Source organism: Paraburkholderia sp. SIMBA_053, from assembly GCF_046534895.1.
In the GTDB taxonomy this organism is placed as follows: domain Bacteria; phylum Pseudomonadota; class Gammaproteobacteria; order Burkholderiales; family Burkholderiaceae; genus Paraburkholderia; species Paraburkholderia caledonica.
The window spans coordinates 229,326-285,797 of record NZ_JAWRXU010000007.1 but is presented as its reverse complement, the minus strand read 5'-3'; the positions used below and the strand labels follow the sequence as shown (position 1 = coordinate 285,797).

Genomic DNA, 56,472 nt, shown 5'->3' with positions numbered 1-56,472 from the left:
GGTCGTATTCGATCTGCGTGGGCGTCACCGACTACGACCGCGACGGCGAACTACGCATCGGCATCAAGCGCGTGCGCGGCGGGCGCTTCTCGAACTTCGCTTTCGATACTTTGCAGCCGGGCCACACGATTGACGTCATGACGCCCGACGGCCGCTTCTTCACCCATTTGAACGCGGATCACGGCCAGCAGTACGTCGCCTTCGCGGGCGGCTCGGGCATTACGCCGGTGCTCGCGATCATCAAGACGACGCTCGAGTTGGAACCGCGCAGCACTTTCACGTTGATCTACGGCAACCGCAGCGTGGACCAGATCATGTTCGCGGAAGAGCTGGAAGACCTGAAGAACCGCTTCATGAACCGCTTCGTGCTCTATCACGTGCTGTCGGACGATTTGCAGGACGTCGAACTGTTCAACGGCGTGCTCGACCAGCAGAAGTGCGCGGCGTTCCTCGACAGCCTCGTGCCGGCGGATTCCGTCGACGAAGCGTTTATCTGCGGTCCCGCGCCGATGATGGACGCCGCCGAGGCCGCGCTGAAAGCTGCCGGCGTGCCGTCCGAAAAGGTGCACGTGGAACGCTTCGGCTCGCCGCTGCCCCAGGCGGGCGTGCCGCCCGTCGAAATCACCGAAGACACGCCCGCTGCGGACCTCGAAATCGTGCTCGACGGCAAGCGCCGCAAGCTGCGTCTGCCGTATCAGGGCGTGAGCGTACTCGACGTCGGTCTGCGCGCAGGCCTTGCGCTGCCGTATGCATGCAAAGGCGGCGTCTGCTGCACGTGCCGCGCCAAAGTGGTTGAAGGCGAAGTGCGGATGGAAAAGAACTACACGCTGGAAGAGCACGAAATCCGCGACGGCTTCGTGCTGACGTGTCAGTGCCATCCGGTCAGCGACCGCGTGGTAGTGAGCTACGACGAGCGTTGAGCGTGATTGGGACTTGATGCCGCGAAGCTTTGAGCCGTTCCGCGATCCGCTTACACTAGGGGCCGCTTGCAACCGGACCGTCGAGTCCGTCTTGCGAGCGGCCCCTTTGGCAATCGCCCAACAAGAATCCACTCACGGCCGATGAGCACCATCCATCTCACCAACGGCGATGTCGCCGCAGAATCATTGCGCACCGCGTTGCGCGAAGTGGGACGCAACGATCGCGTGCACGCACTGCGCGACGATCTGGCGGTCGGGCCGCTACGCGGCATCGACGACGGTCCCGAAGTGCGCGCCGCTTTCTGGGACCGCGTGAGCACCGACACGAAGCGCGACTTCCTTCGCGAGTTCCGTGAGCACGCTGCAGCGCTGCAAGCCATTGCGCGCGACGACACGAATCTGGTGGTCTGGCATGGCGAAAGCGCATCCGATCAATTGATGCTTCGTCGCGTGTGCTATTACCTGCGCAACAATCCGCAGCGTCTGAACGAAGTGCGTCTGTCGATCCGCGACCTCACTGACGCCGGCGCCTGGGCGCATAGTCGCAGGGACCGCGCGACGTCCGTCGGCATGTTCGCGCCGGCTGTCTTGCAAGGGCGGTTGCCCGACGCCGCGCCCATTTCCGTCTTGCGGATCAGCCGGCTCGCGCTGGAGTGGCAGGAAGCCAAACATGCGAACGGCGAAACGCGGCGCTGGCGCGACAACACGTTCACGAGCGGCAGCTTCGCCGATCTCGACGCTCTGATACTCGAACACGTCACCGCCGACTGGCAACCCGCCGCCCGCGTGGCCGCCGAGGTGATGACCGCTGAGTTGTGGTTTCTGGTCAGCGACAGCATCGTGCTCTGGCGCTTCCGCGAAATGGCCGCGACCCGCCGCATCAGGCTGCGCGGCGACGCCAACGCATGGCGCACGCTGGAACTGTGCGCAGCGCTCGCACCTTGCCCACATCAATAAACGGACACCATGGCCCGCACCCGAGCGCCCGACCACGAAACCCAGCGCGAACAGATTCTCGAATTAGCAGCAGCGAAGTTCGCGCAGACGAGTTATCCGAGCACGTCGATGTCAGATCTCGCCGCGGCGAGCGGCACGTCGAAAGCGCGCCTGTATCACTACTACGCGAGCAAGGAAGCGATCCTGTTCGATCTACTCGACCGTTACACCAAACGGCTGATGCTGATCATTGCGGAGGTCGAGGGCGCGAGCCAGCGTCGCGGCCTGACTGAGCGCGAGACATTCGCGGAATTGATCCGCGCCTTTCTTTCCGAATACGAAACCTCGCACAGCCGGCATGTTGCGCTTCTGAACGACGTGAAATATCTCGTCGACGCGCAGCGCGAGGTGATCCTCAACCGCCAGCGCGATGTCGTAGCCGCGTTCGCGCGGCAGCTGGCGCGCGCCTATCCGGAGCGCGCCACGCGCGAGAACCAGACCGCGCTAACGATGATGGTGTTCGGCATGATCAACTGGACGTTCACCTGGCTTAAACCAGGCGGGCGCATGGGCTACCGGGAATTTGCGGAGCAGGTTGTGGCGATGGTCGATCACGGGCTGGGATCGGCGGCCGTGAAATAGCCAGGACAGCGCTCTGCGAACTGAAATCTGCGTAAGTTGCGTGGGTGCGACAACACGTACGAACGCTCGTTCTTTTTAATTTCTTGTTTATATTCAGAAACTTAACAGCGCAGCACCGGAAGTTTAGACAGCAACCTCCAAGTTTGGTACGGGTTTTCCCTAGTGCGGGATTCGCATATCCGTTACAATCGTTTTTGCGGTGCAACAACGCCGCACGATCACAAGGAGAACCTGACCATGAACCTGATTACACCCCGCGCCGCCGAGCCGATCGTCGCGCACGATCGCGCGTCGCTGCCAGCCGGTCGTGCACCTGCTCTGGTTCGTGAACTCACTGCGATCGACCGTGAACGCCTGCTGGCTCACTTTCTCACGCTAGACGAAGACGACCGCCTGTTGCGCTTTGGGCAAATCGTGCCGGACCACGTTATCGAGAATTACGTGCGCGCAATCGATTTCACGCGCGACACCGTATTCGGCGTGTTCGACGATCAGCTGCAGCTCACCGGCGTCGGTCACCTCGCCTACCTGCCCGCCGAAGGCGACAAGCGTACGGCGGAGTTCGGCGTGTCCGTGCTCGAAAGCGTGCGCGGCCAAGGTATCGGCTCCAAGCTGTTCGAGCGCGCTGCAATCCGCAGCCGCAACACGCATGTCACCATGCTGTACATGCACTGCCTGTCGCGCAATTCGACCATGATGCACATCGCGAAGAAAGCGGGCATGAAGATCGAGTACGCGTACGGCGAAGCGGACGCCTATCTGACGCTGCCGCCGGCGGATCAGACCAGCATCATTACGGAGATGCTGCAGGAACAAGCCGCTGTGTTTGACTACGCGCTCAAACGTCAAGCTCGGCGTACTTCGAAACTGCTGGAAAGCTTCATGCCGACAGCCGCCGCAGCCTGAACGTCCGGCCGCAGCGGGCGAACATGAAAAAGGGCAGCCTCAGGGCTGCCCTTTTTGCTTCCTGGGTGGATCTGCACGCGCGACTTATAAGATCGGCAACGCGGTCGTCTCCTTGATTTTTTCGAGCGAAAAGCTCGTCTTCACGTCAATCACCGACGGGTGATGCAACAGCTGGTCCTGCACAAAGCGTGAAAAGTGCGCCATGTCTTCCACTTGTACGCGCAACAGATAGTCCATGTCGCCAGTCATAGCGTGACACGCCACCACCTCCGGCCATGCCTGAACGGCGGCACGGAAAAGATCCGCGTGCGTCGCGTCCCCGCGCGGACTCAACGCCGGCCCGCCGCGCTTTTCCAACCGCACGTTGACGTACGCGAGCAGATCGAGCCCCAGGCGCTTGGCATCCAGCAACGCAACATATCCGCGGATCACGCCGCTCTCTTCGAGTCGCCGTATGCGTCGCAAACAGGGGCTCGGCGAGAGATTGACCCGCTCGGCGATTTCCTGGTTGGACAGCCGGCCGTTCTCCTGAAGAATCGCCAGAATACGCCGGTCGATCGCGTCTATCTCTATATTGGCCACTTTCTGCCCCGCGCTCCTCATATGGAGCTAGAAAATAGCGCGAGCGTAGCTCGACGCGATTAAGTTCGCAAGTTTTCGCCGCGAAGCCGCCTTTACACTTGCGTCATTCGGTCGCGGCGCAACATCCGTAGCCGCGATACCGGCGCGACGCGCCCTCGACATGGAGACAGACAATGCAGGTTGCAACTTGGGAAAATCCGGTCGGCACCGACGGCTTCGAGTTCATCGAATACACCGCACCCGATCCGAAGGCGCTGGGCAAGCTTTTCGAGCAGATGGGCTTTACCGCCGTTGCGCGGCATCGCCATAAAGATGTGACGCTATATCGGCAAGGCGACATCAACTTCATCGTCAACGGTGAGCCGGATTCGTTCGCGCAGCGCTTTGCGCGCTTGCACGGCCCGTCGATCTGCGCGATCGCGTTCCGCGTCCAGGACGCGGGGAAAGCCTACCGGCAGGCGGTCGAAAAAGGCGCATGGGGCTTCGACAACAAAACCGGCCCGATGGAACTGAACATCCCCGCGATCAAGGGCATTGGCGACTCGCTGATCTATTTCGTCGACCGTTGGCGCGGCAAGAACGGCGCAGCGCCGGGCAGCGTCGGCGATATCGATATCTACGACGTCGACTTCGAGCCGATTCCCGGCGCGAATCCTAATCCCGTCGGTCACGGCCTGACGTATATCGACCACCTCACGCACAACGTGCACCGCGGCCGCATGCAGGAATGGGCTGAGTTCTACGAACGCCTGTTCAACTTCCGCGAAGTGCGTTACTTCGACATCGAAGGCAAGGTAACGGGCGTGAAGTCCAAGGCAATGACGTCGCCGTGCGGCAAGATCCGCATTCCTATCAACGAGGAAGGTTCGGAAACGTCCGGCCAGATCCAGGAATACCTGGATGCGTACCGCGGAGAAGGCATCCAGCACATTGCGCTCGGCAGCAACGACATTTACCGCACGGTTGATGGGCTGCGGGCGGCGAACATCTCGTTGCTCGACACGATCGACACGTATTACGAACTGGTCGACCGCCGCGTGCCGAATCACGGTGAACCGCTCGATGAATTGCGCAAGCGCAAAATCCTGATCGACGGCGCGCCGGACGACCTGCTGCTGCAAATCTTCACAGAGAACCAGATCGGCCCGATCTTCTTCGAGATCATCCAACGCAAGGGCAATCAGGGTTTCGGCGAGGGCAACTTCAAGGCGCTGTTCGAATCGATTGAGCTGGATCAGATCCGCCGCGGCGTAGTGCAGGACAAAGCGTGAATTCGTGACGCCGAGGCCGTGAATCGGCCGTGAGTCAGATTGCGCACCGATAAAACGAAAAGGGCGAGGATCGTACGATCCTCGCCCTTTTCGTATTCGCCGCCGCTCGACTTCAAGCGACGGCGGGTCAGCCAGCAATACGCCGCATTAGCAGCGCGTTAGGAATTCTGGTCTTTCTTCTCGGACGCGCTTTCGCGCGCGGTGCGATTGATGGCGACGCGCGCGGGCGCAACGACTGCCGTACGGCTAATGACGCTCGACGGCGCTCCCGTGCTCGCGTTCGAGCGAACCGGCGCACTGATTGCGAAAAATGCGGCCGACACCATCAGGAAGGTCTGGATATTTCTAGTGTTCATGCGTACTCCTTTTCTAACTGCCCTGTTGTCCTGAAGCGCCACAACATGCAGCGCGTTACACAGACATTGCTCACAGGTGCGCTGTTAGACAGACGTGTCGGCTGCGGTTCCGCGAAATTGTAGCTTTTACAGCTTGTTACACCGGTTCCCTCAAGCGTCAGGTGAAGTTCGCACAAGCGGGCGCAATGTCGCGAGGCGCAGCACCGCGATCGACCGCTGCGGCGGGTTTTTACCAGTGCTACCATCACTTAAAACAAGTCAATATGGCGACCCCGGCCCTACGCATTCACAAGATGCCGCGGCCCATAAGTTTTGGCGATCCCAAACTGGGTGGAGGAGTACACATAATGAATGCCCCGCTAGACGCAGGTCAGCGAGCCTCGCTCGAAGCCGCTCTATCTTCCGTCACGCTCGACGACAAATACACCCTCGAACGCGGCCGCGCGTACATGAGCGGCATCCAGGCGCTGGTGCGTCTGCCGATGCTGCAGCAGGAACGCGACCGCGCCGCCGGACTCAATACGGCCGGCTTCATCTCCGGCTACCGTGGATCGCCGCTCGGCGGACTCGACCAATCTCTGTGGAAGGCGAAACAGCATCTCGCCTCACATCAGGTCGTGTTCCAGCCCGGCGTCAACGAAGACCTCGCGGCGACCGCCGTCTGGGGTTCGCAGCAGGTGAATCTGTACCCAAGCGCCAAATACGACGGCGTGTTTTCGATGTGGTACGGCAAAGGCCCGGGCGTCGACCGTTCGGGTGACGTCTTCAAGCATGGCAACTCGGCGGGATCGTCGCGGCACGGCGGTGTGCTGGTGCTGGCCGGCGACGATCACGCGGCCAAATCTTCAACGCTCGCGCATCAGTCGGAACACATCTTCAAGGCCTGCGGCCTGCCGGTGCTGTTCCCGTCGAACGTTCAGGAATACCTGGACTTCGGCCTGCATGGCTGGGCGATGAGCCGCTACTCCGGTTTGTGGGTCGCGATGAAGTGCGTGACCGACGTCGTCGAGTCGTCGGCTTCGGTCGACATCGATCCGCACCGCACGCAGATCATTCTGCCGGAAGACTTTGCGATGCCCGAGGGCGGTCTGAACATCCGCTGGCCCGATCCACCGCTCGTGCAGGAAGCGCGTCTGCTCGACTACAAGTGGTACGCGGCGCTGGCCTACGTGCGTGCAAACAAGCTGGACCGCGTCGAAATCGATTCGCCGCATGCGCGCTTTGGCATCATGACCGGCGGCAAAGCGTATCTGGACGTGCGCCAAGCGCTGACCGACCTGGGTCTCGACGACGAAACGTGCTCGCGCATCGGCATACGGCTATACAAGGTGGGTTGCGTCTGGCCGCTCGAAGCCCAAGGCGCGCAAGCCTTCGCTCGCGGCCTCGACGAAATTCTCGTGGTCGAGGAAAAGCGCCAGATTCTCGAATACGCAATCAAGGAAGAGCTTTACAACTGGCCTGACGCGCAGCGTCCGCGTGTGTTCGGCAAGTTCGACGAGAAAGACGGCGCGGGCGGCGAATGGTCAGTGCCGATGGGCAACTGGCTGCTGCCGGCGCATTACGAACTATCGCCCGCGATCATCGCAAAGGCGATCGCCACGCGGCTCGACAAATTCGACCTGCCCTCCGACGTCCGCGCCCGGATTGCCGCGCGCATTGCAGTGATCGAAGCGAAGGAAAAAGCGCTCGCGCGCCCGCGGGTCGAAGTCGAGCGCAAGCCGTGGTTCTGCTCCGGCTGCCCGCACAACACGTCGACCAATGTCCCGGAAGGCTCACGCGCAATGGCCGGCATCGGCTGCCACTACATGACGGTGTGGATGGATCGCAGCACGAGCACCTTCAGTCAGATGGGCGGCGAAGGCGTCGCGTGGATCGGCCAGGCGCCTTTCACGAACGACAAGCACGTGTTCGCCAATCTCGGCGACGGAACCTATTTCCACTCCGGCCTGCTGGCAATTCGCGCGGCGATCGCTTCGAAAGCGAACATTACTTACAAGCTGCTCTATAACGACGCCGTAGCGATGACGGGCGGTCAACCGGTCGACGGCGTGCTGACCGTGCCGCAGATCACCCATCAGCTGGCCGCCGAAGGTGCGACGAAAATCGCGATCGTAACGGACGAGCCTGAAAAATACTCGGGCAACGTGGGCCTCGCGCCGGGCATCGACATCCACCATCGCGACCAGCTCGACGAAGTGCAGCGCCAACTGCGCGAGATTCCGGGCACCACGATTCTGATCTACGACCAGACCTGCGCAACCGAGAAACGCCGCCGCAGGAAACGCGGCGCGTATCCGGACCCGGCGCGCCGCGTGGTGATCAACGAAGCGGTGTGCGAAGGTTGCGGCGACTGCTCCGTGAAATCGAACTGCCTTTCGGTCGAGCCGCTCGACACCGAATATGGCACGAAGCGCCAGATCAATCAGTCCACGTGCAACAAGGACTTCTCCTGCGTGAACGGCTTTTGCCCGAGCTTCGTTTCGGTGGAAGGCGGTCAGTTGCGCAAGCCGAAAGCGGCGTCGGGCATCGTCGCTGACGCTATGCCGCCAGTGCCGGAGCCAACACTCCCGTCGATCGCACGTCCCTACGGCGTGCTCGTGACAGGCGTGGGCGGCACGGGCGTCGTAACAATCGGAGCACTTCTCGGCATGGCCGCGCATCTGGAGAACAAAGGTGTCACCGTGCTCGATGTCACCGGCCTCGCGCAGAAAGGCGGCGCCGTGATGAGCCACGTGCAGATCGCGAACAACCCCGGCGACATCCACGCCACGCGTATTGCGATGGGCGAAGCGAGTCTCGTGATCGGTTGCGATGCAATCGTCACCGCCAGCGACGAATGCGTGTCGCGGATGCAAGCCGGCCGAACCCGTGTCGTGCTGAACAGCGCACACACGCCGACCGCCGAACTCATCAAGAACCCCAACTGGCGCTTTCCGGGCAGCAGCACCGAAGCCGACGTTCGCGCGGGCGCGGGCGATGAATGCGTCGATACGGTCGACGCCAATCACTTCGCAGTGGCCCTGCTCGGCGACGCGATCTACACGAACCCGTTCGTGCTCGGTTACGCATGGCAACGTGGCTGGGTGCCGTTGACCTATCAGTCGCTGATGCGAGCTATCGAGCTGAACAATGTGCAGGTCGAGAAGAACCGCGCGGCATTCGAATGGGGCCGGCGCGCGGCGCACGATCCGGTAGCACTGCGCAAGTACGCGCAATCGCAAGGTCGGGCAGACACGTCCGACACGCCAAGCGGAAAGATCATTTCCCTGCATACGCCGAAGGCGCTCGACACGCTGATCGACAAACGCGCGACTTACCTGGCCGCATGGCAAAACGACGCGTACGCAGACCGTTACCGCGCGCTCGTATCGCAGGTGCGGGTGGCCGAGTCGGCGCTCGATTCGATCGACGGCCAGTTGCCTCTGACCGAAACGGTCGCGAAGAATCTGCACAAGCTGATGGCCTACAAGGACGAATACGAGGTCGCGCGCCTGTACAGCGATCCTGCGTTCATCGAAAAACTCAAGGCCAGCTTCGAAGGCAAGTGGAAGCTGCATATCCACCTCGCGCCGCCGATGTTCTCCAAAAAGGACGCCCACGGCCATCTGATCAAGAAGAAGTATGGTCCCTGGGTGTTCAGCGCGATGCACGTGCTGGCGAAGTTCAAGTTCCTGCGCGGCACCGCGCTCGATGTGTTCGGCAAGACAGAGGAGCGTCGCACCGAACGCGCGCTGATCGGCGAGTACGAAGCCCTGGTGCGGGAACTGACCGGCGGGCTGACCGTGCAGAATCGAGACCTGGCGGTGGAACTTGCGAATCTGCCGGACGGCATCCGCGGCTTCGGGCACATCAAGGAGAACAACCTGAAGGGTGTGCGCGTGAAGTGGAACGAGTTGCTGACGCGCTGGCGCTCACCGCAAGCCGGAACGACGCAGCACGCAGCCTGATCGCCGTATTGACCGCGGCGACCGCGGCCACCGCTCCACTCGCGCTGCACGCATAAAAAAACGCCACGGAATCTCTTTCCGTGGCGTTTTTATTTTCGCGGCGCTAGTCACCCACACGCTCGCGAGAAGGGAGCGCCCCAACGGGCGCCGCTTCGCTTACTTGCTGTTCACCGACTTGCGCGCGTTTGCCGAAGCCACCGCCGTCATGTTGATGATCCGACGCACGGTTGCGGCCGGCGTCAGCACATGCACCGGCTTCTCAGCTCCAAGCAGGAACGGGCCGACCGTCACGCCGTCGCCGCCGACCATCTTCAGCAGGTTGTACGCGATGTTCGCCGCTTCCACGTTCGGCATGATCAGCAGGTTGGCTTCGCCCGAGAGCGTCGTGCCGGGGAACGCAGCCTTGCGGACCATTTCCGACAGCGCCGCGTCGCCGTGCATTTCGCCGTCGATTTCGAGCGTAGGCGCACGTTCCACGATCAGCTTGCGAGCCGCGGCCATGCGTTGCGACGACGCAGACGGCGCGCTGCCGAAGTTCGAGTTCGACAGCAGCGCGACCTTCGGCGTGATGCCGAACTTCTCGATTTCGCGCGAAGCCAGCATGGTCATGTCGGCGAGTTGCTCGGCCGTGGGCGTTTCGTTCACGTATGTATCGCAGATGAACAGATTGCGGCCCGGCAGCATCAGCAGATTCATGGCGGCGAAGTTCTGCACGTTATCCGCCTTGCCCAGCACCTGCTCGATGAACTTCAGATGCGTGTGGTACTGACCGATCATCCCGCAGATCATGCCGTCGGCTTCGCCGAGGCGCACGAGGATCGCGCCGATCAGCGTGTTGAACTTGCGCATCGCGGCTTTCGCGACGTCCGGCGTTACGCCTTCGCGCGCACCCAACTCGTGGTACGCCTGCCAGCATTGCTGATAGCGCGGATCGTCTTCCGGATCGACAATCTCGAAGTCTTCGCCACACCGGAGCTTCGAACCCATCTTCTTCAGACGCATCTCGATCACCGACGGACGGCCGACCAGAATCGGCTTGGCGATCTTTTCCAGCAGCACGAATTGCGCGGCGCGCAGCACGCGCTCGTCTTCACCTTCGGCGAACACGATGCGGGCCGGCTCCGACTTCGCCGCCGCGAACACCGGACGCATCACCATGCCCGTACGGTAAACGGTGGTGCCGAGTTCTTCGCGATATGCGTCCATGTCCTTGATCGGACGGGTCGCAACGCCCGAATCCATTGCCGCTTGCGCGACGGCCGGCGCGATCTTGATGATCAGACGCGGATCGAACGGCTTCGGAATCAGATACTCGGGACCGAATTCGAGCGAGTGGCCTTCGTACGCCTTTGCGACTTCATCGCCCTGATCGGTTTCTTCGGCGAGTTCGGCAATCGCGCGCACGCACGCGAGCTTCATTTCTTCCGTGATCGTGGTCGCGCCCACATCGAGCGCGCCGCGGAAAATGAACGGGAAGCACAGCACGTTGTTGACCTGGTTCGGATAGTCCGAACGGCCCGTCGCGATGATGCAGTCCGGACGCACTTTCTTCGCCTCTTCCGGGCGGATTTCCGGCTCGGGATTGGCCAGCGCGAGGATCAGCGGCTGAGTGCCCATTTCAGCGACCATCTCCGGCTTCAGCACGCCCGCGCTCGAGCAGCCGAGGAACACGTCCGCGCCGCGAATGGCGTCAGCCAGCGTGCGTGCTTCGGTGCTCGCGGCATAACGTTCCTTAGACGGATCGAGATTGCCGCGACCTTCGTAGATCACGCCCTTCGAGTCGACGACGAGAATGTTCTGCTTCGACAACCCGAGGTTCACCAGCAGATCCAGACACGCGATCGCCGCGGCGCCCGCACCGGAACACACCAGTTTCACTTCGTCGAGCTTTTTGCCGACTACCTTCAGGCCGTTCAGAATCGCCGCGGACGCGATGATCGCCGTGCCGTGCTGATCGTCGTGGAAGACCGGAATCTTCATACGCTCGCGCAGTTTCTTCTCGATGTAGAAGCACTCGGGCGCCTTGATGTCTTCCAGGTTGATGCCGCCGAGCGTCGGCTCGAGCATCGCGATGGCTTCCACCAGCTTGTCCGGATCGGACTCGGCGAGTTCGATATCGAACACGTCAATCCCGGCGAACTTCTTGAAGAGGCAGCCCTTGCCTTCCATGACCGGCTTCGCGGCGAGCGGACCGATGTTGCCAAGACCGAGCACGGCTGTGCCGTTCGTGACTACACCGACCAGGTTGCCGCGTGAGGTGTACTTCTGCGCGTCGAGCGGCTCGTCGTAAATTGCCATACAGGCTGCGGCCACGCCCGGCGAGTATGCGAGCGACAGGTCGAGCTGATTGGATAGCGGCTTGGTCGGCGTGACCGAAATCTTGCCGGGCTTCGGGTTCTGGTGATATGCGAGGGCGCTTTGCTTCAGTTGTTCGTCCATTTTTTGCCTGCGAGACGTAAGAAATTGGGCCGGCACACCGCAACGTTGGCGTCGCTTGGATCTATCGAATGGATAATCGACCGAGGCGATTTTCGCGTGCGCCGGTTAGGCGCGGCGTCGGTCCTCGGCGGAGGGCAGGACGGTGCGGAGTGCTACGCGGGTCGGTTAGTGTACACCCCGCAGGTGTCGATGCACTGACTGGTTAACACCGCTCGCCATTGGCGAAACGCCCGCCAGTCATGCTGCGGCGCCGCATTTGCGCAGGCGCGGCAGCCGGCTATTCGAGCTCGGCGCCGCGCCGTTCGGGGATCAGGAACAAAGTTGCAAACACATCGAGTAGATAGATCGACGCGAGCGACAGCAGCGCGGCGCCAAACGAATAGCGCGCGGCCAGAGCGCCCACCGCGACCGGGCCAAAGCCGCCAACCGCCCGGCCGACATTGAAGAGCACGTTCTGCGCGGTCGCACGCGCATCGGTGGGATAAAGCTCGGAGATCAACGCGCCGTAGCCGCCAATCATTCCGTTGACGAACACGCCCATCGCCGCGCCGCCGATCAGCAGTGCCGCTGGCGTTGTGAGATGCGCGTAGACAAAAACCATGACGACCGCCCCTGCCTGATAGAACAGAAACGCAGGCTTCCGACCGAAACGATCGGCGGCGATGCCGAACAGCCAGATGCCGCACGCCATGCCGATCACCGTGGCCGCCGTCCACACGCCCGATTTCGTCAGCGAATAGCCAAAGGTCTTCGACAGATAGCTCGGCAGCCAGATCATCAGCCCGTAATAGCCGAAGTTCTGCACCGAGCATAGGATCGCCACACCGAGGCTCGCGCGCGCCGTGCGTGCGTCGGCTATCAGCAGCTTCAGCGGCAACTTGCGCATGCCGCGTGCGACCCGCTCGGTGAAGAGCGCCGGTTCCTCGACGCGCCGCCGCACGAAGAACGACACCACGGCAGGCAGCAGCCCGAGCGCGAACATGCCGCGCCAGCCGATAAGCGGCAACAGAAGCGGCGTCAGCAATGCGGCCGCCAGTACGCCGAGTTGCCAACCAAGGCCCACATACGACGACACTCGCGCGCGCTGCGACGCCGGCCACGCTTCGGCCACGAGTGTCATGCCGATGCCGAACTCTCCGCCAAGTCCGATGCCCGCAATGGTCCGGTAAGCGAGCAAGTCGGTATAGCCTTGCGCGAGTGCGCAGAGGCCCGTGAAAACCGCGAACACCAGGATGGTCCAGGTGAGCATGCGCACACGGCCCCAATAGTCGCTCAGCACGCCGAAGATCAAACCGCCGGCTACCGCGCCGATCAACGTCCACGTGACGAGTGAGCCGGCCTGTGCAGAACTGAGGTGGAGGTCCGCCGCGATCACCGGCAGCATGAAACCGAGGATCAGCAGATCGAAGCCGTCCATCGCATAGCCGAGCACCGATGCGATCAACGCACGGGCGGCGTAACCGTTCCGGGCGGTGGCGGGACTGTCGGCAGCAGAGGAAGCGGGCGTCATGGAAGCGATCCGAATTTCGGTGTAAGGACAGCGGCGGCCGGCGGCCGGCGGCCGAGAAATTCGCGTGAGTGTAAAGGCGCGCAAAGCCGCTCACAAGCTAGCCAAAAAGCCAGCCGGTGAAGCGCGAGATCGCGCCGTGACGTCAGGTAGAAAGCCACGCCAGGCCCTCCCGCTGAATGCCTGCCCAGCGCTTTCGACGCCGCGGTGGCCGTTGCGGTTCTGGACGGCCGCGCCGACGGCCTCCTCGGAAGGGTCCGTTTCGGGTAAAATGTCGGCCTACGCGCGCAGCAAAAACCGGCCGGCATCCACTGGCTGGCTGCATATTCCGCCCAGTACGGCGCGGCATATCCCGCTTGCTGCGCCACCGGGCTTAGCGCCCGCTTCTCCCGCTCATACCCAAGGATCCGCCCATGACAGGCTTCGATCGCCAGACGATCTCCGACACCACCGCCAAGATGCTGCTTGAAGTACAGGCAGTGCACTTCAACGCGGAGAAACCGTACATTTTCACGTCCGGCTGGGCGAGCCCGGTTTATATCGATTGCCGCAAGCTGATTTCCTACCCGCGCGTTCGTCGCGGCCTGATGGAAATGGCGGAAAGCACCATTCTGCGCGACGTCGGTTACGAGCAGATCGACGCGGTGGCGGGCGGTGAAACCGCCGGCATTCCGTTCGCGGCATGGCTGTCCGACCGTCTGATGGTGCCGATGCAATACGTGCGCAAGAAGCCGAAGGGCTTTGGCCGCAATGCGCAGATCGAAGGTTTGTTGACCGAAGGTCAGCGTGTGCTGCTCGTCGAAGATCTGACAACCGACAGCCGCAGCAAGATCAACTTCATCAACGCGCTGCGCACTGCGGGTGCGACGGTGAATCACTGCTTCGTGCTGTTCCACTACAACATCTTCAAAGAAAGCGTCTCCGTGCTGAAAGACATCGACGTCGATCTGCACGCGCTCGCTACGTGGTGGGACGTGCTGCGCGTCGCCAAGGAAAACAAGTACTTCGACTCGAAGACGCTCGACGAAGTCGAAAAATTCCTGCACGCACCGGCTGAGTGGTCGGCAGCGCACGGCGGCGCAACGTCAACGCCCCAGTAAGCGTCACTGCGCAATACCGCTCGAATAAAAAGGCCGCCTGTTTTTCACAGGCGGCCTTTATCTTTTTGCGGCAAAAAAATAGCTGCGAATGGTTAAGGCGGGTCGCCCCCATTTCCCGCCGAATGCGACGACAAATTCAGCAAGCCATTGCTTTGCGCGTATTGGAACAACTCCGAATCGCGGTCAATGCCGAGCTTGCGCATTGCCGTGTTCTTCTGTGTACTGATCGTCTTGATGCTGCGATTCAGTTGCTCGGAGATTTCCTTGATGGTCATTCCCGACACGAAGAGCCGCACGACTTCAAGCTCGCGCCTCGATAGCATCACCTCGTCGCTCTTGCCGCCGGCATTCATGCGCAACGCGTCGAGCGACGCCTTCACCGACGGGCTCATGTATTCGAGGTTGCGGCTTACGTGCTGCACAGCGAGTCCGATGTGGCTCAGATCGTCCGACTTGTTCACAACCGACGTCACGCCCAGCTCTCGCAAGCGTTGCAGCAGCGCGGCGTTCTCCAGCATCGTCAGTACGACGATGGGAACCTTGGCAAAGTTGCGGCGCAGGTAGCCGATCAACGGCAAGCCGTCGCCGAACTGGCCGCCCGGCATTGCGAGGTCGGTCACGAGCACGTCGCACTCAACCGTTTGCAGGATCTTGATCAGCTCCGTCGACTGCCGCGCACGCGCGACCACCTGCATCCCGGGAAACTTGAGCAAAGCCTGTTCTGCGCCGAATAGGATTACTGGATGATCGTCGGCGATGACGACCTTGACCGCCTCTTGCATTGCCCGTACCTCGACAGGAAAACCCCTCTCCAAAACTTCAGACATGCTTCTTATTCTTAATGTTTACGCTACCTAATAGGAACACGGGCCAGTGCACGCGAAAATTCTTCCGACTATAGCCGATTTTTAGGCCCGCAATCCGGTTAGGCACAACAATGATGCATCGTAGAGCTAATGTTAGACTTGATTCGACCTTCGGGCACAAAATAGGGACAATAATCAGCGCGAGTCAGTCAGCTCGCGCCCTCGCAGCAACCTTGTGCTGCATAGGATCCGAGTAAGCGCTTTGCGTAAAGTCGAGCAGGTGCGAAGCGCCAGGCTCACCGACAGCAACAGCCCCTCTGGTCGACACAGGAGAACCGGCACATGCGCTTGCGTTGCCTGGTTGTTTCGTACGCTTCACCGTTTCGCCGCACGCCGTTTTTTGTCTGCGCCACACTGAGCCTCGCGCTCTGGCTTGTGCAGGTGCCACGTGCTTTCGCCCAAGGCGCATTCTCGCTGACCAGCGCCAGCTTCCGGGCCGGGGGCACAGTCAATACTCCGCAAGTTTTCGATCAGGGCGACTGCAAGGGCGGTAACCGCTCCCCGCAATTGACGTGGCATGACGCGCCGGCCGGAACGCGCGGTTTTGCCATCACCATGTTCGATCCCGATGCCCCGGGCCGCGGCTGGTGGCATTGGGCCGTCGCAGGCATCCCGGCGACTGTCGCGAGCCTGCCTGAGAACGCGAGCGCTTCCGGCTTTCTCAGGAAACTCGGCGCGGTGGAATCCCGCAACGACTTCGACACGGACGGCTATGGCGGCCCCTGCCCGCCGCCCGGTAAACCGCACCGCTACGTGATTACGGTGTATGCATTGAACACCGCGGACCTGCGACTCGCGCAAGGACGACCCGCGCTGATGTTCGATCACGAGATCGGCACGGCGGCGCTCGGCAGCGCGAGGATGGTGGTGAATTACGGTCGATAGCGCGGCGCACGTTGAAGTGCCCTTTCGGCAGGTAGGCCGATTTGTGATCCGCGCGGGTTTATATGCTTTCAGGCTGCACATGTTGAGACCACCGGCACTGCATCGGGCCGCCAACGCATCGGCATCGTGCGTCGTTCAATTACCTCTTCTTTGCGGGAGCGTCTTATGTCGAAAATCGTCATCGTTTATCACAGCGGCTACGGCCACACGAAGAAAGTCGCCGAGTCCGTGCTCGCCGGCACGCAGGAGGCGGGCGCAGAGGCGAAGCTCCTGCCGGTCGGCGACATCGACGAAGCTGCGTGGGCCGAACTCGCCGCCGCAGACGCGATCATCTTCGGCGCGCCGACCTACATGGGCGGACCGTCCGCTGACTTCAAAAAGTTCGCCGACGCGAGCTCAAAACCGTGGTTCGGCCAGACCTGGAAGGACAAGATCGCGGCCGGCTTCACCAACTCGGCGACGATGAACGGCGACAAGTTCCTGACCATCCAGTACTTCGTCACGCTCGCGATGCAGCACGGCATGATCTGGGTGGGTACCGGTTTGATGCCGTCCAATACCAAGGCCGCGACCCGCAACGACCTGAATTACGTCGGAGGTTCGACCGGCGTGCTTACGCAATCTCCGGCGGATGCATCGCCGGAAGAGGCGCCGCCTGCAGGTGATCTGGAAACAGCGCGCCTGTTCGGCGCACGCGTCGCCCAAGTGACAGCCCGCTGGATATCCGCCGCAGGCTAATACTTCGCGTTGGCCGGTTCGTCGCGCGGTGCCTGCTCGCTGCGCCGCGCCTGCGTCATGCCGTTGTCACCTCGAGCGAGCATCGTCATTTTTCTGCTGTTTTTGCGCCCATTTCCCGCGCTTTCGCACGCGCGCGGCGATGAGGTTTTAAAATGGCGTTTTCGCGCGGCCTAGCGCGCCGTTTTCAAAGAAGCCAGTGAGATCGAGATGAGCACGAAAGTTTTTGTCGACGGACAGGAAGGCACGACCGGCCTGAAGATTTTTGAATACCTGTCGCAACGCGCCGACGTGGAGATTCTGCGCATCGACGAAGCGAAGCGCAAAGATATCGAGGAGCGTCGTCGTCTCATCAACGCGTCGGACGTGACGTTCTTGTGCCTGCCCGATGTTGCGTCCCGCGAATCGGCCTCACTCGTTGAGAACGAGCGCACGGTTCTGATCGATGCCAGCACCGCGTTCCGCACGTCAGCAGACTGGGCTTACGGACTGCCGGAACTTGCCCGTTCGCAGCGCGAGCGCCTGCGCACAGCCAAGCGCATCGCCGTTCCCGGCTGTCACGCATCGGCTTTTGTGCTGGCCATGCGCCCGCTCGTGGAAGCGGGCGTGGTCGCGCCTGACTTCGACGCGCACGCTTATTCGATCACCGGCTATAGCGGCGGCGGCAAAAAAATGATCGCCGACTACGAAGCCGGCGGTAACGCGAAGCTGAAGAGCCCGCGTCCTTACGCGCTGGGTCTCACGCACAAGCATTTGCCGGAAATGGCGGCGCACACCGGGCTGACGTCGGCGCCGATCTTCACGCCGATCGTCGGCGACTTTTACAAGGGTCTCGCGGTCACCACCTACTTCTCGCCGCGCCAGTTGGCGAGAAAGACCACGCCGCAAGAGGTGCAGGCACATCTCGCCGAGTACTACGCGGGTGAAGCGTTCGTGCGCGTCGCGCCGTTCGACGCCGAAGCGAATCTCGACAGCGGTTTCTTCGACGTTCAGGCGAACAACGACACGAACCGCGTCGATCTGTTCGTGTTTGGCACGGCGGAGCGCTTCGTGACCGTGGCTCGCCTCGACAACCTGGGCAAGGGCGCTTCGGGCGCGGCGATTCAATGCATGAATCTGGCAATCGGCGCGGATGAGGAAAGCGGTTTGAAACGCTAACAAGGTTAAATAGCGGCATCGATTTTCCGTTTGTCAGCTTTGCGAAAGCCGGTCTCAAGAGACCGGCTTTTTTGTTTTAAAAACCCCTCCGCTGAAACATTTATTTACAGTTATTCGAAACTGGCTCCCGTTATTTGAACCCACTGAATCGCGAGTTGAATTTTTCGGGTAACTCTTCCCCGCCCGTCATTCGATCAGCATAGTTTTCCGCATAGGGAAACTCCGGATTTTTTGTCGAACGATCGTTCGCAGATCATAGAGCCATTTTGCTCTAAGGCTTACCTGGTAAGGGTGTGCCGCCGAGCAACGAAGCGTGCTTTCGCGTCCAACTCGCATTTTTGTTTAAAAGCGCCGCTTGCGCCCACTCACTGCGTGCATAGCCAAAATGCCGTTGTTTGAATCGGCTTTTTTAGACGGCTCATTCAATTGACAGGCGTTAGTCGCGCAGCGAAATTAGCTCGCACAAATACATGAAGGGAGACAACAGTATGGCGGACGCCATTATTCGAGGCCTGGCAATGGCTATTGCCACGACGCCTTTACTAATAGCTTGCGGCGGCGGCAAAGCCGATAATCCCGGCCCGATCAACTCGCCGCAATGCTCGGGTTCCAGTTGCGGCGTGCAGGGCCCGCCTGCTTCGAACGGCACTGCGGCCGCCCTCTGTCCCGCCACTGCGGACATCGTCAAAAGCACGTTCCTCGGCGGGGCCGGCAGCGGCGAAGTGGTGCAGATCAATATCGACGCCACTGCGATGACCTACACGCTCAAGTGGCTCGAGTCGCCGATTCCGCTGCGCACCGGCACGGTCACACCCACGCGAGCCGGCACCCAGATCACCGGCGCGGTGATTCACCCGCCCACCGGCACGCTGCCGACCGCTGAACAAACGCGCTGCGCGTTCATTCTCGGCGCGGGCACCGGCACCGCGGCCGGCGACGGCCAGCCCTACACCACGCCCGGCTTTGCTAACAACCCGAATCCGCCGATGATCTTCGTCGGCCAGGGCGTGGCGGGCGGCGGCATTCCGGGCGCGACGGTCCAGTTCGACGGATTGTCGATTCCGCTCATCGGCTCGGGGATCGGCGCGGTGCCGAACCGCCATTTCGACTTTTACCCGTTCCTCGGCTTCGCGAGCACGACCACCGACATCACGAAACTGCCGGGCACCTACAACGGCCTGCTGTATCACCTGGCACCGTCGGGCAACTACTCGACGGTCGCGACCAACACCGTCGAAACGTTCGACGCAAGCGGCACCTGCACGAGCAGCAACACGGCCAATCCGAATTACTCACCCAACGCCGGCGGCTGCCTGACCACCGGCAACCCGTTGACGCTCAACAGCAACGGCTACTTCGACAGCCAGCAGGCGCCGCAGATCGTGCAGCAGTTTCAACTCCCGCTAGTCGGCGCGAGCGGCAAGTCGGGGACCGCGCACATGATTCTCGGCCAGGTGAACGGCGCGACCGTGCCGCTCGTCGTGCGCACCGGCTTCATCAACCTGGGGACGGCGCCGCTTCATCTCGACGCCAAGGTCGACGACGAGTCCGGTATCGCGATGCTCGCCGCGGCGACGCCGCTCGCATCCGGCGGCTTCGACGGCGGCTACGTCGGCGCCGATTCGAACTTCAAGTACACGGCGACGCTGGTCCAGGGCGCGGTCGGCACGTTCATCAACCCGAGCACTTCGGCGCGCGAAAGCGGCTTCGGCCTCGGCTACGGATTGCCAAGCCCCGGACTCGTCGGCGTGCAGGACGCCAAAGGCAAGACCGGCTTCGCGATCGCCTCGGGCGGTTTATACGCGATCGAGATCCAGGGCGCGGAGAACGACGGCATCGCATCGACGTCGGCGAATGCGGACACGCCCAGCACGCCGTACTTCGGCATAGGAGCGCAAATCAGCAAGTAGCAGGGAAGCAAACCCAGTTGGCAGGACGAGACATAAAAGAGCAAGCGGTGGCTGGACTGGGAGCCGGCCACCTACAACGAAAAAATTCTGGAGGCGATATGAAATGGAGATTCCTGTCGGTGCTCGCACTTGCGGCACCGTTACTGGCGGCATGCGGCGGTGGTGGCGGCGGCGACGGACCAATGACGGAAGTTCGACTGTGCCCCGCGTCGCTCGACTACGGCACGGTGTACACGGGCGGCGGGGGTGACGGCGAACTGGTCAAACTGCAACTCGACACCGCAAAGATGACGTGGCAGGTGACCTACGTCGAATCTCCGATTCCCGCGACCACCGGCACCGTCGTCCCAACGCGTGCGGGACAGGTCGCTAGCGGCACACTGACCCAGGAAACGCTGCTGCCGACCAACAAGCTGAACCAGTGCGCGTTCCGTCTGAACGGCGCGAGCCTCGATCCGAACCGGCCGGCACGGATCTTCGTCGGCGAGGGCGTTGCGGGCGGCACGATTCCCGGTGCAGAAATTTCGTTCGGTGGCATTCTCGGCGTCGGCGCCGTGCCGGACACCAAGTTCCCTTACTACCCGTTCATCGGGTTTTCGTCGATCGAAACCGACCTCACGAAGGTGGCCGGCACGTACAACCAGCTTGGCTACCACCAGGTGCCGTCGCAGAATTTTGCGCCCGTCGCCGTGGATACCAAAATCACGATCAACGCCGACGGTACGTGGATCGAGTGCGACAACTCCGGCGTCAACGCGGGCAAATGCCAGCAGCCTGGCAGTAACTTCGCGCCGGCGGCCGACGGCAGCGGCGCATTCCAGACCAATAACTTTCAGGGACAGGCGAAGCCCACGCTCGCCACCACGCCGAAAGCTCGCGGCTACATGATCGTCGGCAGGCTGCGCAACCAGCTGGTGCCGATTCTCGTGCGCACCGGCGCGGCGAACTCGTCGGTCACGGTGCCGCAAAACGGCGCGCTTGGACCGTACGCGGACGACGAATCGGGCATCTCGATTCTCTCGCCGCAGAGTCCGATAGCGGTCAACTCGCAGAACGGCGAGTACATCGGCGTAGACAGCCAGTTCGACTATCGCACGACCGCACTGGCAGGTACTCAGGCGACGCTGCTCGATCCGTTCAACGCGTCGCAGGCCTCGCTTGCTACCGCGCTGAATCTCGACTTCACGCAAACAGTGCCGGGCGTAGTCACGACGACGCATGTCGGCGCATCCACGGGCAATACGGCGACCGGAAAGATGATTTTCACAGGCGGCGTATTCGGCTACCTGGATCTGACCAACGCGGCCTCGCCGTACTTCACGATCGGCGCCTTCGTTCAGTAACGGGCACGCCCGCGCCGTCATTACGCAATGGCCTTTGCGCCGAGGTCGCCGCCCGCTCATGCAGCGCGGCGGCCCGGTTAGCGACGATCATGCGCGCCGGCCTTGCGGCCTGCGCCATCGCTCGACGCGCGCCTCGCGCCTGACGAGCGCCCTAGAGGAGCAACAACATGAAAAAAATCTATCTCGCGATGCTGGTCGCGTGCCTGTCCGCCAGTGCGCACGCACAACATGCAGGCGACAACGTCGCCGCGCTCGGCTGGTTTCACGTCATGCCGCAGGATTCGAGCACGCCGCTGACCACTCATGTCGCGCCCACGCCGATCAACACGCCGCTGCGGTTGCCAAGTTCGTTCACCTCAGAAGGCACGAGTCTGTCGACGAACAACGCCGACACCGTCGGCCTTGTGTTCAGCCATTACCTGACCGATCACATTGCCGTGACGACGGTGGCGGGCGTGCCACCTGTGTTCAAGATCTACGGGCACGGCACGATCAAGCCGCCGGGACCGGCCGGCGCCCTCGGCCAGCAGGACATCGGCGATCCGCAAGTGAATCCGATCGTAAAGAGTGTGCGCCAGTGGAGCCCGGCGCTGCTCTTCCAGTACTACTTCAATGCGCCGACGGCTAAATTCAGGCCGTTTGTGGGCGTCGGCGTGTCGTACAACTGGTTTTCGGACATTCAGTTGAGCCCGAACTTCGTGCAATCGACGCAGGAAAACCTTGGCGCCATCCTCGCCGCCGGCGCGGGCAAGCCGGGCAAAACGCAGGTGTCGGCGAAGGCTTCGTCCTCGTGGGCACCGGTTTTCAACGCGGGCCTCGCGTACAACATCACGGAACATTGGGGCCTGGTGGCCTCCGTGACCTACATTCCTCTGAAGACGACGTCGTCGGTCATTATCAAAGCCGCGGACGGCACGGAACTGGGCGTCTCGAAAGCCGAGCTCAAAGCTGACCCGATCATCTCGTTCCTCGCGGTCTCGTATAAGTTCTGAAAGAACCGACGCGCGACCGAGCCGGCCCACCGCGTGCGGAGAGCCGGCTTTTTTGCTTGTAGGGACAGAAGGAATTCGAGGCAAAAAAAAGCCCGCCTAAGTTGGCGGGCTGAATCCATATCAGAGGAGACATGGAGGAGACAAGACAAACTATAGCAAAAGGTTTGGTGCGACGCAACATCAAAATCAGGGTTGTCCCCTCTTGTTGCAGTTTCGCCACATGTGCTTAAGCAGGCCGGAACACGCTGCCGTCAGTGCCGCACTAGCGCCATCATTGCGCCAAAGCCGACGAAAACACCGCCCGTCAGGCGATTGAACATTCGCGCGACATTGCGGCTCTTCAGACGACTGCCGATGCGCGTGCCGAATCCGGCGTAGACGAAATACCAGCTCACCTCGAGAACGGCGAACGTCGCCACCAGAATGCCAAACTGCGGCAGCTTGGGCAGCGAGGCGTCGATGAATTGCGGCAGCAGCGCCGCGGCGAACAGAATCGCCTTCGGATTGCTGCCCGACACCAGGAAACCGTTGCGAAACAGCGCGAAAGGCGAGCGGACCGGTTTCGCGGCCCGGTCGTCGGCATTGGTCGCAGCTTCGGTCGCCGCGGTTTCGTCAGCGGGCGCGCGCCACGCCTTGATGCCTAAATACACCAGATACGCCGCGCCGATAAAACGCAGCGCGTTGAAGAGAGCCGGCCACGCTTCGAGGAACACGCCGAGCCCCGCCGCCGACACCGCCAGCATCAGCACCAGCGCGGACAGACATCCGGCCATCGTGGCACCTGTACGGCGCAGGCCGTGCCGGGCGCCGTGCGTCATGACGAGCAACATGTTCGGGCCCGGAATGGCGCACACGACAAAGACAGTGGCGGCAAACAGCCACCAGGTATGCAAACTCATGACATCACCGCAAAAGGTTGGGCAACTAGTGAACGTGAAGCGGCACCGCCCGTGCGGGCCGCGTTGATCAACGGCCGGCGCGGCGGGCCGCCACTTGGCCCAGCACCGCGAAATCTTTCTCGCCGTCGCCATGCGCGACTGCCTCCAGCAGGCTGTCCCGAACGACGCTCGCGATTGGCAGCGGCGTCGTGACTGCGTCGGCTGCAGCAAGTGCAAGCCGCAAGTCTTTCAGCCCCAAGCGCGCCTTGAAGAGCGCCGGTTCGTAGCTCTGCTCCGCGATCATCTTGCCGTAGCCTGCGTAGACCGGGCCGGGGAAAATCCCGCTCGTGATCACGTCGAGGAAATCCTGGATCGCAAGGCCATGCCCCGACACCAGCGCGGCCGCTTCGCCCAGCGTCTCGACCGCCGCGCCAAGCATGAAGTTGGCGGCAAGCTTGATGACGTTCGCCTGTTGCGGCAGCGAACCGATGCGCCAGGTTTTCTGCCCGATCGCGTCGAAAACGGGCTGCACGCGATCGATCGACTCCGCAGGCCCGCCGGCCACGATCGTCAGTTTGCCGGCGGTGGCCACGTCCGGCCTGCCGAGCACCGGTGCGGCAACGTAATTGACGCCGCGCGACGCATGCGCGGTCGCGAGTTCTTCGGCGAGCGCAACTGAGATCGTCGCCATGTTCACGTGAATCAGGCCACGCGGCGCATGCTCCAGCAGCGATGCCGTTACGACCTCGCGCAACGCGGCGTCGTCGGCGAGCATTGAAAACACGGCGTCGCCGGCGAACGCTTCGGCGGGCGTCGCGACGAGTCGCGCGCCTGCGTCTACGAGAGGCTGCGCGCGTTCCGGCGAGCGGTTCCATACACGTACCTGATGCCCTGCTTTCAGGATGTTTGCAACCATCGCGGCGCCCATCTCGCCGAGACCGATAAAACCGATGTCCATCTGAGGCTCCGTCTTCTAAAGAACTGGAAGTAAAGCACACCCGTGGGACATATGCAGGAAAACGACGCAACCGCGGCGCGCAACCTGGCATGTCACTGCGGCACGCAACGGCGCACGGTGCGATACTTCTGCGATGGTCACCGCGACTTTCCGCTTCTATGAGGAGTTGAACGATTTTCTCGCCCGGCCGCTGCGCCGGCGAGCGTTCGCCTACGCATGCGCGCGCGACGCCACGACAAAACACGCAATCGAAGCGCTCGGCGTACCGCACACCGAAGTGGAACTGATCCTCGTGAACGGCGAGTCGGTGGGATTCAATCATCCTCTCGCCGAGGGTGATCGCATCGCCGTCTATCCGAAGTTCGAAGCGCTCGACATCCGCCCGCTGCTGCGAGTGCGCGAACGGCCGCTGCGCGTAGTGCGCTTCATCGCCGACGCACATCTGGGCGGCCTCGCGCCGCTGCTGCGCCTGGCGGGATTCGATACGCTCTACGACAACCACTATCCCGACGCGGATATCGAAGCACTCGCCGCCGCCGAGAACCGCATCGTCCTCACCCGCGACCGCGAGCTATTGAAGCGCCGCTCGATTACGCATGGCTGCTACGTCCGCACGCTCCGTCCGCGCGAGCAGTTGCGCGAAGTGTTCGAACGGCTGGATCTGGCGGGCAGCGCGCAGCCGTTCCGTCTATGCCTGATGTGCAACGCACCGCTGCGGCGGATTCCACGCGACGAAGTCGGCGACCGCGCGCCCGACGGCGTGCTGCAGCGGCATAACCAGTTTGTCACTTGCGACGTGTGCCGCCGCGTATTCTGGGAAGGCACGCACTGGCAAAGAATGCGCGCGCTGATGGACAGCGTGGCCGCAGCACCGGTCGACGCCGATGCCGATGCCGACGCCGACGCTCGCGATGCAGATGCGTCGGCCGCCTCGCCTTGACGTGCAACGCCGTTCGCTCGCGCGACGCAACGCGCGGTGCGTACAATGCGGGATTACTTATCTGGCAGAGGCCTGACGTATGGCGATGAAAAAGACCGACCTTGAAAAGAACAAGGCACTCAAGCTGAACAATGCAATGAAGCAGTCCACGGCCGAACGCTTCGGCAAGGCTTCGGCTGCGGAGCCGAAACTGGATCGCCGCGAGCAGCGCAAACTGGATCAGGCGCAAGGTCTCGTCGCGTTCGCATGCAAGCTGAACGGTGACCTGGTTGCCGAGCTGAAAGAGCGCGCCGCGACGCATCCTGAAGGGATGACCGGACTACTGAATGAAGTGATCAAACGCGGCCTCGCGGGCTAAACACCGCTAACGCAAAAGCGCGGCGCGGTATGCGAGCGCGCTCGGCGAAGATCGCTGTGAAGCGTTGAGACCCGTGACAAACGCGACCGGAATACAAAAAGGCCAGAGCAGGAGCTCTGGCCTTTTTGCTTGCGACGCCTGCATCGAACCCGCATGACAAGCGCCGACCGTGCGGCGCGTGCAGCAGGCGAAGCGGCTCGCCTGACGAAGGGCGCCAGCTTAGTTCTGCGTGCCCTTGTCGTTCGTGCCGGCAGCCGACGCTGCTGCAGCAACCGGAGCGCGCTTGCCGTGCGTCTTCAGCTTTTTCACGTGATGCTTCTTCGGTGCGCTAGCTGCAGCGGCCGGAGCGGCTGCGTCCGATGCTTGTGCGAAAGCTTGAACCGAAACCAGCGCGATCGATGCTGCTGCGAGCGAGACGATAACTTTTTTCATGTGTTGTTCCCCAAACCTCAACGACTGAGTCAGTGTGAATGAAATAACTGCGCGGTGAAGCAGGGAGCGCTACAGGCGCCTTACCGCTTCCCGCGGGAGAGTATTACCTGGCGTAGGCGGTTTGTCATGCGCAAAACGGGATATGTATTTTCCGGGAGACAGCTGGCTTTCGAGCCGCTTTCGCTCATAAACAGCCGATATCAGGGATATCCCTTAGGTCTTTCTACACCAGGTTGCGCAGCAGGCTAGCGGTCTCGAGCAGCGTCGGAAGAACGCGGTGCAGCGCCGCGTTCGCCGACTCCTGACCGATCGGCATGCTCACGCTAATCGCCGCGACGACGGTGCCGTGCCGGTCGCGCAGCGGCACCGCGACGCCGCGGACACCGAGTTCCAGTTGCTGGTCTGTAACCACGTAACCGTTGCGCCGAATCTCGCCGAGCACTTCGCGTAGCCGTTCGATGGTGGAGTATGTGTGCGGCGTGAACACCTTGATCGGATACGACGCGAGCCATTGTTCGATGTTCTCCGGCGCCTGGAACGCCAGCAACACCAACCCCGCGGACGATAACGGCGCCGGCGCGCGCGAGCCGAGAACGAAGCCGACCGCCATCGCCCGGTTCACACCATTACGGGCGACGTAGACAACGTCGTGTTCGTCGAGAATCGCGACGAGCGCCGTCTCCTGAAGCGTCGCCGTAATCCGTTGAAGGAACGGCTGCACCGTGCGCGGTAAGCGCGCGGAGTCGAGATAGGACTGCCCTAGCCGCAACACGCGTGGCGCGAGCCAGAAGAGCTTGCCATCGGTGTCGACGTAGCCGAGTTCGCGCAGTGTCAGCAAATAGCGGCGCGCCGCCGTGCGCGACAAACCGGCGCGTCCGGCTACCGCGGTCGGCGTCATGCGCGCGTGCTCTTCGTCGAATGCCTCGATGATCGCGAGCGCCTTCGCGGCACCGGCGATCCAGTCTTTGTCGTCCATCGGGTTGCCTGGGATTCGGGCTGCGAGCGAAAGCTCTGCTGGCGGCTCATTTCGGTCTCGCCGCTGGCACCTTTCGTCGCGTGATTGTGCCCGAAGCCGCCTCACTCTTGCGCGATTGGCGCGCGTGAAGCATTGGATCAGACGATGGTGAGCCTTGCGGTTGCGTGAACCGGCGCTTCAACGAGCACCGGAGCGTGGGATGAACGCGGTGGAAAAAGCAGCACGGCTGGGCGTGCCGTCAAGCGGCGCGCGGATGCGCGTACAGGTGCCTTGCATCGCCGGTGGGCGGGAATACGCACCAGCAGCCGTCGTCGTGACGGAAGAAGAACAGAGCGCGCGAGCCTGATTCCGCCGATGTCTCCACGCGCACGTAGCGCCGGCCGCCATCGCGGGTACGACTGAATTCGGTGACGTGCACGGCCGCAGACGGAGCGGGCGCCAGCCACTTCTCGACGAGAAAACGCAACGACTGTTCGCTCGAGGCTCTCATGATCCGCTCCGGGCCGGCTTGCTCTCGCGAACCTCGCGGGTCGTATCGGCGCTTTCATTGCTTTCGTCGCGTTCGTGACTCTCTTCCATCCTGGGATCCCGCTCGGCCGATGCGATCGCGATTTCCCGGTTGGTAGCCGCCGCCCGCAACGTGCTGCAATGGGCAGCATGCCTGATATCCGATAGAAGACGGACCAACTGTCGTGCTGTTCTGCGTTTCATCCGACACCCCCCGCACTGCACCAAGAACCTCAGAAACCACTTTAACTCTATGCCCGGATCGGGCATTTACCAACCTGTTTCGGCTAAATAGCAACGGTCGCGCTGCAGAAAGAGAGACGCAAACTTCGTTCCGCCTGCCTTACTCTGCGCGCGACGGTGCGTGCGATCTGTACGCTCGCGAGCCCCCGGTTGCAATAGAGGCCACGCCTTGCGCACGCTTGATGCGACCGGGCGCTTCACTACTTATCCACAGCGGCCTTTGCATAACGTCGGGATAGCGCATGGAACAGCCTGTGCGCGAAATCTTGATAAAACCGAGAAGGCGTCGCCGGCGTGAAAAGTTATCCCGGCCTTGTAGATTTTCTACAGAGAAGAGCCCCACAGTTATCGCGACCGCATTACTTTGATCTAACGGAAGAATTCGCGGTTATCCACAGAGAGGACTAACCCTTGTTAACTACTACTACATATGTATACGTCTTAACTAAAAGACCTAGGAGAACTGCGGCTGCGCGCTGGTTTTGCGGGCTGCAGCCGCATTGAGCGGCGACAGCCCGACGAATTATCCGGCCTGACTCAGCGTACTAAGGCCGCGTCGCTCGCCGGTTGCACGGAAGCGGCTTTGCCGATCGGGTCGGCGATGTCGGGCGAAGGCGAAGGGGCAGGCGCCGCTGCCTCGACCGGCACCGGCAGCAGATGTGTCTCGATACGGTCGCTGACGACAGGCTCAGTGCGCACCACGGTCTGCAGATAGTGGCCGACGAGACCAAAGAATCGGTCGTAGAACTTGCCCGAGGGAATCGTCTCGCTAGAGATCTTCACCATCGCGTCGCTGTTCGAGCGGATCGGCAGTGACAGCGAACCGAGCACGCTCAATCCGACACTTGCCGACGTGTCGCTCTTCTTCAAAGCGAAGCCGTTCTGCACAGCGTTCACATAGACGATGCTGCTACTGCTCGCCTCTTCGCCCGGCGTACACACCACGTGAAATTCGACGACCACGTGGGTGTCGCCGGTAGGCTGGAAGTTCTTCGTGCCGTCGACGGTATCGTTGCGGGTCATCGTGGTCAGATAGCCCTGGCTCAACAAGGCTCGACGCGCAGCTTCACATGTGTCCGTGACGCTCGAGTTGAAATTGCGCGCATAGGGGCTCGCGCCGGTTTCGAATAGCTCTTGCTGGAATTTGGGCGTCGGCGCGCTGCTGCAGGCGGCGAGGATCAGCAGGCCGCACAGCGAGGCCGCAGTGGTCTTTAGAAGCGAGGTGGACATGGTCAATCAGAAACGCTGCGTGAATGCGAAAGAAATCGCACAGGAAACGCATTGTAGAGCGGTTGTCGCCGGTGCGTAAAAAGCGTGCAGCGAATCGGCCGACGCGCGACTTGCACCGTCTTTCACCGTGCATCCAGCGATGCTGACAACCGTCGCCCCGCGCAATGAGGCTGCGACGAAGAAGAGTGGACGTTCAGTTGGACGTCGTGGGAAGTGCCGCCGACATTACCGCCTTGCTTGGGCTCGCGCCGCCAGCGCCGCCAGCACTGGACGCTGGAACAGTGAACGCATCGGACCAGTTGCCGGATGCCGGGCAACCGTCGGACGTGCGAGCGTCGCAGGAGACCGTTCGGCCGTCCGGATTTTTGGCTGCGTCTTGAGGTGTCGCGACGCCGGCAAAATCGCCCGCACGCATGCTGACTTTTTGCGCGTAAGCTTGCGAGCCGCCGTAACTCTTGAGCGCGGCGTTCATATCGCCGTTAGCCGAGCGCATGTAGCCGTACAGAATCGCGGAGCCGGCTTCAATATTGGCCGTCGGCTCGGTGAGATCCTTCACGTTTCTCAGAAGCCCGCGATGAGCGCTCGGCACGACTTGCATCAGCCCGGTCGCGCCGTTTGCACCCTTGGCTTTTTCCTTGAAGCGCGACTCGATCGAGATAATCGCCAGCAGTAGCGCCGGCGGTAACGAGTATTTCGATGCTGCGGATTGCACGGCGTCGGATATCTTTGCCGCCTTCTCCTTGGCGAGACCGAATTTCTGCGTCAGATAGACGGACATGCGGTCGCCGTTCTCCTCAGCCAGCGCCGATTGGGCGAGGCCGAGCGAAAGCAGTATCAGGCAAAGTAACCGACTCATGGCATAGGTCTGAGGAAAAAGTTTGCGCATTATAACCTTGCCTTAAAAATAGGCATCGGTCGGCTAAATGCGGGCTCTTACGCGTAGACGCTGCCCGGGAGAGCCTGTGTCCCGTGGCTGTATGTGTCGGCGGTCCGATTGCACGCTGTGTGTCCAAACGCAAAAGGTGATCCGTTAGTTGCGATTGATGACGTCTGTGTGCTCCTCGTCGCACACGTTGGAACGTGAAACAGCCTCGCTTCTGCGGATTTGAGACAATGACGGTCGCCGGCGATCTTCCGTCCGCGACAATCGCAGGTTAATCGAACACGAGATGTCCTCAGCATGAGCAAGACCGCATTTATTCCCAGCGTCCCCGCAGCATCGGAGGACGATTTCGAAATATCGGCGAAGTCCAAGCTCGCGGGCTACCGGCGTTTCTACGGCGTATTGAAAGTCGTTCGAACGACCGACGGCCGTGTGCTGTTCCCGTTCGATGGCGCACCGGAGCTCGGCCCGTATCCAACGAAGCTGGAGGCGGTCGCGGCCGCGCAGGTTTACGGCGAACACATCGCGTTGTCCGACCTCGCCCGGCCGGAGCTGTGAGCCCAAACGGGCGCTGACGAGCCTCGCGGGTCGCCATCAAGGGCAGAGCTGTGCAAACAAAAAAGCGCCGGCTATATAGCCGGCGCTTTTGTCTGGTGAGCTATCTGAATCTACAACCACAAAGCTCCGCCCCTCTTACTCCACCGTCACCGACTTCGCGAGATTCCGCGGCTTATCCACGTCGGTGCCTCGGGCGCAAGCCGTGTGATACGCCAGCAGTTGCAGCGGCACCACGTGCAGAATCGGCGACAACAGACCGTAGTGCTCCGGCATCCTGATTACGTGGATGCCCTCGTCGTTGACGATCTTCGTATCCGCGTCGGCGAAAACATAGAGTTGGCCGCCACGCGCGCGCACTTCCTGGATATTCGACTTGAGCTTTTCGAGCAACGCGTCGTTTGGTGCGACAGTCACGACCGGCATTGCCTCGGTGACGAGGGCAAGCGGTCCGTGCTTCAGTTCGCCAGCCGGATAAGCCTCGGCGTGAATGTAGGAAATTTCCTTCAGCTTCAACGCACCTTCGAGCGCGATCGGATAATGCATTCCGCGGCCGAGGAATAGCGCATGTTCCTTGCGCGAAAACTCTTCCGACCAAGCGATGATCTGCGGCTCGAGCGCCAGCACGCTGTTCAGCGCGGCGGGCAAATGGCGAAGCTGTCGCAAGTATTCGGTCTCCTGCTCCGGGCTCACGCGCCCGCGCTGCTTCGCGAGCGTGACGGCCAGCACGAACAGCGCAACCAGTTGCGTCGTAAACGCCTTGGTCGACGCAACGCCGATCTCGCGGCCCGCATGCGTGAGAAACGCCAATTCCGTTTGGCGCACCATCGCGCTGGTGCCGACGTTGCACACGGCGAGCGTATGCCGATGCCCAAGCGCCTGCGCATGCTTGAGCGCTGCAAGCGTGTCAGCGGTTTCGCCGGACTGCGATATCACGACCACGAGCGACCTGGGATTAGGCACCGACTCGCGGTAGCGATACTCGCTGGCGATTTCCACCTGCGTCGGAATCTTGGCGATCGACTCGAGCCAGTATTTCGCGGTGAGCCCCGAGTAGTAGCTCGTGCCGCACGCGAGAATCAGCAGATTGTCGATATCCGCGAACACGTTCCCGGCACTTTCGCCGAACAGCGAGGCTTCGAACGAATCCGATTGCGGGATCGTGTCGGAGATCGCGCGCGGCTGCTCGAAGATCTCCTTTTGCATGAAGTGACGGTACGGGCCAAGCTCCACCGCGCCGCCGTATGCCGCGACCTGACGCACCTCGCGGCGCACTTCGTTGCCCTCGCGGTCGGCAATACGCACGCCCTCGAGCGTCAATTCGCAGACATCGCCTTCTTCCAGAAAAATGAAGCGCTCCGTGCTGCCCGCGAGCGCAAGCGCGTCGGACGCAAGGAAGTTCTCGCCGTCGCCGAGTCCCACCACGAGCGGCGAGCCCTGCCGCGCGCCCACCACGGTATGCGGCTGGTCTTTATGCAGCACCGCGATCGCATAGGCGCCGTGCAGTTGCGCGACCGCCTCGCGCACAGCCGCAAACAGATCGCCCCGATAAAGGCTGTGAATCAGATGCGCGATAACCTCTGTATCGGTCTGCGAGACGAACGTGTAACCCTTGTCACGCAACGTTTCGCGCAGCGATTCGTAGTTTTCGATGATGCCGTTGTGTACCAACGCGAGCGCATCTTTCGAAAAGATCGGGTGAGCGTTGTCGGTGACCGGCGCGCCATGCGTAGCCCAGCGCGTATGGGCAATACCGGTGATGCCGCCCAAGTGGCTGTCGCGTACCTGATCGTCGAGATCGGCGACGCGCGCCACGCTGCGAGCGCGCGCAGGGCCGCCTTCACCCAGCACGGCCACGCCGCAAGAGTCGTAGCCGCGATATTCGAGGCGCCGCAGTCCTTCGATCAGGACGGGGACGATATTACGTTGCGCTGCCGCGCCAACAATGCCGCACATGGTCTGTTCCTCGTTCAGTGCTGGAAGCTTGCAGGGCGCACGTCGCCCCGCGGCCGTTCCATCAACTCTTCTTTTTAGTCGGGCGTACGTAGCCCGTCTTGCTGGTTTGCGTCTTGTCGTTCAGGACCAGCGAGTCTGCCTCGACGTCCTTCCAGACCGTGGTGCCCGCCGCGATCGTCGCGCCCCGCTTCACACGCACAGGCGCAACCAGTTGCGTGTCTGAACCGACGAAAACGTCGTCTTCGATGATCGTGCGGGATTTGTTTGCGCCGTCGTAATTGCACGTGATGGTGCCCGCGCCGATGTTCACTCGTGCGCCGATATCCGAGTCGCCGATATACGTGAGGTGATTGGCTTTCGAGCCGCGGCCGAGCACCGCGTTTTTCACCTCGACGAAATTGCCGACATGCGATTCGTCGTGCAACGACGCGCCCGGGCGCAACCGCGCATAAGGCCCGAGCACGACATTCGCGCCGACTTCCGCGCCTTCGATATGTGTGAACGCATCGATCCGTGTACCCGCGCCGATGGTCGCGTTGCGGATCACGCAGTTCGGCCCGACCGTCACGTTATCAGCCAGCGTTACGCGGCCTTCGAATACGCAGTTCACGTCGATCGACACGTCGCGGCCGCACTCCAGCGTGCCGCGCACATCCACGCGCGCCGGATCGGCAAGCGTCACACCGGACACGAGCAGTGCGTCAGCCACGTTGCGTTGATGAATCCGCTCCAGCTCGGCAAGCTGCTGCTTGCTGTTCACGCCCAAGGTTTCCCACTCGTCCTGAGGCTGCGTGGTGACGACTTCGAGGCCCGCTTCAATTGCCATTTCGACCGCGTCGGTCAGATAGAACTCGCCTTGCGCGTTGTCGTTCTTCAACGCGGCGAGCCAGCCCGCAAGACGCTCGGTGGGCGCAACGATAATGCCCGTGTTGATCTCGGCAATCAGAAGCTGATCGGCGTTCGCGTCTTTCTGCTCGACGATGCGGGACACCTTGCCCTGCGAATCGCGCACGATGCGGCCGTAGCCGCTCGGGTCGGCAAGCGTCACGGTGAGGACGCCATAGCCATGCTGCCCTGCGCGTTCTACCAGCGCCCGCAGCGTGTTTGCACGCGTGAGCGGCACGTCGCCGTAGAGCACGAGCGTGGGCACGGACGGATCGAGTAGCGGCAAAGCCTGTTGCACCGCGTGGCCCGTTCCGAGTTGCTGTTCCTGCACGGCGAACTGCACGTCGGGCGCGGCAACGGTTTCGCGGACCAGATCCGCGCCGTGACCGATCACCACGACGAGCCGCGTGGGCTTCAGTGTCCGTGCAGTCTCGATGACATGAGCGAGGAGCGGCCGGCCGGCCAGGGGATGGAGCACCTTGGGAAGCGCGGACCGCATGCGCTTACCGGTGCCTGCCGCCAAAATCACGATGTTCATGGCGTCGGCATATAGACGGAGTTTGGAGCCGTCGATTCTATCATGCACGCACTTGTCAAAATGACCGCGAAAGCGGCCATTTTGCGAGCGAAAGCCCGCACGCAGACGCCATTTTTGCGAGCGTTCGAATCAAAGATCGTCGAACTGGACAATCGAGATCGGCCGCGCGGCGCCAAGCGGCGCGCCGTTATCGGCGTCGGTCGAGCAAGGTTCTTCGTCGAATGCGATGTCGCCTTGCGGATCGGCCTCGCCGGTCGCGCGCAGGCCCGCGAACGGAAACAGCTTGTGATCCATCAAGTGCGACGGCACGACATTCGACAACGCGTTGAACATATTTTCGATGCGTCCCGGAAAGCGCTTTTCCCAATCGCGAATCAGCGCCTTCATCTCAGCGCGTTTCAGATTCGGCTGGCTGCCGCACAGATTGCACGGAATGATCGGAAATTCACGCAATTCCGCATACTTTTCCAGATCGGTTTCCTTCACGTAGGCGAGCGGACGGATCACGATATTCTTGCCATCGTCCGATTGCAGCTTGGGCGGCATGCCCTTCAGCTTGCCGCCGTAGAACATGTTCAGCAGCAACGTTTGCAGAATGTCGTCGCGATGATGGCCGAGCGCGATCTTGGTCGCGCCTAGTTCGCCCGCCACACGATAGAGAATGCCGCGCCGCAGCCGCGAACACAGCGAGCAGGTGGTCTTGCCCTCCGGCACGAGCCGCTTGACGATGCTATACGTGTCCTGATTTTCGATGTGAAACGGTATGTCGAGCTGCTTCAGATACTCGGGCAACACGTGCTCGGGAAAGCCAGGCTGCTTCTGGTCCAGATTCACCGCAACGATGTCGAAGTTGATCGGCGCGCGCTCGCGCAGCCGCATCAGCACGTCGAGCATCGCATAGCTGTCCTTGCCGCCCGACAGGCAGACCATCACCTTGTCGCCGTCCTCGATCATGTTGAAGTCGCCGATTGCCTCGCCGACCTGGCGCGCAAGCCGCTTGAAGAGCTTGTTGTTCTCGTACGCTTCCTTCTGCTCGCGGCGCGTGAGCGGCGACTTCGGACGGGTCGCGGGCGTGGTGTCGTCAATGATTTCCGGAGCATTCATGGCTCAATCCTCTTTGATGCGGAAAACTTCGACGCCCACCGCGTCGCAGTCGGGATAAACATCCGGCTTTTCTGTCGAAACGCGCGCGGCCCGCACTTGCGGATGTTCGAGCATGGCCTTGACGAGGTCGTCGCACAGCGTTTCCTGCAAGTGAATATGGCCTTGCTCGACGCGGCGCGAAATGGTCGAACGCATGAAGTCGTAGTCGACCACTTCATCCAGTTTGTCCTGCACCGGCGTGGAAAGCGCGAGCGGCACGAACAGTTCGACGTTGATGACGACGCGCTGTTCGCCGCGCTTCTCGAAGTCGTGCACGCCAATGTTGATGTGCACTTCGTAATTGCGCAGAAAGAGCCGGCGGCAGTCGGCGAGCCGGGGATGCGAAAGAGCGGCAAACATGTTCGTTCCAGTCCAAAAGAGCGTGGGGGCACGCAAAGGGCGGTTCAGGCGCCCATTAGAAACCCATTAAAAACCCGTTAGAAACATCACGTCGCGCGGCAGCGGCACGAGGTGCTGCCCGCCGTCGACCACCAGCGTCGTTCCTGTGACGCCGGTTGCGTCCGCGAGATACAGTGCGGCGGCCACAATATCCTCCGGCCGCGACGCACGGCCCAAAGGCGTAACCCGGTGAGCGGCCGCGAAGCTCTCCGCCGTTTGATCGGCGGATTGCATCGTCAGACCAGGCGCGAGTCCGACTACGCGCACTTTCGGCGCCAACGCCTGCGCGAGCGCGATCGTGGCTGTCTGCAATGCTGCCTTCGACAGCGTATACGACAGGTAGTCCGGATTCATGTTGTACAGCTTCTGGTCCAGCACATTGATTACGACACTGCGCTGCGTTTCGTCGGCATGCGCGGCTTGCGGCGTCGCGTCGAACAGCATGCGAGCCAGCACGAGCGGCGCGCCGAGGTTGATCGCGGTCAGCTTCAGCAGCAGTTCGTAGCCGACGTTGCGAGGCGTGTCTTCCTCGAAACTCGACGCATTGTTGACGATGCAAACCGGCCGGCCGAGCGCCGCGGTGCAGGCCGGCAACAGGGCCGCGACCTGAGCCTCGTCGCTCAGTTCCGCATGCAAGGCCACCGCGCGGCGGCCCATGCGTGCGATCTCCGCGACCACTTCTTCGGCTTCCCCGCGCGACGCGCCGTAATGGACGGCCACGTCCCAGCCCTGCGCGGCAAAGCCGAGCGCGAGCGAACGTCCGATGCGGCGCGCGGCGCCGGTAATCAGGACGACACGCGGCGTTTCAGGCTCGCGGGCGGCGGCGGTGTCGATAGAAGCGGTCATTTACAATGCGGGAATGAATCCGAAAGCTCACCAACCAGATAGTTTACCTGCTCCCGGCCCGAGCGCGCTCGCGCAGTCCGAAGCGCTGGTCGCGCTCATTCGAGCGGAGCTTGACGAGGCCGGCGGCTGGTTGCCGTTCGATCGCTATATGGAGCGCGCGCTGTACGCGCCCGGACTCGGCTACTACAGCGGCGGCGCCCGCAAGTTCGGCTTGCGCGGCGACGACGGCAGCGACTTCGTCACGGCACCCGAACTTTCGCCGCTCTTCGCGACCACGCTGGCGCGTCCCGTCGCCGAAGCGCTGCACGCAAGCGGTACGCGCAACGTGATGGAGTTCGGCGCCGGCACCGGCAAACTCGCGGCCGGTTTGCTGAACGCGCTCGCCGCGCTCGGCGCTGAATTCGACAGCTATTCGATCGTCGATCTGTCAGGAGAATTGCGCGAGCGTCAGCGTGAAACCATCGAAGCCGCCGCGCCTTTACTCGCGGGCAAAGTGCGCTGGCTGGACGCATTGCCGGAGCGCTTCGAGGGCGTGGTGATCGGCAATGAAGTGTTGGACGCGATGCCGGTGCGGCTTTTTGCTTCCGTCGACGGCGCCTGGCGCGAACGCGGCGTTGCATGGCGCGACGGGTGGTTCGCATTCGAAGACCGCCCGGTTTCCGCATCCGCCGATATGGCATTGCTGTCCGAAATCGACACGACCGGCGGCGACTACCTTGCCGAAACGCACGACGCCGCACGCGCCTTCACGCGCACTATCTGCACGATGCTCGCACGCGGCGCGGCGTTTTTCATCGACTACGGTTTTCCGCGTCACGAGTACTACCATGCGCAGCGCGCGCAAGGCACGTTGATGTGCCACTACCGGCATCGCGCGCATGGCGATCCTTTTGTCTATCCTGGCTTGCAGGACATCACCGCGCACGTGGAATTCACGGGTATCGCCGAAGCCGGCGTTGAAACCGGAGCCGATCTGCTGGGCTTCACGTCGCATGCCCGCTTTCTGCTGAACGCGGGCATTACGGATGCGTTGTCCGAAATCGATCCCGCCGACACAGCGCGCTTTTTGCCTGCGGCGAACGCGGTGCAGAAGCTGTTGTCGGAGGCCGAAATGGGCGAGCTATTCAAGGTGATCGCGTTCTCACGCGGACTGGAAGACACGCTGCAGGCGTTTTCCAGCGGCGACCGGTCGCACACGCTGTAATGCCGGGGTACGCGCGATGATCCGCTGGCTGTTGACTACTTTCGTTGCCCTCGCGGTGCTGTCGGCTTGCTGGCCGTGGCTTCGAAAGCTCGGCATTGGACGAATGCCCGGCGACGTCAGCGTGCGTCTGTTCGGACGCGAATATCACTTTCCGTTTATGTCGACGTTGTTGCTGTCGATGTTGCTGTCGCTTATCGCGAGGCTCCTGTAAAGCCGCCGCGTGGTTGATCACTACAGCGACAGCTCGGCAAGTTCTTTCACGAACACCGTCGGTGCACTAACCCGCCGTTTCGCTCACTCGAGCGCCGCGGCCACAGCACGCACGCGTTCCTGATGCACGGCGTCCTTGATGCCGGCCGGCGTATCGGCGAGCCTTTTGGCGACGGCGCCTGCATCCACGCCCCGCGCTGCGACGAGCGCAACTCGCAGACGCTCCGCCTGCGGATACTCCCGCGCTTCGAAACCGAGCCGGCCGCGCGCGTCCGCCTCGCACGCCTGCAAGGCTTCTGCGAAACGCGAAGGCTTGCGTATCGCGTCGCAGCGCTCGAGCAGCCTCACGAGTGCAGCAGCGCCCATTTCCGTCACGCGATGGATGTTGCCGTGTTCGCGCGCGACCAGCACCGCGAGGTCGCGACATTCGTTCGGAACACGTAAGCGCTCGCACAAAGGCTTCAGCAGATCCACGCTGCGTCCTTCGTGGCCGATATGCCGCGGCAGAATATCTTCGGGCGTGGTGGCTTTGCCGAGGTCATGCGTGAGCGCCGCAAACCGCACGGGCAGCGCATAACCCTGCTGCGCGGCGTGGTCGAGCACCATCATTACGTGCACGCCCGTATCGACTTCCGGGTGATAGTCGGCGCGCTGCGGTACGCCGAACAGCGCGTCGATCTCCGGCAGAATCCGCGCCAATGCGCCGCAATCGCGCAGTACTTCGAACATGCGCGACGGCTTCTTCTCCATCAAACCGCGCGACACCTCCTGCCATACGCGTTCGGCGACGAGCGCGTCCACTTCGCCGTCCGCCACCATCTTTCGCATCAGCGCGAGCGTCTCAGGCGCGACGGTGAAATCGGCGAAACGCGCGGCGAAGCGCGCAATCCGCAAGATGCGCACCGGATCTTCGAGAAACGCATCGCTGACGTGACGGAAGAGCTTTGCCTCCAAGTCGCGCTGACCGCCGAACGGATCAATCACCGGGCCTGTGAGTTCGCCTCCCGGACGCACCTCGCGAGCCATTGCGTTGATCGTCAGGTCGCGGCGCGCAAGGTCTTCTTCGAGCGTCACGTCGGGCGCGTAGAAGAACTGGAAGCCGTGATAGCCCGCCGCGGTTTTTCGCTCTGTACGCGCGAGCGCGTACTCCTCGTGCGTCTGCGGATGCAGGAACACGGGGAAGTCCTTGCCGACCGGACGGTAGCCCTGCGCGACCATCTGCTCGGGTGTTGCGCCGACCACCACGTAATCGCGATCCTGAACCGGCACACCCAGCAATTCGTCGCGAATGGCGCCGCCCACTGCATAGATATTCATCGGCATTCGTCTAGATACGCAACGGCGTGCGTCTCGCTGAATGCGTCGTCGATCCAGGCTTTCACGGCGGGCACGGCCATGACCCGTCGCATATACGCCGACGACGTCTCGGACAACGCCGGTTTCCACGTGTTGAAGCGCATGACCACCGGCGCGTACATTGCGTCCGCGATGGTGAACTCGCCGAACAGGAACGGACCGCCATATGTGTCCAGACAGTCGCGCCAGACCGCCTCGATACGCGCGATGTCGGCCAGCACACCCGGCGTTGCGTTCTTGCCGGGGAACGACGCGCGAATGTTCATCCACATATGCGAGCGCAATTCTCCGAAGCCGGAATGCATCTCCGCGCTCACACTGCGGGCATGCGCCCGCGCCGCCGCGTCGCGCGGCCACAACGCGTGCTGAGGAAAGCGCTCAGCCAGCGTCTCGGCAATTGCCAGAGAATCCCAGATGGCAAGGCCCGTATCATCGATCAGACAGGGAATCTTGCCGGGGCCCTTCGGCGCATGAGCCAGCACGGCAGCGTTGGTGCCGGGCTGGTCCAGATGAATCAGGATTTCGTCGAACGCAATCCCAAAATGCTTGAACAGCAGCCACGGACGCATCGACCACGACGAATAGTTCTTGTCACCAATAAGCAGCTTCATGCGGGTTCGTATGAGGAAGTAAGTAAAGAGGTTCAGCGCCCCGCGCTCGCGCGAAACGCATCGAAACGCGAGCGTGCCGACGCCCCGCTCAGATAGACCGGCGCGATGGTTTCGAGGCTGGCCGGTTCGAGACCAAGCTCGGGTGCGAGCGGCCGGGTCAGCACGTTATCGACTTTCATCGAGTCGAGATTGTCGCGTGTGAGGACCGGTTCACCGGGTGCCATTTCGAAGGTCATTGCCTGCATGCGAGCCAGCATTTCCGGCAAACGGATGATGCTCGCGTGCCTGCCGATCACATCGCCGCAATACTTGACGAGCTCTTCGAGCGAATAGACGCTCGGGCCGCCAAGCTCGTAGGTCTTGCCGCTCGCCGCATCGAGATCGAGCACGTTCACGATCGCCTTGGCGACGTCGCCGACATAGACAGGCTGGAACTTCGCGTCCGGCATTGCGAGCGGAATCACCGGGAAAATGCGCTGCAAGAAAGCGAACTTGTTGAGAAACTGGTCTTCCGGGCCGAACACGACGGATGGCCGAAAAATCGTCCACGCAAGATTCGACGCGTGCACGGCTTTCTCGCCGTCGCCCTTCGAGCGCGCGTACATGCTCCGGCCGTTCGAGTCGGCGCCGAGCGCGCTCAGATGAATTAGCCGATGCACGCCCTTACCTTCGCAAGCCGCCGCAATTCTGGTCGGCAGTTCGACGTGAGCGCGCGCGAATTCAGGACCGTACGGTGTGCGTCGCTTGCCATGCAGCGTGCCGACGAGATTGATCACACAGTCGGTTTCCTCGACGAAGCGAGCGAGTTGAACTGGATCGAAGACGTCGGTCTCGATCACGTCGATAGGAAGCAGCGTGAGGTGACGAGCGTTATAGCGTCGCCGTGTGGCGATGCGCACGTCTTTGCCCATTTCAACGAGGGCGTTGACGAGATGGCTTCCGATGAAACCGGAACCGCCAATGATCGCAATGGCTTTGTGTCGCATTTTCGACTCCCTGGTGGAAGCCGCGGCAACGGCTGGCGTGGCGCACCGCTACCTCGCACCGAGGCAGCGGCGGCACGGCGCTTACGGTGCGATGTAACCCAGACGCGCCTTCAGCGATTGCGGACGGCCTTCGAACAATGCCGCGTAGTAGACCGTGTTGGACAACACATTCTTCACATAGTCACGCGTTTCCTGGAAGGGAATCGCTTCGGCGAAGATCGCGCCTTCAACCGGATGCTGCAACGTCTGCCGCCAGTTACGCGGACGGCCCGGCCCGGCGTTGTAACCCGCGGTGGCCAGCACGGCGGAACCATCGAACTGATTGTAGATCATCGACAGGTAGTTCGTGCCCAGCAGGATGTTAGTGTTGATGTCGTTCATCTGCTCGCGCGAAATCGGGCCGAGGCCAATCTTCTTTGCGACGAGTTGCGCGGTGCCGGGCATCAACTGCATCAAACCGCCCGCGCCGACTTCGGAACGCGCGTTGATGATGAAACGTGATTCCTGGCGAATGAGCCCGTACGCCCATTCCACGTCGAGGCCGCTCGACTGCGCATCCCGTTCGACGATATCGCGGAACGGCGACAAATAACGCAGCGAGAAATCGTGTTCGGTTTTCGTGCGGTCGGCGGTGTTGACGGTTCGGTCATACAACTGGATACGGCGCGCGTATTCGGCGGCGGCAAGCAGCTGACGGTCGCTCATGGTGCGCAGCGGCCAGTTCCACTCGCGATTGCCTTCGAGCCGCAAGTTCAGCGCGTAGAAGCGCTGCGCCAGATCGAAACCAGGCGTGTTGCCGGCCTGCTGGACTTCGGAGTCGGTCACCATGGTTTTAGGCGGCACCGAAATCTTCTGCCCGAGTTCTTCAGCGGCCAGTTGCCCGTAGAAGTTGAAACCCTGCGAGATCGACTCGAATTCCTGGTTGGCCGTGGTCGTGTCGCCAGCCTGCTTGAGCGCACGGGCATGCCAATAGACCCACGACGGCTGATTGCGCAGCGCCACCGGCATCTGCTCGATCGACCAGCGCACCATGTTCCAGTCTCCGGCAAGGAGCGCGGTGCGCGTGCGCCATTCATACGCGGGATTGGAGAGCGGCGCGTTTGCCGACAGCCTGTACCAGTCGGTGGCGCTCGGCATCTGTTTGGCCGCCGCCTGATAGGCAATGGTGCCCCAGCCGATCGCGCGTTCGGGCGAATTCAGCGACGGCGCGACAGATGCGAACGTGGCCGCGGCCATGGCCGGATCGTTGCGGGCCATGCGCGTGATCGCGAGCAGCGCGAGTTGATGCGATTGCGCATCGGGACTGACACCGCGCGCGAGCAACAACGGCGGCGTACTGGTAGCCTGGCCGAACAGCACCGGATCGGGCGCCTGGTCGCCCAGCGCGTCGACCAGCTTGCTGCCGGTATTCGGATAGTTCTGTTCGTACGCGAGACGGATTTGTTGCCAGATGTCGTCGGTGCTGAACTGCTTGTTCACGCCGAGCACCGTGATCAGATCGACGCAGCCGTCGCCGTACCATTTCGGATCGACGAGCAGAGCGCGCGCCGCGTCCGCGACATTCTCGCCGCGCGACGCACGCGATTCGAGCGCGTAGCACTTGACCTGCGTATCGTCGTTCAGCACGAAGCGCGCATATTGCTGGTCGAAGTTGCGCCAATCGTGGCGCGTGCCGAGCACCGTGAGGTAGTCGTTGCGCATGCGGTCGGCGATCGCCTGGCCGTCGTACTTCTGCAGGAACGCGAGCACCGGCGCGTCTGGCGCGTCGACGCGCGCATGGCCGCCGGAATCGAAGAGCTGCGGCTTGATCTGGAAGTACTCCAGATACGAAGGCGCCGGATAGCTCGGGATCATGCTCGCCAACTGCACCGCACGAGCCGCGTCGTTATTGCGGGCGGCCTCGCGCAACTGGACGAAAATCTGATCGTCGTTGGTGAGCTGCGAAATGGGAAGAGGCTTGACGGCTGATGCCGTGCTACATGCGACGAGCGCCGCTGCGGCTAACGCCATGCCTGCCGCGCGATATACTCGATAAAGACTTTTTGACATCGTTGTTTCTGGAGCGCGAATTGAACCCAAGCATAGCATGCAACCCTGTCGCAGAATCGAAAAAGGCGCTGCGTCGAATGCTATTGGAAGCAAGGCTACAAGCGGCTTCCGAGCCGACTAACAATGCCGCGCTCGGACGCTGCGTTCTCGATGCGCTCAAGCATTTCGACGTGCAAAGCGTCGGGTTCTACTGGCCGCTCGCGGGCGAATTCGATGCGCGCGCAGCGATCTCCATCTGGCTCACGGGCAGCACGCAACGCGAGGCCAGCCTGCCCATCATCAAGGAACGCGGGCTGCCGCTCGAGTTCCACGCATGGTCGCCGGATACGCCGATGAAGATCGGCCACCACAAGATCGCAGAGCCCACCACAGGGCGAATGGTAACGCCCGAGCTACTGCTCGTTCCCTGCGTGGGTTTCGATGCCGACGGCTACCGACTCGGTTACGGCGGCGGCTACTACGACCGCACGCTCGCCGGCTGGCCCGGCGCGAAGAAGCCGATCACGGTGGGTGTGGCGTATGAAGCATGCCGCACCTCTGCACTGAAGCGCGAGGTGCATGACATCCCGCTCGACATGATCGTGACCGAAGCGGGGCTTCATGCGCGGAGCGTCGGCTAGATGCGTCTGAAGAGCGACCGGTAACACACCGCTTGGCGCGGCTTGTACGCAGCAAGGAAACTCATGCCTCGCAGGCGCGCGTCTCAGCGCCTCACATCTATAACGACGCCGCCGCGCGCGCGGCTGTGTCGTACATCCCAGACGCGTTTCTCATCAATTGCGCCGCGTCGCCAATCTGTTCGTTGGTGAGGCCGCTTTCCTTCAGCGTCGAGATGAGGCAACTCTCGCGCACCTCCCGATACTTCAGACACAGCGCACGGCCCGCTTCCGTCGCCGAAAAAAACACTTCCTTGCCGGTCTTTTCGCTTTTTACATACCCTCTAGCTACGAGCTTCTTCAACGCATAGGTCGCGACGTGCGTATCTTCTATGTTGAGGACGAAGCAGATGTCGGCCAGTTTTTTGCGGCGCTCGCGATGACTCACGTGATGCAGCAGCGAGACCTCGATTGCGGTCATGTCCTTGTCCCCGGCCGCCGACATGCAGCGCACCATCCATCGGTTGAATGCGTTGCCGGCCATGATGAGCGCGTACTCGAGCTCGGACAGTTCCGCGCTCGTGTCCGACACGAGATGTTCGGACGAGACGATCTTGGTGGGATGCCGCGACATGTGAATTTCTCAGGAAAACGGGATGGAGAGTGTCGGGAGTGTACGACGAGCGGCTCACGGCGGCGAGCCTGGCGAAAACTCTTATTGATAAATTGTTGATATTTTATTGACAATGTACGCTTCAAACGTCGCGTAGCCATGCCCCATGGTTTGTGACGGCGTTCAATGCAGAACTCTTCGACATCTTCGGGTCTTCAAGCCATGAGCCAACCCAGAATTTTTCCGCTCGGCGACGCCGCGCTTGTCTGCGAGGCGCCCCCGCCCGCGACGCTGGACTGTCAGCGCCGCGTGTGGGCGGCCGCCGAAATGGCGCAGCACTGGCCTCATGTGCTGGAAGTCGTGCCGGGCATGAACAACCTGACGCTCGTGTTCGATCCCGTCGAAGCCGACCGCGACGCGCTGACGGCCCGGCTACAGGAAGCCTGGCAAGCGGTCAGCGCAACGCCCGCGCCGGGCCGCGAAGTCGAAGTCCCGGTTCAGTACGGCGGAGAGTTCGGCCCCGACCTCGGTGCAGTGGCGAACCACACCGGTTTGAGCGTGCGCGAGGTGATCGAGCGGCATTCGGGTGGCGAATACGTGGTCTTTTTCCTCGGCTTCCAGCCGGGCTTCGCCTATATGGGCGGACTGGAAGAAGCGCTGCATACGCCGCGCCGCGCATCACCGCGACTCGAAGTGCCGGCCGGTTCGGTCGGCATCGGCGGGGAGCAGACGGGCATTTACCCGGCTACGTCGCCCGGCGGGTGGCAACTGATCGGCCGCACCGAACTGCCGCTGTTCGACCCAACGCGCCGCCCGCCCACCTTGTTGCAGCCGGGCGACCGGGTGCGCTTCACGATTGCGGGGATACACGCATGATCGACGTGATTCGCGCAGGTCTGCTGACCACGATTCAGGACCTCGGCCGTCACGGCTACCGGCATCTGGGCGTCGCAATGGGCGGGGCGCTCGACCGCCTGTCGCTGGAAGTCGGCAACCGGCTGGTCGGCAACCGGCCCGATGCCGCGGGCCTCGAAATCACCTTCGGCCCCACCGTGCTGCGCTTCCTGCGGGCGACACGAGTGGCCATCACCGGCACTGAATTCGGCGCGACGCTCGACGGCAAGCCGGTCTACTCGTGGTGGAGCCTGCCTGTGAAGGCCGGCCAGGAGCTAGTACTGAACGCGGCGAAGCGCGGCATGCGCGGCTACGTGTGCATCGCGGGCGGCATCGACGTATTGCCGATGCTCGGCTCGCGCAGCACCGACCTTGCCGGTCACTTCGGCGGTCTCGGGGGCCGGGCGCTGCGCGACGGCGACCGCCTGCCGGTCGGCGCGCCGCCGCAGCGCACACACGTCGGCTTCTCTCCCGAGGCGCCGGAGTTCGGCGTCAAAGCGCCTGCCTGGTGCAAGTTCGTGCTCGTGGACGAACCGCTGCGGCGCGGCCGTCATCCGACAGGCGTGCCCTGGGCGGTCCCCATTCGCGTGCTGCGCGGCCCCGAGTACGAAAGTTTCACCGAAGAAGCACATGAGTCTTTCTGGTCCGACGAGTGGCTGGTCACGCCGAACAGCAACCGCATGGGCTACCGGCTCGCCGGCACGGAACTGAAGCGCAAAGTCAAAGCGGATCTGCTGTCGCACGCGGTGCTGCCGGGCACGATCCAGGTGCCGCCGAACGGCCAGCCGATCGTGCTGATGAGCGACGCACAGACTACCGGTGGCTATCCGAAGATCGGCGCGGTCATTCAGGCCGACTTGTGGAAGCTCGCTCAGGTGCGGCTGAATGCGGCGGTCCGCTTCATTCCGACCACACCCTACGAAGCGCGCCACGCGTTACTGGAAGAGCGCACCTATTTGCGGCAGATCGACGCCGCCATAGCAATGCATGAAGAACGTTGCGCACGTCAGATGACCGCCGCAGCGTTGTGACAATGACCGCCCCCAAGCCTGGCGCGTCGCGCCCGGCCTTTCGAGGGGCAAGAAAACTTGGGGCGGCCCGGCGTTTTCTTGAGAGTAGAGGAACATCATGGAAATCGATCTGAACGCCGACCTCGGCGAAGGCTGCGGCTCCGACGAGGCGCTGCTCGACCTCGTCAGCTCCGCGAATATCGCGTGCGGCTGGCACGCGGGCGGCGCCAACGCCATGCGTGACTGCGTGCGATGGGCGGTGCAAAAAGGCGTGTCGATCGGGGCGCATCCGAGCTTCAACGACCCGGAGAATTTCGGCCGCAAGGAGATGGACTTGCCGGCGGCCGACATTTACGCGGGCGTGCTTTATCAACTAGGCGCGCTGTCGGCAATCGCGCAGGCCGAGGGCGGGCGCATCGCGCACGTGAAGCCGCACGGCGCTCTTTACAACCAGGCCGCGCGCGACGCGAAGATCGCCGACGCGATCGTTTCGGCCGTGCATGACTTCGATCCGTCGGTCGCGGTTTTCGCGCTTGCCAACAGCGGTCTCGTGACGGCCGCGCGCAACGCGGGGCTGACCGCCATCGAAGAAGTATTCGCCGATCGCGGCTATCGCGCCGACGGCTCGCTCGTGCCGCGCAAGGAGCCCGGCGCGCTCCTCGAAGATGAAGACGAAGTGCTCGAACGCACCCTTGCAATGGTGCGCGAGCAGCGGGTGCGCGCCGTCGACGGTCAATGGGTGCCGCTCAACGCGCAGACCATTTGTCTGCACGGCGACGGCCCGCATGCGCTCGCGTTCGCGCGACGCATCCGCAGCGCGCTCCAACAGGCCGGTATCGAGGTGCACGCGGCCGGCGCAGCAAGCGTCTGAAGTACGCGCCGCCGCATCCTGGTCATGTCCTGAACGCCCCGCTACATGCGGGGCGTTCGCCAGGTGCGAGAGGTTATGCAGAGATTCGCAGTATCCGCAGTCGATTCATCGCAGTGAACGCAGGTGCAGGTGCAGGTGCAGTGCGTAGCAACGCGGCCGTCAAGAGCCGCGGAAACAAAACGGCGCGCGGATCGCCACGCGCCGGCCCATGTTAGCCGTCACAAGCGGCGACGTTGAAACCTGTTTGGAGATCCAGATGCAGACAACAGTCAGTCTATGGCCGCTCATCGGCGTGGCCGTCATCATCGTTGGCTTTTTATTGCGGTTCAATCCGATGCTGATCGTGGCAGTCGCCGCGATCATTACCGGGCTGGCCGCGCATTTTCCGGTCGAGAAAATCCTCGCCGAAATCGGCACTGGTTTTATCAAGACGCGCAACATTCCGTTGATCATCCTTTTGCCGCTCGCGGTAATCGGCCTGCTGGAACGGCATGGCCTGCGCGAGCGCGCGCAGACGTGGATCAGCGGCATCAAGGCCGCCACGGCCGGGCGCCTGCTGATCGTTTATCTGCTCGTGCGCGAGCTGACTGCGGCAGTCGGGCTGACCGGGCTTGGCGGGCATCCGCAGATGGTGCGCCCGCTCATCGCGCCGATGGCCGAAGGTGCAACCGAAACCCGTTTCGGCAAGATCAGCGACGCCGTGCGCTTCAAGCTGCGGGCGTTTTCAGCGGCAACGGATAACGTGGGCCTCTTCTTCGGCGAAGACATTTTCGTTGCGTTCGGTGCGATCGTACTGATGACTACCTTCCTCAAGGAGGCAGGCATTATCGTCGAGCCGATCCACGTCGCGGTCTGGGGCATTCCCACTGCAATCTGTGCATTCCTGATCCACGGCTTCCGCCTGTATCTGCTTGACCGCAAGCTCGACCGCGAATTGCGCGGCAACGCCCACGCGGGCAATGCCACCGTATCGTCGACGCAATCCGCTGCAGGAGACAAAGCATGACGCTCTCGATTACCTATCTTTTCTGGCTGTTGGGCGTGGTGCTGCTGATCGTCGGCGGCATGATCGTCACGGACAAGGAACATCCGCGCCGCCTGACGGCCGGCGGCTTCTGGATTCTTTATGCGCTGATCTTTCTGATCGGCGACAAACTGCCGCCCGCAGTGGTCGGCGTTGCAGTGATCGTGATGGCGGTGATTGCAGGCTTCGGCGGGGTCACCGCCGGCAAGCCCAGAGTGCTGTCGCTCGAAGCGCGCAAGGCAAGCGCCGCGCGCCTTGGCAACAAGCTGTTCGTGCCCGCGCTGACGATTCCCGTGATCACCGTGATCATCACGTTGTCGGCGAGTCACCTCGTGTTCGGCGGCGTTCCGCTGATCGAGAAGGCCAACGTCACGTTGATCGGCTTCGGCATCGGCTGCGTGATCGCGCTCGCGATTGCATGCGTGCTGACGCGCGACACCGTCGGGCAGTCGATGAAGGAAACGCGCCGCCTCGTCGACGCGCTCTCCTGGGCCGCCGTATTGCCGCAAATGCTCGGCATGCTCGGCCTCGTGTTCTCGGACGCGGGTGTCGGCAAAGCCGTCGCTCACGTGACCACCGCGTATATCAGCCTCGACTACCGGTTTATCGCAGTGGCCGTGTATTGCATCGGCATGGCGCTCTTCACGATGGTCATGGGCAACGGCTTCGCTGCCTTTCCGGTGATGACGGGCGGCGTCGGCGTGCCGATCCTCGTCGGCGTGTTCCATGGCAATCCGGCCGTGATGGTGGCGATCGGCATGTTCTCGGGCTACTGCGGCACGCTGATGACGCCGATGGCCGCGAACTTCAACATGGTGCCGGCGGCCTTGCTGGAACTGCCGGATAAGAACGCCGTTATCAAGGTCCAGATACCTACCGCGCTGACCTTGCTGGTGGTGAACATCTTCCTGCTCAACTTCCTGATGTTCATGTAAAGGGCTTCGTAAAAACGTCCGTAAAAGCAGCAATTTCCGATGTGTCGCGCGACGCTTTCGCGGCACATCGGCGAAGCACCTCAAACAGGAAAAACCTGCAAGGGAAATAGGATGCGTCCGATCGTCGGTCCGTGATGCCGACCATAAGATGCTGGACCATCTCCTATCCACACGCGCCGGCGCGTGCAACGCGCGCCGCCGGAGCCTTTCCCGCAGGTTTCCATGGAACGTCAACCTCAGCGCACCGGCGCGCATTCCGCGCCGCCGTCATCCAGCGTTACTTCGCTCGTGAATGCCGCGCTTGGCGCGCATCAGGCCGGCCGGCTCGACACCGCCGATTCCATCTACCGCGAGATTCTGGCGCTTGCGCCGACGAATTCGCAGGCTTTGCATTATTTCGGGGTACTGCATTATCAGCGCGGGCAATACGCGGACGCCGCCGCACTAATGAGCAACGCGCTCAAATACGACCGTCACGACGCCGCCTGCTGGAGCAACCGCGGACTCGCCGCCGCCGCGCTCGGCCATCTCGACGAAGCCACCATCTGTTACGACCAGGCGTTGCAGCTACAACCCGATTTCGCCGACGCGCGCAACAACTTCGGCACCGCTTTGCAGGCGCAGGGCGCGTTGAACGAAGCCGTCGAACAATATCGGCTTGCAATCGCGTCGAACCCTGCACTGGTCGATGTCCATCTGAATCTGGGCACGGCGCTCGGCAAACTCGGGCGTTTCGCGGAAGCGCTGGTGTGCTATCGCGACGCCTTGCGAGTCGATCCGACTTCAGCGGAAGCGCACTTCAACGCGGGCAATGCCTACACAGCGCAGGGCGAGCGCGAGGCGGCCGTCGCGAGCTTTGAGCGCGCGCTCGCGTTGCGCCCGAATTACGCCGAGGCGCATATCAACCTGGGTAGCGCAATCGGCAAGCATGGCGACTATGCGGGCGCGGAGTCGCACTACCGCCGCGCGGTTGCAATCGCGCCGAATCCGACCAATCTCGTGTGCCTGGGCGGCTCGCTCGGCGCGCAGGGACGGCTCGACGAAGAGGAGACGTTCTATCGCGAAGCGCTCGCCCGCGATCCGCATTACGCCGACGCCCATCAGAACCTTGCCTGGCTGCTGCTCAAGCGCGGCGATTTCAAACAGGGTTGGGCCGAGTTTGCGCTGCGCTGGCGTAAGAGCGATTACGAAGCGCTCGCGATTCCGGGCGTGGCCGAATGGCGCGGCGAACCGCTCAAGGGGCGTCGTGTGCTGATCGTCGGCGAGCAGGGTTTTGGAGATCATTTCCAGTTCCTGCGTTTTGCGCGCTTGCTGCACGAACGCCGCGCCACAGTAGACGTCTGCGTGCGCGAGCCATTGCTGAGTCTTGTTCAACGCATGCCGGGCGTACACAACGCGTTCAGCGGAAAACCGGAGCAGAACTGCGCGGAGCTGAACTACGACTTCTGGGTTCCCATGACGAGCGTGCCGTCATGCGTCGGCACTGAGTTGTCCACCATCCCGGCCGAAGTGCCGTATCTGTTCGCGGACCTTGCCAAGGTCAAAACCTGGCGCAAGAAACTGAAGAAAACCGGCGATGCAAAGCGCAGAGCGGGCCTCGTTTGGGCAGGCAGTCCGGCGTTCGGCAACGACCGCTATCGGTCAATGGCGCTTGCCGATTTGCACGCGCTCGCAGATGTCGCCAATGTGGAATGGTATCCATTGCAGAAGGGTGCGGCGCACGCGCAACTCGCCGCCGCGCCGCAAGCCTTCCGTACGCACGATTTCAGCGGCGAGTTGAACGACTTTGAAGACACAGCCGCGCTGATCATGAACCTCGATCTGGTGATCGCAGTCGACACCGCCGTCGCGCATCTGGCCGGCGCGCTCGGCAAGCCGGTGTGGCTGCTGCTGCCGGCCAATTCAGACTGGCGCTGGCTTGAAGAACGGAGCGACTCGCCGTGGTATCCGGGAATGCGACTGTTCCGGCAGAAGGTACTGGGCGAATGGGCGGAGGTGGTGAAGGAAGTGATCAGCGCAATCGATCCCGCGCCGTAGATCGCGCATCGCTTCAGCCCGCATCCACCACAAACCCATGTTGTCGCAAAAGCTGCAGAACGCCTTTGCGGCCACCCAGATGCAACGCGCCGATCGCCACGAACACCGGCTTGTTCGGCGCGGCGATCTGCAGCATGCGCGAGACGAAGCGCCGGTTGCGCGCGTACACGATCCTGTCGTCTATCGAGTTGGACACCTGCTTGTCGCGCGCCAGTTTTTCGGTTTTCGCGGCCTCCCAGGCGGCGATTGCATCGGCGTCGCCGACGCGCCACAGACGGTGCAAGGTCCGCACGTCCTCGACGTTTTGCGCGGGCGTCTGCATTAGATCCTGCGCGAGCATCTCGCGTTGCTGGGCGAGCGTGAGCCCGGTGAAGGCGCGCATCTGCTGCGGCAGGGTTTCAAGGCCGATGATCTTGCCACGTGTGCGCAGATATACGTTCTGCAACTGCGCTTCGGTGCCGTACTCGGTCTGCAAGCCGGCGCTGAGCGAATCGTAGGTTTCGACCAGCAGCGAGGCGAGCCACGGGCGCATCTTTTTGATTTCATCCAACGCCGCAGGATTGCCGCGCAGACGAAACGCGAGCTTGCGCCACAGCGGCTCCGGCAAGAGGCCGGGAAGGCAGTCGCGGCGGCACACGCCGTACTTGGAAACATCGTCTTGCGAAACGAGTAGCTCGTCCGGCGAAAGTTCGAGCGCAAGCGTCGGCGAAGCAGCCAACGCGCCCATGATCGGCGGACGAAACGGCTGAGCCGGCGGGTAATCGGCGGGATCGCCCACGTGCAGTGTGCCCAGCACGTAGATGGTGGTAGCACCGCGAGTCGCGACGTAGAACGGCATACGCGCCGGTTGCAGACGCACGGGTCCGCTCGCAGTCGTACCGGGTGTGGCAGGTGGCGGGTTGAAACCCGGCAGCGCGGCGCGTGGCTCCGAAGGCGCGTGCGGCACCGGCAACGCGGGACGCACACCTTGCGTGGTTGAATTGACGCCAGCCGTGGGTGTATTGGCCGCGGCGCCGGCAGCATGCGCGCGGCCGAGCGGTGCCGCGGAGAAATACAGAACGGAACAAACGCCGACGAGCGCGGCACCGGTCAGTGCACGCGCCCGCAAGCTTCGCATGAAGGCAGCGCGGCGGCCGCCTTCACGCGAGCGGCGCGCAAGACGACGCGCCGCCAGCGCATCAGGCATCCACGTCCCCCACCTCCTCGGCGCGGTGACACGACACCTGACGGCCATCCACTTCACGCAGCTTCGGCTCTTCGCTGCGGCAACGGTCGATCACATAGGGGCAGCGCTGATGAAACGTGCAGCCCGAAGGCGGATTCAGCGGTGAAGGCATCTCGCCTTGCAGCTTGATCTTGATCGTGCGATCCGCCTCGAAGATCGACGGCGTCGCCGACATTAACGCGCGCGTGTAGGGATGCCGCGGCTTCGAGAAAATCCGCTTCTTGTCGCCGAGTTCGGCCACGCCGCCGAAGTACATCACCATCACGTCGTCGGCAATATGCTCGACCACTGACAGATTGTGCGAGATGAACACATAGCTCGTCTTGAACTCCTGCTGCAGATCCATGAACAGGTTCAGAATCTGCGCCTGGATCGACACGTCGAGCGCCGACACGGGTTCGTCGGCGACAACGATCTGCGGGTCGAGAATCATCGCGCGAGCAATCGCCACGCGTTGACGTTGACCGCCCGAGAACATATGCGGATAGCGCTTCGCATGTTCCGGACGCAGGCCGACGGTACGCATCATTTGAGCGATGCGTTCCGCGCGTTGCGTTACGCTCAGTTGGGAGTTGATCGCGAGGGGTTCGCCGAGCGTCTGCTCCACGGTCTTGCGCGGGTTGAGCGACGCAAACGGGTTCTGAAACACCATCTGCACGCGCCGCCGCAGCGCCGCGATTTTCGCGTGATCCGCGCCAGCCACGTCTTCACCGTCGATCAGCAAACGGCCCGCACTGGGCGCTTCGATCATGGTCAGCTGGCGCGCGAGCGTCGACTTGCCGCAACCGGATTCGCCGACCACGGCGAGCGTCTTGCCGCGCTCGAGCGCGAACGACACGCCGTTGAGCGCCTTCACCGTCCCCGTTGCGAACATGCCGCGTTTGACCGTGTAATAGCGCGCGAGCTTGTCGGCGACCAGCACGTGATCGCCCGCATGGTCCGACTGGCGCCGCGTTTCAGGTACTGCGTTCATCGTGCGCCTCCATGTGTGTGAACGTTCGCGTCGCCGCTCAGGTTCAAGGGTTTGATGCAGCGCACGCGCGCCACTTCGGCGTGACCTTGCATGGGCGCGAGCGCGGGGCGTCCCTTGTTGCAGTCGTCGACCATGTACTTGCAGCGCGGGGCAAACAGACACCCTTTCGGGCGATCGTCGCGTCCGGGCACCATGCCCGGCAGAGCGGCGAGTCGCACGGCACCCACGTTGTGCTCGGGAATCGCGGCCAGCAACGCTTCAGTGTACGGATGATGAGGCGCGGCGAAGATATCCGGCACCTTGTTCGTCTCGATCACTTCGCCAGCGTACATGACCGCGACTCGCTGCGCGACCTCGGACACCACCGCGAGATCGTGCGAAATCAGCACGAGCGCCATGCCGCGCTCTTTCTGCAAGCGCATCAGCAGTTCCATGATCTGCGCCTGGATCGTTACGTCGAGCGCGGTGGTCGGCTCGTCGGCGATCAACAGCTTTGGGTTGCAGGCAATGGCCATGGCGATCATCACGCGCTGGTTCATGCCGCCCGACATCTGATGCGGAAACGCGCCAATGCGGCTCTTCGCGTCCGGAATGCCGACCTGATCGAGCAGTTCGAGCGCGCGCTTATCGAGCGCGGCGCCGCGCAGCCCTTCGTGCAGCTTCAGCACTTCCTTGATCTGATAGCCGACCGTGTAGCTCGGATTCAGACTCGTGAGCGCGTCCTGGAACACCATCGCGATATCTTTGCCGATGATCTTGCGGCGTTCCTTCGCCGATGCCTTCAGCAGATCGCGGCCGTTGAACGTGATTTCGTCCGCCGTGACCTTGCCGGGGGCGTCGATCAGTCCCATCAACGCCATCATCGTCACGCTCTTGCCCGAACCCGACTCGCCGACAACGCCGAGCACTTCGCCCGGCGCGACGTCCAGATTGATCCGGTCGACAGCAGGTAGTCCGTTGAAATTGACCGCCAGATTGCGGATGGTCAGTAGATTGTCCATTTATGCCATCCGTTTCAGTTTGGGATCGAGTGCGTCGCGCAGCCCGTCGCCGAGCAGATTGATGGCGAGCACCGAGATCAGGATGGACAAACCAGGCATCGTGACGATCCACCATGCGCTGTCGATGTAGTCACGCGCCGAGGCCAGCATCGCGCCCCACTCCGCCGACGGCGGTTGCACGCCGAGGCCGAGGAAGCCGAGCGCGGCCGCATCCAGAATCGCCGACGAAAAGCCGAGCGTTGCCTGCACGATCAGCGGCGCGGTGCAGTTGGGCAGCACCTGCGAGAACATCAAGCGCAGCGTGCCGGCGCCGGCCACTCGCGAGGCCGTCACGTATTCCTTCTGCAACTCGCCTTGCGCCGAGGCGCGCGTCAAACGCACGTAGCCCGGCAACGCGACGATCGCGATCGCCAGCATCGTATTGACGAGGCCCGGACCGATGATAGCGACCACCGCCACCGCGAGCAGCAGCGACGGCAATGCGAGCAGCACGTCCATGATGCGCATGATCGGCGTATCGGCCCACTTCTCGAAGAATGCCGCGATGAGACCGAGCACGACGCCCGGAATCAGCGCGAGCACCACCGACACGAAGCCGATCCAGAACGACAGCCGCGCGCCGTACATCAGACGCGAAAGGATGTCGCGGCCGGCTTCATCGGTGCCGAGAACGAACCGCCAGTTGCCGCCTTCGAGCCATGCAGGCGGAATTTTCACGAAGTCGCGGTACTGTTCGATCGGGCTATGCGGCGCGATGAGCGGCGCGAAAATCGCCACGACGATAAGCAGCAGAACGACGATGCCGGCGCCAACCGCACCGCGATTGCGCGAGAAATTCGCCCAGAATTCGCGAGCGGCAATCGCGCGGCCGCTGGGCGGCGTCACTGCTGTGGGAACTGTATTTTGTATGTCTGCCATGCTTGATCACCTCGTATGGCGAATGCGCGGGTTGAGCACGCCGTACAACAGATCGACGACGAGGTTCACGAAGATCACCAGTGTGGCGATCATCAGGATGCCGCCCTGCACGACCGGATAATCGCGGCGGCCAATCGCATCGATCAGCCATTTGCCGATACCCGGCCACGAGAAGAGTGTCTCCGTCAGTACCGCGCCCGCAAGCAGCGTACCGACCTGCAGACCGATCACCGTCACCACCGGAATCAACGCATTGCGCAAGGCATGAACGACGATCACTCGCCCCGGCGACAAACCCTTCGCGCGCGCAGTGCGGATGTAGTCTTCCCGCAGCACTTCGAGCATCGACGAACGAGTCATGCGCGCGACGACCGCGAGCGGGATCGTTCCGAGCACGATGGCGGGAAGAATCAGATGGCTCAGTGCGGACTTGAACGCGCCTTCGTCGGTGGACATCATCGCGTCGATCAGCATGAAGCCGGTCACGTGCGGAATGTCGTATTCGACCGCGATGCGGCCCGACACCGGCGTCCAGCCAAGCTTGACCGAGAACACCATGATGAGGATCAAGCCCCACCAGAAGATCGGCATCGAATAGCCGGTCAGCGCGGTACCCATCACGCCGTGATCGACCGCCGTGCCGCGCCTGAGCGCCGCGAACACGCCTGCCGGCAGGCCGACGATCAGCGCGAACAGCATCGCGCAAATCGACAGTTCAACGGTCGCGGGGAAGCGGGCGAGAAATTCGCCCATGACGCTCGTGTTGGTGATGATGGAAGTGCCGAGATCGCCGTGCAGCGCGCGGCCGATGTAGTGAACGTATTGCATTGGCAGAGGCTCGTCGAGCCCTAACCGGTGCATAGCCGCGGCATGCATCGCCGGATCGACGCCGCGCTCGCCCATCATCACTTCGATGGGGTCGCCCGGTATCAGGTGAATCAGCGCGAATGCAAGGATCGTGATGCCGATGAACGTCGGTATCACCATGCCGATGCGGCGCAAAACAAAGCGGAACATGGTTCGTCCCTATGGTCTTGATGAAGAAAAAACGCAACCGGCGACGAGGGCTTGTGACCCCGGTCGCCGGACCATTTCGACCAGTTTTCTAACCGTGCGAAAAGCGTACTGCGCGAATTTTACGGCTTGCCTGACTCAATATCGGGCGCCTTACTTGACGCTGACGCCGTCGAAGCGAGCGTAGCCGAGCGGCTCGATACGCATGTCGACCACCTTCTTGCTGACAGGCTGGTAGACCGTCGAGTGAGCGATCGGCGAGAACGGCAGTTGCTGCGCGAAGATCTGCTGCGCCTGCGTGTATGCCGTCGTGCGCGCGCCCTGGTCGGACGTCGAACGACCCTTCTGGATCAGATCGTCGAAAGGCTTGTAGCACCACTTCGAGAAGTTGTTGCCGTTCACTGCGTCGCAGCCAAGCAGCGTGCCGAGCCAGTTGTCCGGATCGCCATTGTCGCCCGTCCAGCCGATCAGCATCGTGTCGTCCTCACCAGCGTGGGCGCGCTTGATGTACTCGCCCCACTCGTACGTGACGATCTTCGCCTTGACGCCGATCTTGGCCCAGTCAGCCTGGATCATTTCCGCCATCAGACGTGCGTTCGGGTTGTATGCGCGTTGCACCGGCATCGCCCACAGCGTGATGTCGAAGCCGTTCGGATAACCGGCCTTTGCGAGCAGCGCCTTGGCTTTATCCGCGTCGTACGATGCGCCCTTCAGGTTCTTGTC

Annotated in this window: 53 protein-coding genes (2 of these 53 running past the window's edge); 25 read left to right on the top strand and 28 right to left on the bottom strand. The window is 62.3% G+C overall.

What is annotated here, in order from left to right; genetic code table 11:
• The 4 genes from paaE to SB753_RS22350 form a co-directional block, all read left to right on the top strand.
• Positions 1-920 carry the 3' portion of a 1,2-phenylacetyl-CoA epoxidase subunit PaaE gene (gene paaE, locus SB753_RS22365; protein WP_310066082.1) on the top strand. The gene continues 169 nt to the left of window position 1, outside the view, so only the last 920 of its 1,089 coding nucleotides appear in the window; the start codon falls outside the window, past its left edge; the stop codon is at positions 918-920.
• A gap of 141 nt (positions 921-1,061) precedes the next feature.
• Positions 1,062-1,877, top strand: a complete 816-nt coding sequence (locus SB753_RS22360; protein WP_410801849.1) for a DUF1835 domain-containing protein — start codon at positions 1,062-1,064, stop codon at positions 1,875-1,877.
• 9 nt (positions 1,878-1,886) lie between these two features.
• Positions 1,887-2,498, top strand: a complete 612-nt coding sequence (locus tag SB753_RS22355; RefSeq protein WP_020070835.1) for a TetR/AcrR family transcriptional regulator — start codon at positions 1,887-1,889, stop codon at positions 2,496-2,498.
• Positions 2,499-2,735: 237 nt separating this feature from the next.
• The gene (locus tag SB753_RS22350; RefSeq protein ID WP_020070834.1) at positions 2,736-3,404 is read left to right on the top strand and encodes a GNAT family N-acetyltransferase; all 669 of its coding nucleotides are present in this window, start codon (positions 2,736-2,738) and stop codon (positions 3,402-3,404) included.
• 84 nt (positions 3,405-3,488) lie between these two features.
• On the opposite strand, the gene SB753_RS22345 is transcribed toward SB753_RS22350, so the two are convergent.
• On the bottom strand, positions 3,489-3,986 hold the full coding sequence (locus SB753_RS22345) for an Lrp/AsnC family transcriptional regulator (protein WP_087752481.1): 498 nt from the start codon (positions 3,984-3,986) through the stop codon (positions 3,489-3,491).
• Between the two features lie 173 nt (positions 3,987-4,159).
• On the opposite strand from SB753_RS22345, the gene hppD reads away from it, so the two are divergent.
• On the top strand, positions 4,160-5,257 hold the full coding sequence (gene hppD, locus SB753_RS22340; RefSeq protein ID WP_020070832.1) for a 4-hydroxyphenylpyruvate dioxygenase: 1,098 nt from the start codon (positions 4,160-4,162) through the stop codon (positions 5,255-5,257).
• Positions 5,258-5,415: 158 nt separating this feature from the next.
• Here the strand turns inward: hppD and SB753_RS22335 are convergent, their stop codons facing one another.
• Positions 5,416-5,613: a hypothetical protein gene (locus SB753_RS22335; RefSeq protein WP_204522508.1), complete on the bottom strand. Its 198-nt coding sequence runs from the start codon at positions 5,611-5,613 to the stop codon at positions 5,416-5,418.
• A gap of 347 nt (positions 5,614-5,960) precedes the next feature.
• On the opposite strand from SB753_RS22335, the gene SB753_RS22330 reads away from it, so the two are divergent.
• Complete coding sequence (locus SB753_RS22330; RefSeq protein ID WP_410801846.1) at positions 5,961-9,560, top strand: indolepyruvate ferredoxin oxidoreductase family protein; 3,600 nt, start codon at positions 5,961-5,963, stop codon at positions 9,558-9,560.
• 156 nt (positions 9,561-9,716) lie between these two features.
• On the opposite strand, the gene SB753_RS22325 is transcribed toward SB753_RS22330, so the two are convergent.
• Both SB753_RS22325 and SB753_RS22320 read right to left on the bottom strand, forming a co-directional pair.
• The gene (locus tag SB753_RS22325) at positions 9,717-11,999 is read right to left on the bottom strand and encodes an NADP-dependent malic enzyme (RefSeq protein WP_410801844.1); all 2,283 of its coding nucleotides are present in this window, start codon (positions 11,997-11,999) and stop codon (positions 9,717-9,719) included.
• Between the two features lie 277 nt (positions 12,000-12,276).
• Positions 12,277-13,509: an MFS transporter gene (locus tag SB753_RS22320; protein WP_410801842.1), complete on the bottom strand. Its 1,233-nt coding sequence runs from the start codon at positions 13,507-13,509 to the stop codon at positions 12,277-12,279.
• Between the two features lie 410 nt (positions 13,510-13,919).
• Between SB753_RS22320 and SB753_RS22315 the strand changes: the two genes are divergently transcribed.
• Positions 13,920-14,606: an orotate phosphoribosyltransferase gene (locus SB753_RS22315; RefSeq protein WP_020070827.1), complete on the top strand. Its 687-nt coding sequence runs from the start codon at positions 13,920-13,922 to the stop codon at positions 14,604-14,606.
• A gap of 92 nt (positions 14,607-14,698) precedes the next feature.
• On the opposite strand, the gene SB753_RS22310 is transcribed toward SB753_RS22315, so the two are convergent.
• Positions 14,699-15,388 carry a response regulator gene (locus tag SB753_RS22310; protein WP_020070826.1) on the bottom strand — a complete coding sequence of 230 codons (690 nt, stop codon included), beginning with the start codon at positions 15,386-15,388 and terminating at the stop codon, positions 14,699-14,701.
• Positions 15,389-15,754: 366 nt separating this feature from the next.
• Between SB753_RS22310 and SB753_RS22305 the strand changes: the two genes are divergently transcribed.
• From SB753_RS22305 to SB753_RS22280, 6 genes are all read left to right on the top strand, one after another.
• Positions 15,755-16,357: a YbhB/YbcL family Raf kinase inhibitor-like protein gene (locus tag SB753_RS22305; protein ID WP_410801841.1), complete on the top strand. Its 603-nt coding sequence runs from the start codon at positions 15,755-15,757 to the stop codon at positions 16,355-16,357.
• Positions 16,358-16,522: 165 nt separating this feature from the next.
• Positions 16,523-17,095 carry a flavodoxin family protein gene (locus SB753_RS22300; protein ID WP_204522512.1) on the top strand — a complete coding sequence of 191 codons (573 nt, stop codon included), beginning with the start codon at positions 16,523-16,525 and terminating at the stop codon, positions 17,093-17,095.
• A gap of 207 nt (positions 17,096-17,302) precedes the next feature.
• Positions 17,303-18,250 (top strand): N-acetyl-gamma-glutamyl-phosphate reductase, encoded by a 948-nt coding sequence (argC, locus tag SB753_RS22295; protein ID WP_410801839.1) that lies wholly within the window; start codon positions 17,303-17,305, stop codon positions 18,248-18,250.
• 488 nt (positions 18,251-18,738) lie between these two features.
• Positions 18,739-20,160: a DUF2957 domain-containing protein gene (locus SB753_RS22290; RefSeq protein WP_410801837.1), complete on the top strand. Its 1,422-nt coding sequence runs from the start codon at positions 18,739-18,741 to the stop codon at positions 20,158-20,160.
• A 98-nt stretch (positions 20,161-20,258) separates the two neighbouring features.
• Complete coding sequence (locus SB753_RS22285; protein ID WP_410801835.1) at positions 20,259-21,503, top strand: DUF2957 domain-containing protein; 1,245 nt, start codon at positions 20,259-20,261, stop codon at positions 21,501-21,503.
• A 167-nt stretch (positions 21,504-21,670) separates the two neighbouring features.
• Positions 21,671-22,495, top strand: a complete 825-nt coding sequence (locus SB753_RS22280) for an OmpW/AlkL family protein (protein WP_088176793.1) — start codon at positions 21,671-21,673, stop codon at positions 22,493-22,495.
• A gap of 251 nt (positions 22,496-22,746) precedes the next feature.
• Here the strand turns inward: SB753_RS22280 and SB753_RS22275 are convergent, their stop codons facing one another.
• Both SB753_RS22275 and SB753_RS22270 read right to left on the bottom strand, forming a co-directional pair.
• Positions 22,747-23,394 carry a LysE family translocator gene (locus SB753_RS22275; protein WP_087752448.1) on the bottom strand — a complete coding sequence of 216 codons (648 nt, stop codon included), beginning with the start codon at positions 23,392-23,394 and terminating at the stop codon, positions 22,747-22,749.
• Positions 23,395-23,461: 67 nt separating this feature from the next.
• Positions 23,462-24,331 carry an NAD(P)-dependent oxidoreductase gene (locus SB753_RS22270; protein ID WP_020070818.1) on the bottom strand — a complete coding sequence of 290 codons (870 nt, stop codon included), beginning with the start codon at positions 24,329-24,331 and terminating at the stop codon, positions 23,462-23,464.
• A gap of 133 nt (positions 24,332-24,464) precedes the next feature.
• Between SB753_RS22270 and SB753_RS22265 the strand changes: the two genes are divergently transcribed.
• Positions 24,465-25,271, top strand: a complete 807-nt coding sequence (locus SB753_RS22265) for a Mut7-C RNAse domain-containing protein (RefSeq protein WP_087752483.1) — start codon at positions 24,465-24,467, stop codon at positions 25,269-25,271.
• A gap of 79 nt (positions 25,272-25,350) precedes the next feature.
• Positions 25,351-25,629, top strand: coding sequence for a hypothetical protein (locus tag SB753_RS22260; RefSeq protein ID WP_020070816.1), 279 nt, complete (start codon positions 25,351-25,353; stop codon positions 25,627-25,629).
• A 219-nt stretch (positions 25,630-25,848) separates the two neighbouring features.
• Here SB753_RS22260 and SB753_RS22255 read toward each other — a convergent pair whose 3' ends face one another.
• The 5 genes from SB753_RS22255 to SB753_RS22235 form a co-directional block, all read right to left on the bottom strand.
• Positions 25,849-26,061 (bottom strand): hypothetical protein, encoded by a 213-nt coding sequence (locus tag SB753_RS22255; protein WP_020070814.1) that lies wholly within the window; start codon positions 26,059-26,061, stop codon positions 25,849-25,851.
• A gap of 223 nt (positions 26,062-26,284) precedes the next feature.
• Complete coding sequence (locus SB753_RS22250; protein ID WP_020070813.1) at positions 26,285-27,037, bottom strand: IclR family transcriptional regulator C-terminal domain-containing protein; 753 nt, start codon at positions 27,035-27,037, stop codon at positions 26,285-26,287.
• 238 nt (positions 27,038-27,275) lie between these two features.
• Positions 27,276-27,527, bottom strand: a complete 252-nt coding sequence (locus SB753_RS22245) for a hypothetical protein (protein WP_087752449.1) — start codon at positions 27,525-27,527, stop codon at positions 27,276-27,278.
• Positions 27,528-28,324: 797 nt separating this feature from the next.
• Positions 28,325-29,017 carry a DUF2242 domain-containing protein gene (locus tag SB753_RS22240; protein ID WP_392392889.1) on the bottom strand — a complete coding sequence of 231 codons (693 nt, stop codon included), beginning with the start codon at positions 29,015-29,017 and terminating at the stop codon, positions 28,325-28,327.
• Between the two features lie 193 nt (positions 29,018-29,210).
• Positions 29,211-29,873: a lytic transglycosylase domain-containing protein gene (locus SB753_RS22235; protein WP_410801831.1), complete on the bottom strand. Its 663-nt coding sequence runs from the start codon at positions 29,871-29,873 to the stop codon at positions 29,211-29,213.
• A gap of 324 nt (positions 29,874-30,197) precedes the next feature.
• Between SB753_RS22235 and SB753_RS22230 the strand changes: the two genes are divergently transcribed.
• Positions 30,198-30,458 (top strand): DUF6723 family protein, encoded by a 261-nt coding sequence (locus tag SB753_RS22230; RefSeq protein WP_027777025.1) that lies wholly within the window; start codon positions 30,198-30,200, stop codon positions 30,456-30,458.
• Between the two features lie 135 nt (positions 30,459-30,593).
• On the opposite strand, the gene glmS is transcribed toward SB753_RS22230, so the two are convergent.
• The 5 genes from glmS to SB753_RS22205 form a co-directional block, all read right to left on the bottom strand.
• Positions 30,594-32,411 (bottom strand): glutamine--fructose-6-phosphate transaminase (isomerizing), encoded by a 1,818-nt coding sequence (glmS, locus tag SB753_RS22225; RefSeq protein ID WP_020070807.1) that lies wholly within the window; start codon positions 32,409-32,411, stop codon positions 30,594-30,596.
• A gap of 61 nt (positions 32,412-32,472) precedes the next feature.
• Positions 32,473-33,834 (bottom strand): bifunctional UDP-N-acetylglucosamine diphosphorylase/glucosamine-1-phosphate N-acetyltransferase GlmU, encoded by a 1,362-nt coding sequence (gene glmU / locus SB753_RS22220; RefSeq protein ID WP_288828510.1) that lies wholly within the window; start codon positions 33,832-33,834, stop codon positions 32,473-32,475.
• 129 nt (positions 33,835-33,963) lie between these two features.
• Positions 33,964-34,938: a tRNA 2-thiocytidine(32) synthetase TtcA gene (ttcA, locus tag SB753_RS22215; protein ID WP_131320034.1), complete on the bottom strand. Its 975-nt coding sequence runs from the start codon at positions 34,936-34,938 to the stop codon at positions 33,964-33,966.
• Between the two features lie 3 nt (positions 34,939-34,941).
• Positions 34,942-35,337 carry a dihydroneopterin aldolase gene (locus tag SB753_RS22210; RefSeq protein ID WP_020070804.1) on the bottom strand — a complete coding sequence of 132 codons (396 nt, stop codon included), beginning with the start codon at positions 35,335-35,337 and terminating at the stop codon, positions 34,942-34,944.
• A gap of 66 nt (positions 35,338-35,403) precedes the next feature.
• Positions 35,404-36,222, bottom strand: coding sequence for an SDR family oxidoreductase (locus SB753_RS22205; protein ID WP_410801828.1), 819 nt, complete (start codon positions 36,220-36,222; stop codon positions 35,404-35,406).
• Between the two features lie 13 nt (positions 36,223-36,235).
• Between SB753_RS22205 and SB753_RS22200 the strand changes: the two genes are divergently transcribed.
• Positions 36,236-37,426 (top strand): class I SAM-dependent methyltransferase, encoded by a 1,191-nt coding sequence (locus tag SB753_RS22200; RefSeq protein ID WP_131320038.1) that lies wholly within the window; start codon positions 36,236-36,238, stop codon positions 37,424-37,426.
• Positions 37,427-37,442: 16 nt separating this feature from the next.
• The gene (locus SB753_RS22195) at positions 37,443-37,637 is read left to right on the top strand and encodes a DUF2905 domain-containing protein (RefSeq protein WP_020070801.1); all 195 of its coding nucleotides are present in this window, start codon (positions 37,443-37,445) and stop codon (positions 37,635-37,637) included.
• An 83-nt stretch (positions 37,638-37,720) separates the two neighbouring features.
• Here SB753_RS22195 and SB753_RS22190 read toward each other — a convergent pair whose 3' ends face one another.
• The 4 genes from SB753_RS22190 to SB753_RS22175 all read right to left on the bottom strand — a co-directional run bounded on the left by SB753_RS22190 (position 37,721) and on the right by SB753_RS22175 (position 42,638).
• On the bottom strand, positions 37,721-38,953 hold the full coding sequence (locus SB753_RS22190) for a multifunctional CCA addition/repair protein (protein ID WP_020070800.1): 1,233 nt from the start codon (positions 38,951-38,953) through the stop codon (positions 37,721-37,723).
• Complete coding sequence (locus tag SB753_RS22185) at positions 38,950-39,603, bottom strand: glutathione S-transferase family protein (protein WP_410801826.1); 654 nt, start codon at positions 39,601-39,603, stop codon at positions 38,950-38,952. Before SB753_RS22185 ends, SB753_RS22190 begins: the two co-directional genes overlap by 4 nt.
• A gap of 32 nt (positions 39,604-39,635) precedes the next feature.
• Entirely contained in the window at positions 39,636-40,589 is a 954-nt protein-coding gene (locus SB753_RS22180; RefSeq protein ID WP_410801824.1) for a complex I NDUFA9 subunit family protein, read from the bottom strand.
• A gap of 81 nt (positions 40,590-40,670) precedes the next feature.
• Entirely contained in the window at positions 40,671-42,638 is a 1,968-nt protein-coding gene (locus tag SB753_RS22175) for a lytic transglycosylase domain-containing protein (protein ID WP_087752456.1), read from the bottom strand.
• 77 nt (positions 42,639-42,715) lie between these two features.
• Between SB753_RS22175 and SB753_RS22170 the strand changes: the two genes are divergently transcribed.
• The gene (locus SB753_RS22170; RefSeq protein ID WP_310066063.1) at positions 42,716-43,258 is read left to right on the top strand and encodes a 5-formyltetrahydrofolate cyclo-ligase; all 543 of its coding nucleotides are present in this window, start codon (positions 42,716-42,718) and stop codon (positions 43,256-43,258) included.
• Positions 43,259-43,355: 97 nt separating this feature from the next.
• Here the strand turns inward: SB753_RS22170 and SB753_RS22165 are convergent, their stop codons facing one another.
• The gene (locus SB753_RS22165) at positions 43,356-43,868 is read right to left on the bottom strand and encodes a winged helix DNA-binding protein (RefSeq protein WP_020070795.1); all 513 of its coding nucleotides are present in this window, start codon (positions 43,866-43,868) and stop codon (positions 43,356-43,358) included.
• A 201-nt stretch (positions 43,869-44,069) separates the two neighbouring features.
• Here SB753_RS22165 and pxpB point away from each other — a divergent pair, with 201 nt between their 5' ends.
• The 6 genes from pxpB to SB753_RS22135 all read left to right on the top strand — a co-directional run bounded on the left by pxpB (position 44,070) and on the right by SB753_RS22135 (position 50,618).
• A complete protein-coding gene (gene pxpB / locus SB753_RS22160) occupies positions 44,070-44,723 on the top strand; it encodes a 5-oxoprolinase subunit PxpB (protein WP_088176805.1) in 654 nt (217 codons plus the stop codon).
• Positions 44,720-45,772 (top strand): biotin-dependent carboxyltransferase family protein, encoded by a 1,053-nt coding sequence (locus SB753_RS22155; RefSeq protein ID WP_020070793.1) that lies wholly within the window; start codon positions 44,720-44,722, stop codon positions 45,770-45,772. Before pxpB ends, SB753_RS22155 begins: the two co-directional genes overlap by 4 nt.
• A 97-nt stretch (positions 45,773-45,869) precedes the next feature.
• Positions 45,870-46,622, top strand: coding sequence for a 5-oxoprolinase subunit PxpA (gene pxpA, locus SB753_RS22150; protein ID WP_020070792.1), 753 nt, complete (start codon positions 45,870-45,872; stop codon positions 46,620-46,622).
• A 256-nt stretch (positions 46,623-46,878) separates the two neighbouring features.
• Positions 46,879-47,628, top strand: coding sequence for a DUF969 domain-containing protein (locus tag SB753_RS22145; protein ID WP_020070791.1), 750 nt, complete (start codon positions 46,879-46,881; stop codon positions 47,626-47,628).
• Positions 47,625-48,581 carry a DUF979 domain-containing protein gene (locus SB753_RS22140; RefSeq protein WP_410801821.1) on the top strand — a complete coding sequence of 319 codons (957 nt, stop codon included), beginning with the start codon at positions 47,625-47,627 and terminating at the stop codon, positions 48,579-48,581. The genes SB753_RS22145 and SB753_RS22140 overlap by 4 nt, the downstream gene beginning before the upstream one ends.
• A 222-nt stretch (positions 48,582-48,803) precedes the next feature.
• Positions 48,804-50,618, top strand: a complete 1,815-nt coding sequence (locus tag SB753_RS22135) for a tetratricopeptide repeat protein (RefSeq protein ID WP_410801819.1) — start codon at positions 48,804-48,806, stop codon at positions 50,616-50,618.
• Between the two features lie 13 nt (positions 50,619-50,631).
• Here the strand turns inward: SB753_RS22135 and SB753_RS22130 are convergent, their stop codons facing one another.
• The 6 genes from SB753_RS22130 to SB753_RS22105 form a co-directional block, all read right to left on the bottom strand.
• Positions 50,632-51,804, bottom strand: coding sequence for a TraB/GumN family protein (locus SB753_RS22130; RefSeq protein WP_408413541.1), 1,173 nt, complete (start codon positions 51,802-51,804; stop codon positions 50,632-50,634).
• Positions 51,797-52,816 (bottom strand): peptide ABC transporter ATP-binding protein, encoded by a 1,020-nt coding sequence (locus tag SB753_RS22125; protein WP_288828530.1) that lies wholly within the window; start codon positions 52,814-52,816, stop codon positions 51,797-51,799. Before SB753_RS22125 ends, SB753_RS22130 begins: the two co-directional genes overlap by 8 nt.
• On the bottom strand, positions 52,813-53,817 hold the full coding sequence (locus tag SB753_RS22120; protein ID WP_027777007.1) for an ABC transporter ATP-binding protein: 1,005 nt from the start codon (positions 53,815-53,817) through the stop codon (positions 52,813-52,815). Before SB753_RS22120 ends, SB753_RS22125 begins: the two co-directional genes overlap by 4 nt.
• Entirely contained in the window at positions 53,818-54,735 is a 918-nt protein-coding gene (locus SB753_RS22115) for an ABC transporter permease subunit (protein ID WP_020070785.1), read from the bottom strand.
• Between the two features lie 6 nt (positions 54,736-54,741).
• On the bottom strand, positions 54,742-55,752 hold the full coding sequence (locus SB753_RS22110; RefSeq protein ID WP_006052552.1) for an ABC transporter permease subunit: 1,011 nt from the start codon (positions 55,750-55,752) through the stop codon (positions 54,742-54,744).
• 150 nt (positions 55,753-55,902) lie between these two features.
• Positions 55,903-56,472, bottom strand: partial view of an ABC transporter substrate-binding protein gene (locus SB753_RS22105; protein WP_087752462.1) — the final stretch only. Its footprint extends 1,059 nt past the window's final position; the window shows 570 of its 1,629 coding nt (coding positions 1,060-1,629); the start codon falls outside the window, past its right edge; its stop codon occupies positions 55,903-55,905.

What these genes read in the sequence shown, in the direction of transcription:
- SB753_RS22335 (WP_204522508.1), bottom strand. Translation starts at nt 5,613, where the DNA reads ATGAACACTAGAAATATCCAGACCTTCCTGATGGTGTCGGCCGCATTT.
- SB753_RS22315 (WP_020070827.1), top strand. Translation starts at nt 13,920, where the DNA reads ATGACAGGCTTCGATCGCCAGACGATCTCCGACACCACCGCCAAGATG.
- SB753_RS22135 (WP_410801819.1), top strand. Translation starts at nt 48,804, where the DNA reads ATGGAACGTCAACCTCAGCGCACCGGCGCGCATTCCGCGCCGCCGTCA.
- SB753_RS22280 (WP_088176793.1), top strand. Translation starts at nt 21,671, where the DNA reads ATGAAAAAAATCTATCTCGCGATGCTGGTCGCGTGCCTGTCCGCCAGT.
- SB753_RS22265 (WP_087752483.1), top strand. Translation starts at nt 24,465, where the DNA reads ATGGTCACCGCGACTTTCCGCTTCTATGAGGAGTTGAACGATTTTCTC.
- SB753_RS22270 (WP_020070818.1), bottom strand. Translation starts at nt 24,331, where the DNA reads ATGGACATCGGTTTTATCGGTCTCGGCGAGATGGGCGCCGCGATGGTT.
- SB753_RS22275 (WP_087752448.1), bottom strand. Translation starts at nt 23,394, where the DNA reads ATGAGTTTGCATACCTGGTGGCTGTTTGCCGCCACTGTCTTTGTCGTG.
- ttcA (WP_131320034.1), bottom strand. Translation starts at nt 34,938, where the DNA reads ATGAATGCTCCGGAAATCATTGACGACACCACGCCCGCGACCCGTCCG.
- SB753_RS22190 (WP_020070800.1), bottom strand. Translation starts at nt 38,953, where the DNA reads ATGAATATCTATGCAGTGGGCGGCGCCATTCGCGACGAATTGCTGGGT.
- SB753_RS22330 (WP_410801846.1), top strand. Translation starts at nt 5,961, where the DNA reads ATGAATGCCCCGCTAGACGCAGGTCAGCGAGCCTCGCTCGAAGCCGCT.
- SB753_RS22155 (WP_020070793.1), top strand. Translation starts at nt 44,720, where the DNA reads ATGATCGACGTGATTCGCGCAGGTCTGCTGACCACGATTCAGGACCTC.
- SB753_RS22360 (WP_410801849.1), top strand. Translation starts at nt 1,062, where the DNA reads ATGAGCACCATCCATCTCACCAACGGCGATGTCGCCGCAGAATCATTG.
- SB753_RS22250 (WP_020070813.1), bottom strand. Translation starts at nt 27,037, where the DNA reads ATGGACGACAAAGACTGGATCGCCGGTGCCGCGAAGGCGCTCGCGATC.
- SB753_RS22355 (WP_020070835.1), top strand. Translation starts at nt 1,887, where the DNA reads ATGGCCCGCACCCGAGCGCCCGACCACGAAACCCAGCGCGAACAGATT.
- SB753_RS22145 (WP_020070791.1), top strand. Translation starts at nt 46,879, where the DNA reads ATGCAGACAACAGTCAGTCTATGGCCGCTCATCGGCGTGGCCGTCATC.
- hppD (WP_020070832.1), top strand. Translation starts at nt 4,160, where the DNA reads ATGCAGGTTGCAACTTGGGAAAATCCGGTCGGCACCGACGGCTTCGAG.
- glmS (WP_020070807.1), bottom strand. Translation starts at nt 32,411, where the DNA reads ATGTGCGGCATTGTTGGCGCGGCAGCGCAACGTAATATCGTCCCCGTC.
- SB753_RS22120 (WP_027777007.1), bottom strand. Translation starts at nt 53,817, where the DNA reads ATGGACAATCTACTGACCATCCGCAATCTGGCGGTCAATTTCAACGGA.
- SB753_RS22260 (WP_020070816.1), top strand. Translation starts at nt 25,351, where the DNA reads ATGGCGATGAAAAAGACCGACCTTGAAAAGAACAAGGCACTCAAGCTG.
- SB753_RS22180 (WP_410801824.1), bottom strand. Translation starts at nt 40,589, where the DNA reads ATGCGACACAAAGCCATTGCGATCATTGGCGGTTCCGGTTTCATCGGA.
- SB753_RS22140 (WP_410801821.1), top strand. Translation starts at nt 47,625, where the DNA reads ATGACGCTCTCGATTACCTATCTTTTCTGGCTGTTGGGCGTGGTGCTG.
- SB753_RS22235 (WP_410801831.1), bottom strand. Translation starts at nt 29,873, where the DNA reads ATGAGTCGGTTACTTTGCCTGATACTGCTTTCGCTCGGCCTCGCCCAA.
- argC (WP_410801839.1), top strand. Translation starts at nt 17,303, where the DNA reads ATGAGCACGAAAGTTTTTGTCGACGGACAGGAAGGCACGACCGGCCTG.
- SB753_RS22185 (WP_410801826.1), bottom strand. Translation starts at nt 39,603, where the DNA reads ATGAAGCTGCTTATTGGTGACAAGAACTATTCGTCGTGGTCGATGCGT.
- pxpB (WP_088176805.1), top strand. Translation starts at nt 44,070, where the DNA reads ATGAGCCAACCCAGAATTTTTCCGCTCGGCGACGCCGCGCTTGTCTGC.
- SB753_RS22205 (WP_410801828.1), bottom strand. Translation starts at nt 36,222, where the DNA reads ATGACCGCTTCTATCGACACCGCCGCCGCCCGCGAGCCTGAAACGCCG.
- SB753_RS22125 (WP_288828530.1), bottom strand. Translation starts at nt 52,816, where the DNA reads ATGAACGCAGTACCTGAAACGCGGCGCCAGTCGGACCATGCGGGCGAT.
- SB753_RS22300 (WP_204522512.1), top strand. Translation starts at nt 16,523, where the DNA reads ATGTCGAAAATCGTCATCGTTTATCACAGCGGCTACGGCCACACGAAG.
- SB753_RS22110 (WP_006052552.1), bottom strand. Translation starts at nt 55,752, where the DNA reads ATGTTCCGCTTTGTTTTGCGCCGCATCGGCATGGTGATACCGACGTTC.
- SB753_RS22320 (WP_410801842.1), bottom strand. Translation starts at nt 13,509, where the DNA reads ATGACGCCCGCTTCCTCTGCTGCCGACAGTCCCGCCACCGCCCGGAAC.
- SB753_RS22290 (WP_410801837.1), top strand. Translation starts at nt 18,739, where the DNA reads ATGGCGGACGCCATTATTCGAGGCCTGGCAATGGCTATTGCCACGACG.
- SB753_RS22170 (WP_310066063.1), top strand. Translation starts at nt 42,716, where the DNA reads ATGCTATTGGAAGCAAGGCTACAAGCGGCTTCCGAGCCGACTAACAAT.
- pxpA (WP_020070792.1), top strand. Translation starts at nt 45,870, where the DNA reads ATGGAAATCGATCTGAACGCCGACCTCGGCGAAGGCTGCGGCTCCGAC.
- SB753_RS22210 (WP_020070804.1), bottom strand. Translation starts at nt 35,337, where the DNA reads ATGTTTGCCGCTCTTTCGCATCCCCGGCTCGCCGACTGCCGCCGGCTC.
- SB753_RS22285 (WP_410801835.1), top strand. Translation starts at nt 20,259, where the DNA reads ATGAAATGGAGATTCCTGTCGGTGCTCGCACTTGCGGCACCGTTACTG.
- SB753_RS22305 (WP_410801841.1), top strand. Translation starts at nt 15,755, where the DNA reads ATGCGCTTGCGTTGCCTGGTTGTTTCGTACGCTTCACCGTTTCGCCGC.
- SB753_RS22310 (WP_020070826.1), bottom strand. Translation starts at nt 15,388, where the DNA reads ATGCAAGAGGCGGTCAAGGTCGTCATCGCCGACGATCATCCAGTAATC.
- SB753_RS22240 (WP_392392889.1), bottom strand. Translation starts at nt 29,017, where the DNA reads ATGTCCACCTCGCTTCTAAAGACCACTGCGGCCTCGCTGTGCGGCCTG.
- SB753_RS22245 (WP_087752449.1), bottom strand. Translation starts at nt 27,527, where the DNA reads ATGAGAGCCTCGAGCGAACAGTCGTTGCGTTTTCTCGTCGAGAAGTGG.
- SB753_RS22115 (WP_020070785.1), bottom strand. Translation starts at nt 54,735, where the DNA reads ATGGCAGACATACAAAATACAGTTCCCACAGCAGTGACGCCGCCCAGC.
- SB753_RS22350 (WP_020070834.1), top strand. Translation starts at nt 2,736, where the DNA reads ATGAACCTGATTACACCCCGCGCCGCCGAGCCGATCGTCGCGCACGAT.
- SB753_RS22195 (WP_020070801.1), top strand. Translation starts at nt 37,443, where the DNA reads ATGATCCGCTGGCTGTTGACTACTTTCGTTGCCCTCGCGGTGCTGTCG.
- SB753_RS22130 (WP_408413541.1), bottom strand. Translation starts at nt 51,804, where the DNA reads ATGCCTGATGCGCTGGCGGCGCGTCGTCTTGCGCGCCGCTCGCGTGAA.
- SB753_RS22200 (WP_131320038.1), top strand. Translation starts at nt 36,236, where the DNA reads ATGAATCCGAAAGCTCACCAACCAGATAGTTTACCTGCTCCCGGCCCG.
- glmU (WP_288828510.1), bottom strand. Translation starts at nt 33,834, where the DNA reads ATGAACATCGTGATTTTGGCGGCAGGCACCGGTAAGCGCATGCGGTCC.
- SB753_RS22175 (WP_087752456.1), bottom strand. Translation starts at nt 42,638, where the DNA reads ATGTCAAAAAGTCTTTATCGAGTATATCGCGCGGCAGGCATGGCGTTA.
- SB753_RS22255 (WP_020070814.1), bottom strand. Translation starts at nt 26,061, where the DNA reads ATGAAAAAAGTTATCGTCTCGCTCGCAGCAGCATCGATCGCGCTGGTT.
- SB753_RS22325 (WP_410801844.1), bottom strand. Translation starts at nt 11,999, where the DNA reads ATGGACGAACAACTGAAGCAAAGCGCCCTCGCATATCACCAGAACCCG.
- SB753_RS22230 (WP_027777025.1), top strand. Translation starts at nt 30,198, where the DNA reads ATGAGCAAGACCGCATTTATTCCCAGCGTCCCCGCAGCATCGGAGGAC.
- SB753_RS22165 (WP_020070795.1), bottom strand. Translation starts at nt 43,868, where the DNA reads ATGTCGCGGCATCCCACCAAGATCGTCTCGTCCGAACATCTCGTGTCG.